This is a genomic window from Streptomyces sp. TAA040 (assembly GCF_000424845.1).
On record NZ_AUKR01000014.1, the window covers coordinates 1 to 57,671 of the forward strand.

At 73.4% G+C, this 57,671-nt stretch carries 44 protein-coding genes, 1 tRNA gene and 4 pseudogenes (1 of these 49 running past the window's edge); 26 read left to right on the plus strand and 23 right to left on the minus strand.

The window, feature by feature from the left end; genetic code table 11:
* The 4 genes from H300_RS0113950 to H300_RS0113965 all read left to right on the plus strand — a co-directional run.
* The coding region (locus tag H300_RS0113950; protein WP_028427928.1) for an ISAs1 family transposase at nt 1-555 on the plus strand (555 nt) is incomplete at its 5' end.
* Between the two features lie 438 nt (nt 556-993).
* Nucleotides 994-1,066 (plus strand) — tRNA-Arg (locus H300_RS0113955).
* Between the two features lie 589 nt (nt 1,067-1,655).
* Nucleotides 1,656-2,015 carry a hypothetical protein gene (locus H300_RS0113960; protein WP_028427929.1) on the plus strand — a complete coding sequence of 120 codons (360 nt, stop codon included), beginning with the start codon at nt 1,656-1,658 and terminating at the stop codon, nt 2,013-2,015.
* Nucleotides 2,016-2,020: 5 nt separating this feature from the next.
* Nucleotides 2,021-4,687 carry a winged helix-turn-helix domain-containing protein gene (locus tag H300_RS0113965; protein ID WP_028427930.1) on the plus strand — a complete coding sequence of 889 codons (2,667 nt, stop codon included), beginning with the start codon at nt 2,021-2,023 and terminating at the stop codon, nt 4,685-4,687.
* A 535-nt stretch (nt 4,688-5,222) separates the two neighbouring features.
* Here H300_RS0113965 and H300_RS0113970 read toward each other — a convergent pair.
* Complete coding sequence (locus H300_RS0113970; RefSeq protein ID WP_028427931.1) at nt 5,223-5,852, minus strand: potassium channel family protein; 630 nt, start codon at nt 5,850-5,852, stop codon at nt 5,223-5,225.
* Between the two features lie 178 nt (nt 5,853-6,030).
* Here H300_RS0113970 and H300_RS0113975 point away from each other — a divergent pair, with 178 nt between their 5' ends.
* From H300_RS0113975 to H300_RS0113990, 4 genes are all read left to right on the plus strand, one after another.
* Nucleotides 6,031-6,495, plus strand: a complete 465-nt coding sequence (locus H300_RS0113975) for an SHOCT domain-containing protein (RefSeq protein WP_028427932.1) — start codon at nt 6,031-6,033, stop codon at nt 6,493-6,495.
* 30 nt (nt 6,496-6,525) lie between these two features.
* A complete protein-coding gene (locus H300_RS0113980; protein WP_028427933.1) occupies nt 6,526-6,978 on the plus strand; it encodes a DUF7144 family membrane protein in 453 nt (150 codons plus the stop codon).
* 359 nt (nt 6,979-7,337) lie between these two features.
* The gene (locus H300_RS0113985) at nt 7,338-8,660 is read left to right on the plus strand and encodes an alpha/beta hydrolase (RefSeq protein WP_051270037.1); all 1,323 of its coding nucleotides are present in this window, start codon (nt 7,338-7,340) and stop codon (nt 8,658-8,660) included.
* 293 nt (nt 8,661-8,953) lie between these two features.
* Nucleotides 8,954-9,418, plus strand: a complete 465-nt coding sequence (locus H300_RS0113990; RefSeq protein ID WP_028427935.1) for a hypothetical protein — start codon at nt 8,954-8,956, stop codon at nt 9,416-9,418.
* A 95-nt stretch (nt 9,419-9,513) separates the two neighbouring features.
* Here the strand turns inward: H300_RS0113990 and H300_RS26820 are convergent, their stop codons facing one another.
* The 3 genes from H300_RS26820 to H300_RS0114005 all read right to left on the minus strand — a co-directional run bounded on the left by H300_RS26820 (nt 9,514) and on the right by H300_RS0114005 (nt 15,934).
* Nucleotides 9,514-11,082 carry an alpha/beta hydrolase gene (locus H300_RS26820; protein ID WP_486583826.1) on the minus strand — a complete coding sequence of 523 codons (1,569 nt, stop codon included), beginning with the start codon at nt 11,080-11,082 and terminating at the stop codon, nt 9,514-9,516.
* Nucleotides 11,083-11,202: 120 nt separating this feature from the next.
* Nucleotides 11,203-13,359 carry an SGNH hydrolase domain-containing protein gene (locus H300_RS0114000; RefSeq protein ID WP_051270038.1) on the minus strand — a complete coding sequence of 719 codons (2,157 nt, stop codon included), beginning with the start codon at nt 13,357-13,359 and terminating at the stop codon, nt 11,203-11,205.
* A 325-nt stretch (nt 13,360-13,684) separates the two neighbouring features.
* The gene (locus tag H300_RS0114005; RefSeq protein WP_028427937.1) at nt 13,685-15,934 is read right to left on the minus strand and encodes a TerD family protein; all 2,250 of its coding nucleotides are present in this window, start codon (nt 15,932-15,934) and stop codon (nt 13,685-13,687) included.
* A gap of 246 nt (nt 15,935-16,180) precedes the next feature.
* Between H300_RS0114005 and H300_RS31515 the strand changes: the two genes are divergently transcribed.
* Nucleotides 16,181-17,068 carry a hypothetical protein gene (locus H300_RS31515; protein WP_051270039.1) on the plus strand — a complete coding sequence of 296 codons (888 nt, stop codon included), beginning with the start codon at nt 16,181-16,183 and terminating at the stop codon, nt 17,066-17,068.
* 153 nt (nt 17,069-17,221) lie between these two features.
* Here H300_RS31515 and H300_RS26825 read toward each other — a convergent pair whose 3' ends face one another.
* Complete coding sequence (locus H300_RS26825; protein WP_051270040.1) at nt 17,222-19,561, minus strand: glycosyltransferase; 2,340 nt, start codon at nt 19,559-19,561, stop codon at nt 17,222-17,224.
* A 349-nt stretch (nt 19,562-19,910) separates the two neighbouring features.
* Here H300_RS26825 and recQ point away from each other — a divergent pair, with 349 nt between their 5' ends.
* On the plus strand, nt 19,911-22,037 hold the full coding sequence (recQ, locus tag H300_RS26830; protein WP_078516005.1) for a DNA helicase RecQ: 2,127 nt from the start codon (nt 19,911-19,913) through the stop codon (nt 22,035-22,037).
* A 108-nt stretch (nt 22,038-22,145) separates the two neighbouring features.
* Here the strand turns inward: recQ and H300_RS32395 are convergent, their stop codons facing one another.
* The 7 genes from H300_RS32395 to H300_RS0114055 form a co-directional block, all read right to left on the minus strand.
* On the minus strand, nt 22,146-22,877 hold the full coding sequence (locus H300_RS32395) for a hypothetical protein (RefSeq protein WP_486583827.1): 732 nt from the start codon (nt 22,875-22,877) through the stop codon (nt 22,146-22,148).
* A complete protein-coding gene (locus tag H300_RS26835; RefSeq protein WP_051270041.1) occupies nt 22,874-24,112 on the minus strand; it encodes an MAB_1171c family putative transporter in 1,239 nt (412 codons plus the stop codon). The genes H300_RS32395 and H300_RS26835 overlap by 4 nt, the downstream gene beginning before the upstream one ends.
* Nucleotides 24,113-24,120: 8 nt before the next feature.
* Nucleotides 24,121-24,774, minus strand: coding sequence for a hypothetical protein (locus H300_RS0114035; protein WP_028427940.1), 654 nt, complete (start codon nt 24,772-24,774; stop codon nt 24,121-24,123).
* A gap of 196 nt (nt 24,775-24,970) precedes the next feature.
* Nucleotides 24,971-25,486 carry an XRE family transcriptional regulator gene (locus H300_RS0114040; RefSeq protein ID WP_486583828.1) on the minus strand — a complete coding sequence of 172 codons (516 nt, stop codon included), beginning with the start codon at nt 25,484-25,486 and terminating at the stop codon, nt 24,971-24,973.
* Between the two features lie 879 nt (nt 25,487-26,365).
* Nucleotides 26,366-26,575 (minus strand): DUF397 domain-containing protein, encoded by a 210-nt coding sequence (locus H300_RS0114045; protein ID WP_028427942.1) that lies wholly within the window; start codon nt 26,573-26,575, stop codon nt 26,366-26,368.
* A 347-nt stretch (nt 26,576-26,922) separates the two neighbouring features.
* Nucleotides 26,923-27,780 (minus strand): Scr1 family TA system antitoxin-like transcriptional regulator, encoded by an 858-nt coding sequence (locus H300_RS0114050; protein ID WP_028427943.1) that lies wholly within the window; start codon nt 27,778-27,780, stop codon nt 26,923-26,925.
* Nucleotides 27,781-28,044: 264 nt separating this feature from the next.
* Nucleotides 28,045-28,821, minus strand: a complete 777-nt coding sequence (locus H300_RS0114055) for a GOLPH3/VPS74 family protein (protein ID WP_028427944.1) — start codon at nt 28,819-28,821, stop codon at nt 28,045-28,047.
* A 367-nt stretch (nt 28,822-29,188) separates the two neighbouring features.
* Between H300_RS0114055 and H300_RS26840 the strand changes: the two genes are divergently transcribed.
* From H300_RS26840 to H300_RS30180, 4 genes and pseudogenes are all read left to right on the plus strand, one after another.
* Entirely contained in the window at nt 29,189-31,552 is a 2,364-nt protein-coding gene (locus tag H300_RS26840) for a hypothetical protein (protein ID WP_051270042.1), read from the plus strand.
* 129 nt (nt 31,553-31,681) lie between these two features.
* On the plus strand, nt 31,682-34,276 hold the full coding sequence (locus tag H300_RS0114065; RefSeq protein WP_078515989.1) for a bifunctional FO biosynthesis protein CofGH: 2,595 nt from the start codon (nt 31,682-31,684) through the stop codon (nt 34,274-34,276).
* A gap of 245 nt (nt 34,277-34,521) precedes the next feature.
* A complete protein-coding gene (locus H300_RS0114070) occupies nt 34,522-35,655 on the plus strand; it encodes an ADP-ribosylglycohydrolase family protein (RefSeq protein ID WP_028427947.1) in 1,134 nt (377 codons plus the stop codon).
* A 189-nt stretch (nt 35,656-35,844) separates the two neighbouring features.
* Nucleotides 35,845-36,131, plus strand: a pseudogene (locus H300_RS30180) (AfsR/SARP family transcriptional regulator); the annotation flags it as partial.
* A gap of 74 nt (nt 36,132-36,205) precedes the next feature.
* On the opposite strand, the gene H300_RS0114080 reads toward H300_RS30180, so the two are convergent.
* The 4 genes from H300_RS0114080 to kbpA all read right to left on the minus strand — a co-directional run bounded on the left by H300_RS0114080 (nt 36,206) and on the right by kbpA (nt 40,824).
* Complete coding sequence (locus H300_RS0114080; RefSeq protein WP_028427948.1) at nt 36,206-36,559, minus strand: DUF962 domain-containing protein; 354 nt, start codon at nt 36,557-36,559, stop codon at nt 36,206-36,208.
* Between the two features lie 71 nt (nt 36,560-36,630).
* Nucleotides 36,631-37,095: a hypothetical protein gene (locus H300_RS0114085; protein ID WP_028427949.1), complete on the minus strand. Its 465-nt coding sequence runs from the start codon at nt 37,093-37,095 to the stop codon at nt 36,631-36,633.
* 116 nt (nt 37,096-37,211) lie between these two features.
* Entirely contained in the window at nt 37,212-39,623 is a 2,412-nt protein-coding gene (gene afsK / locus H300_RS0114090) for a protein serine/threonine kinase AfsK (RefSeq protein WP_037980388.1), read from the minus strand.
* Nucleotides 39,624-39,843: 220 nt separating this feature from the next.
* A complete protein-coding gene (kbpA, locus tag H300_RS26845) occupies nt 39,844-40,824 on the minus strand; it encodes an AfsK-binding protein KbpA (protein ID WP_078515990.1) in 981 nt (326 codons plus the stop codon).
* Nucleotides 40,825-41,037: 213 nt separating this feature from the next.
* Between kbpA and H300_RS0114100 the strand changes: the two genes are divergently transcribed.
* On the plus strand, nt 41,038-41,685 hold the full coding sequence (locus tag H300_RS0114100) for a TetR/AcrR family transcriptional regulator (RefSeq protein WP_037980347.1): 648 nt from the start codon (nt 41,038-41,040) through the stop codon (nt 41,683-41,685).
* Between the two features lie 300 nt (nt 41,686-41,985).
* Here H300_RS0114100 and H300_RS0114105 read toward each other — a convergent pair whose 3' ends face one another.
* The gene (locus H300_RS0114105; protein WP_028427952.1) at nt 41,986-43,212 is read right to left on the minus strand and encodes a S8 family peptidase; all 1,227 of its coding nucleotides are present in this window, start codon (nt 43,210-43,212) and stop codon (nt 41,986-41,988) included.
* Between the two features lie 285 nt (nt 43,213-43,497).
* Nucleotides 43,498-44,496 (minus strand): helix-turn-helix domain-containing protein, encoded by a 999-nt coding sequence (locus H300_RS0114110; protein ID WP_051270043.1) that lies wholly within the window; start codon nt 44,494-44,496, stop codon nt 43,498-43,500.
* 330 nt (nt 44,497-44,826) lie between these two features.
* On the opposite strand from H300_RS0114110, the gene H300_RS0114115 reads away from it, so the two are divergent.
* From H300_RS0114115 to H300_RS0114125, 3 genes are all read left to right on the plus strand, one after another.
* Nucleotides 44,827-45,978 (plus strand): flavin-containing monooxygenase, encoded by a 1,152-nt coding sequence (locus tag H300_RS0114115; protein WP_028427954.1) that lies wholly within the window; start codon nt 44,827-44,829, stop codon nt 45,976-45,978.
* Between the two features lie 298 nt (nt 45,979-46,276).
* Nucleotides 46,277-47,359, plus strand: a complete 1,083-nt coding sequence (locus H300_RS26850; protein WP_078515991.1) for a helix-turn-helix domain-containing protein — start codon at nt 46,277-46,279, stop codon at nt 47,357-47,359.
* 115 nt (nt 47,360-47,474) lie between these two features.
* Nucleotides 47,475-47,768, plus strand: a complete 294-nt coding sequence (locus H300_RS0114125) for a hypothetical protein (protein ID WP_028427955.1) — start codon at nt 47,475-47,477, stop codon at nt 47,766-47,768.
* Nucleotides 47,769-47,995: 227 nt separating this feature from the next.
* On the opposite strand, the pseudogene H300_RS30185 reads toward H300_RS0114125, so the two are convergent.
* Nucleotides 47,996-48,260: pseudogene (locus tag H300_RS30185) on the minus strand (MFS transporter); the annotation flags it as partial.
* Nucleotides 48,261-48,268: 8 nt separating this feature from the next.
* Here H300_RS30185 and H300_RS32400 point away from each other — a divergent pair.
* The 4 genes and pseudogenes from H300_RS32400 to H300_RS0114145 all read left to right on the plus strand — a co-directional run.
* Nucleotides 48,269-48,690 (plus strand): annotated as a pseudogene (locus tag H300_RS32400) (helix-turn-helix domain-containing protein); the annotation flags it as partial.
* 223 nt (nt 48,691-48,913) lie between these two features.
* Nucleotides 48,914-49,243 (plus strand): hypothetical protein, encoded by a 330-nt coding sequence (locus H300_RS0114135; protein WP_028427956.1) that lies wholly within the window; start codon nt 48,914-48,916, stop codon nt 49,241-49,243.
* On the plus strand, nt 49,236-50,288 hold the full coding sequence (locus tag H300_RS0114140; protein WP_028427957.1) for a polyprenyl synthetase family protein: 1,053 nt from the start codon (nt 49,236-49,238) through the stop codon (nt 50,286-50,288). Before H300_RS0114135 ends, H300_RS0114140 begins: the two co-directional genes overlap by 8 nt.
* A gap of 142 nt (nt 50,289-50,430) precedes the next feature.
* Entirely contained in the window at nt 50,431-51,630 is a 1,200-nt protein-coding gene (locus tag H300_RS0114145) for an oxygenase MpaB family protein (RefSeq protein ID WP_028427958.1), read from the plus strand.
* 61 nt (nt 51,631-51,691) lie between these two features.
* Here H300_RS0114145 and H300_RS0114150 read toward each other — a convergent pair whose 3' ends face one another.
* Nucleotides 51,692-52,072 (minus strand): NADPH-dependent FMN reductase family protein, encoded by a 381-nt coding sequence (locus H300_RS0114150; protein ID WP_106966838.1) that lies wholly within the window; start codon nt 52,070-52,072, stop codon nt 51,692-51,694.
* On the opposite strand from H300_RS0114150, the pseudogene H300_RS32405 reads away from it, so the two are divergent.
* Nucleotides 52,027-52,612, plus strand: a pseudogene (locus H300_RS32405) (helix-turn-helix domain-containing protein); the annotation flags it as partial. The gene H300_RS0114150 and the pseudogene H300_RS32405 sit on opposite strands and share 46 nt — an antisense overlap.
* A gap of 369 nt (nt 52,613-52,981) precedes the next feature.
* Here the strand turns inward: H300_RS32405 and H300_RS26855 are convergent.
* Nucleotides 52,982-53,455 (minus strand): ATP-binding protein, encoded by a 474-nt coding sequence (locus tag H300_RS26855; RefSeq protein ID WP_037980350.1) that lies wholly within the window; start codon nt 53,453-53,455, stop codon nt 52,982-52,984.
* A 517-nt stretch (nt 53,456-53,972) separates the two neighbouring features.
* On the opposite strand from H300_RS26855, the gene H300_RS0114160 reads away from it, so the two are divergent.
* The gene (locus H300_RS0114160; protein WP_028427960.1) at nt 53,973-54,239 is read left to right on the plus strand and encodes a DUF1905 domain-containing protein; all 267 of its coding nucleotides are present in this window, start codon (nt 53,973-53,975) and stop codon (nt 54,237-54,239) included.
* An 85-nt stretch (nt 54,240-54,324) separates the two neighbouring features.
* Here H300_RS0114160 and H300_RS0114165 read toward each other — a convergent pair whose 3' ends face one another.
* The gene (locus H300_RS0114165) at nt 54,325-54,699 is read right to left on the minus strand and encodes an STAS domain-containing protein (RefSeq protein WP_028427961.1); all 375 of its coding nucleotides are present in this window, start codon (nt 54,697-54,699) and stop codon (nt 54,325-54,327) included.
* Nucleotides 54,700-55,021: 322 nt separating this feature from the next.
* On the opposite strand from H300_RS0114165, the gene H300_RS0114170 reads away from it, so the two are divergent.
* Together H300_RS0114170 and H300_RS26860 are read left to right on the plus strand one after the other, a co-directional pair.
* The gene (locus tag H300_RS0114170) at nt 55,022-55,600 is read left to right on the plus strand and encodes a sigma-70 family RNA polymerase sigma factor (RefSeq protein WP_028427962.1); all 579 of its coding nucleotides are present in this window, start codon (nt 55,022-55,024) and stop codon (nt 55,598-55,600) included.
* Nucleotides 55,597-56,949 carry a zf-HC2 domain-containing protein gene (locus H300_RS26860; protein WP_028427963.1) on the plus strand — a complete coding sequence of 451 codons (1,353 nt, stop codon included), beginning with the start codon at nt 55,597-55,599 and terminating at the stop codon, nt 56,947-56,949. Before H300_RS0114170 ends, H300_RS26860 begins: the two co-directional genes overlap by 4 nt.
* 74 nt (nt 56,950-57,023) lie before the next feature.
* Here H300_RS26860 and purU read toward each other — a convergent pair whose 3' ends face one another.
* On the minus strand, nt 57,024-57,671 hold the 3' portion of the coding sequence (purU, locus tag H300_RS0114180) for a formyltetrahydrofolate deformylase (RefSeq protein WP_028427964.1). 225 nt of this gene lie beyond the right edge of the window; only the last 648 of its 873 coding nucleotides appear in the window; its start codon lies beyond the right edge, outside the window — the gene reads right to left on this strand; its stop codon occupies nt 57,024-57,026.

Genomic DNA, 57,671 nt, shown 5'->3' on the forward strand with positions numbered 1-57,671 from the left:
TACATCGCGGTGATCAAGGGAAACCAGCCGACCGCGTCAGCCCAAGTCAAGGCCCTGCCATGGGAGCAGGTACCCGTGGCGCACACCGTCTCCGGGACCGGGCACGGGCGGCGGGAGTCCCGCTCGGTCAAGACCATGGCCATCGCGGCGAACCTGGGCGGCATCGCCTTCCCGGAAGCGCGGCTGGCCTTGCGCATCCACCGGCGCCGCCAGGAGAGCGGCAAGCGGCAGACCCGGGAGACCGTCTACGCCGTCACCAGCCTCGATACCCACCAGGCCAGCCCTGCTGACCTGGGCGGATACGTGCGCGGGCACTGGGGAATCGAAAATTCCAGCCACCACGTGAGAGATGTGGTGTTCGCCGAGGACGCCTCCACCGTCCACACCGGCAGCGCGCCGCGGGCGATGGCCGCTTTACGAAACCTGGCCATCGGCAGGCTCCGACTGCTGGGAGCGGACAACATCGCCAAGACAACCCGAGCGATCCGGAACGCACCCGAACACGCCGTCTGGATCTGGGGCATCACCGACAGCCCGCTCCTACCGGGAACTTGAAGCCGCCCTGATGCAACGCCGGCACCTTCAAGGGGGTATGCCCTCACTTGCTGAGTGTTCAGGCCAGCGGTCTGGACGGCCGACAGGGGATGGGGGCGGCGTCAGGTCCAGTCGTCGGGCGGCGCACATACAACGCTCGATGCCAGGAGAAAGCGCCACTGACCTTGCCTAGCTAGCCCGCGAGCCTCCAGCACCCAACTCTCATCGGGGTCGGCCTCCGCCTCTGACTCTGGTCGACGAGACAAACCGATAGCGTGGCTGCGACCGGTGGGGGTGCAGCGAGGCATACGCGTGCGTGGTCGGGTGGCGCACCCGCCATCGTGGCTGGCTGTCGTCGGGTTCGGCCCGTGCCACAACCGTGCCAGGTGCAGGGGGCAGTCACGGTCAACACCAGTGCCGGGCGGTCGAGTAGTTCCTCGCAACCTCGGCCACCGAAGCCGCAGCTCAGCCAGCAGATCCCCCAGCCTCTCTCCTACAGCGGGTGTCGCAGGTTCGAATCCTGCCGGGGCACGACGCCGTTCCAAGACGGGACGGGGGCATCTCCTCCACGGAGGACTCGCGCATCGGGAGTCGCGCGGACGACGCCTTTTTCCGTCGCCCGGCACGCCCGGGCATGCAGGACGGGATCGAGTGCGCCGCCGGTCGGCGGACGGCCGTATGGCCGTGGCCTCCGCGGCCGTCGGATTGCGCACCTTGATCGACAACGACACCACCCTCGGTGATCTCCTCGACGGGACGGCGACCTGCGCGCTCCGCTCCTCCACCTGCCGAGCTGCGCGATCACCGCGTTCGGCGAGCACCCGGATCGGCACGGCGCCGTACGGGGACTTACGGCCGCCCTCGCGGACGTCGACAGGCGTCCGTCCGGCCGTCCGGCCGTCCGGCCACGGCAACACCAGCGAGCGCGGCGCCGGTGGCACTCCGGCGCCGTGGCTGCGCCCCGGCCCCAGGGGAAGGGCCCCGGCGGCGTCCCCGCATGCCCGGACGGTCGTCCGAGGCGATACTGGTCCCAGACGCGGGACCACCTGCCACGCGCCAGGGCTACGGGAGCCGTGCTGCGGTCCGCGTGATGGCAGACCGCTGCCGGAAGGGACGTCACGATGTACCGCTGGTACCCCTGCTCCAGCGCACCCGTCTTCCTCAGCCGGGTGCTGGTCGAGCGGGAGCTCTCCGTGATCGACCGGAGTTCGCATCCGCGCCTCGGTGCGAAGATGACGGAAGGCGGCAGCGACGGCTGGTTTCCGGAGGGAACGGCCGTGCCTCTGCTCCCTCCCCACGCCGCATTACTGCGTGAGCGGTCCTCCGAGCCCCGTCTCGTCGTCCCGGAGCCCCTGACGGACCTTCCCGTCGTGTGGCACGAACTCTCCGAGATCAGCTGCGGCGCAGTCCAGTGCGGCGGGAGCGCAGTCCACCACCACTCCGCGCCCGAGTACGCCGACGCGGCGGCAGCGCCGGGATAGGGCCCATGGCCACGACCGCCGACAGCCCCAGAAACCCGCCCCGTACGGGCACCGACCCGTGGGGGTATCCCTACCTGCGCACACGGTTCGCCCTCCCCTCTCGGCCCGCCACGTTCCTGCGGCGGCAGCGGCTCGTCGTGCATCTGGATCAGGCTCTGCGCACTCCGCTGACGGTGGTCGACGGGGCGGCCGGGGCAGGCAAGACACTCGTGACGGCCGACTGGGCGGCAGGGGTGCGGCTGCCGGTGGCCTGGCTGACTGTCGAGGCCGGAGATCACCGGCCCGGCGTCTTCTGGGCCTATGTCTGCGAGTCCCTGAGCGCATACGCGGTGCGGACGGCAGGAACCGTCGGGACGCTGGCGAACTCGGACGGCGTGGGACGCGGGCTGCTGTCCTCACTGGCCGCCGAGCTGAACGCCCGCGATCGTCCCGTGGTTCTCGTGCTCGACGAGTTCGACCGGGTTGACTCCACCGAGGTAACGGAGCAGCTGGAGTTTGTTCTGCACCATGCCGGAGAAGGGCTGCGCCTCGTCCTCGTGAGCCGGACCGAGCCGCTGCTCTCGCTGCACCGCTATCGCGCCGCGGACGAGCTGACCGAGATCCGCGGCACCGAACTGGCCTTCGTCCCCGAGGAAGCCGGTGCGCTGCTGCGCCTGCACGGACTGCACCTTTCAGAGTCGGCCGCGGCCGCTCTGGTGGGGCGCACCCGGGGCTGGGCCGCCGGGCTGCGGCTGTCCGCCCTGGCGGCCCGGGAGAGCACCGACCCCGAGAAGTACCTGAAGGAGTTCGAGGCCGAGCACAGTACGGTCGCGGACTTCCTGCTGGCCGAAGTCCTGAAAGGGAGGACGGGAGAAACGCAGGATCTGCTCCTGCGGGTCAGCGTCCTGGACCGGTTCTGCCCGGACCTCGCCAACGCTCTGACACTGCGGACCGACGCCGAGCTCCTCCTCGCCGGGCTGCATCGCGAGAACGCGTTCATCGAACGGCTCGGGCACTCCTGGTACCGACTGCACCCGCTCTTCCGCGAGATTCTCCAGGCCCACCTGCGCGAACGCCTACCCGGTACGGGACCGGAACTGCACCTGCGGGCCGCGCACTGGCTACGCCGTTCCGGCTTCCTTCCGGAGACGCTCGTCCATGGCGCCGCGGGCGGCGACTTCGATCTGGCCGCGAACGCACTCGTCGACAACCTCGCGATCGGCCAGCTCTTCACGGGCCTGCGCGCGGACGCTCTGACTCAGCTCTTCACCCGCATGGGACCCGAAGCCGCAAGTCCGGCGAGCGACCTCGTGCGGGCGGCCGTCGCGCTGGCCCGACGCGACCTTGATCACGGTCTGCACCGGCTACGGCAGGCCGAGAGGAAGCTGTCCGACACCGAGGGCTCCCCCGGCATGGTGGCCGCCCGGCTGGGCTGCACACTGCTGGAGGCGCTCGCCGGCCGACTCACCGGATGTCCTCCCAGGGCCGAGCAGGCGAGCGCGGCGGCGCGGGAACTGCGCCGGGACCTGCCGGACGGGCTGCTGGACGCGCATCCGGAACTGACCGCCCTGCTGATGACGCACGTGGGTTCGGCCCGTCTGTGGGAAGGGCGCTTCGCCGACGCGCGTACCGTGCTGGCAAGTGTGGCAGGTGCCCGGGGCGGATCCGCCACCGTGCTGCCCCGCGCGGACTCGATGGGGCATCTGGCACTGATCGACTACCTGAACGGCTGGCCCGGACGAGCGGAACGCAGAGCGCTGGCCGCCGTGTCCGAGGCAGAGCGGGCAGGTATGCCCCGGCCTCCGGGCGGGGACCTCGGCCGGCTGGTCCTGGCCGCGGTGGCCGTGGACCGCCAGGAGCTGAAACGGGCCAGAAGCCTGCTCGACGAGACGGCTCCGCTCTCGGAGCGGGAGCGCGATCCGGTGCCGACGGCGGCCCGCGCCCTTGTCACCTCGCGTCTCCTCCTCGACGAGGGGGCGACGCAAGCCGCCGCCGAGGCGGCGGCGCCGGCCGTGTCCGCGGCCGTGGCGTCCCGGTGGGCCGAGAGCCACACAGCAGTCGTCCGCTCCGCCGTCTGCCTCGCCGAGGGACGGCCGGACGAAGCCGTGCGGTTTCTCGACGGCGTCTCCGGCGACCAACCCGTGTGCGCCGTGGAAGCAGCGGCGATCCAGGCCGCCGCCGGACGTCACGGTGCAGCGGCCGCACTGCTCGACGCCATCCGTGCCGAAGGACGCACCGGCCCCGCGGTGAGCGTGGGTGCCGCGCTGGTGCGGGCCCGGGCAGCTCAGGACGCGGGACACAGCGCCACCGCCCGCAGACTGGTCGCCCACGCGCTTCTCGACGCCCGGCGCGAGCGTCTGCGACGCCCTTTCCTTCAAGCGGGGGGCTGGATCACACCGCTGCTGGCCACGGCCTCGGTGCACGAAATCGCCGAGGGCTGGCTCCTGTCCGACCGGCCGCGAGGGCAGGGCGAGCCGCAGCGGCCCGGGCCGCTGACGCCGGTGGAACTGAGCGCACGCGAGCGCGACGTCCTGCGGCGGCTGGCGAGCCTGATGACGACGGAGGAGATCGCTGCCGATCTGTACGTGTCGGTGAACACGGTCAAAACCCATCTGAAGAGCGCGTACCGGAAGCTGGCGGTGAGACGCCGCAGCGACGCGGTGCATCGTGCGCGCGAGCTCGGCCAGCTGTGACAGGGCGCCGGGGGGACACGCGGTTCGGCCGCGCACGCGTGACCGTCTCCTGTCCGTACCGGACCCCGCGAGAGGGTGAGGTACGCGGCGCCGCAGTCGGCTCCGAGAGAAGGAACCGGGCGCCGGAGGGCCGGGAGCCACGGTCCGGGGGCGGTGCGTCTCCGCCCCCGGCCTCACCCGGCACCCGCCGGGCGGGTAGGGCCGGCCGTGGCGGGTAGGGCCGCTCGGTGATCGACGAGGCGCACCTGTACGGCCTGCTCACCCGCCGCCGGTCACCGGGCCTGCGCGTCGTGGAGATGCGGCAGCTTCCCGTCTGGATGCGGCAGCTTCCCGTCTGGCAGCGCGGACGGTGCGGTCCGTTCTGTGCGTGGCCCCTTGGGCCGGCCTCACGAGAGAGCGGCAGGGGTCCGACGCCGCCAGGGCCCCGCCGACGGAGCCCTGGCGGCGTGCGTTCCGGTCGGCGCAGGACGGCGCGAACCCGGCGAGAGCCCCCGCCCGCTCGCCGACGGCAGGGAGGCGACGGCACGGGGTACGGTCATCGTCCGCTCTTCCGCTCTGGCGTGGGGCCGGTACCGGACCGTGGTGGGGCCGGGGTTTCCCCGCGCTGTCGTTCGAGCCCCGCCTGTACCGCGCTCGCCAGCACCCGGGCGGCGACACCGACAAGAAGCAGCCCTCCCGCCATCTGCGCCATCGTGAGAATCCGCCCTGGCTGCGAGCGTGCCGTGATGTCCCCGAAGCCGACGGTGGTGAATGTGGTCAGCGTGAAATACAGCGCGTCCGTCCTGCTGAGCGGCTCGCTGAAGGAGCTGGGTGCGGAGCGGCCCAGCACGTAGTAGGAACCGGCGAAGACGACCAGGAACAGCACCAGTGTGGCGGCCAGGCCCTCGATCGCTCTCAACCGCGGATGAGGGGAACGCGTGATGGCCCGCACTTGCCAGCAGAACACCAGGAGGACCGCGACCAGGCCGCACAGCAGGAGCAGCGACGTACCGGCAGTGAGCCGCTCGTCCAAGGGGAGCAGGTAGTAGGCGGTCACGAGGCCGACCGCGACGAACAGGGCACGCGCAACGGCGACGAGGCCGGCGCGGTGCCGAGAACCGGACGGGCCACGTGCGGCCCGTCCGGATGCGGCTCCGTCCCTGCTGCCTGTTTGCGTCTCGCTCATCGCACTTCTCTTCGCCTCGTCCGGCCCCCGGTGATCCGATCGTTCCCGGATACCACCTCGCCGCCGCTGCGGCGGGACCGGATCACCCCTGACGGGTGATGCCGGACGGCCGGCCCGGTGACCACTCTGACGTGAGGACGGAACGACGACCGGGGCACGCCCGGAACGGAGGACGGACATGCACGCACAGACCTATCTGGCGTACGACTATCCGCTGCTGGGGGCTTTCTGGACCATGCTGATGCTCTTCCTGTGGGTCATGTGGTTCATCCTGCTCTTCCGCGTCATCGCCGACGTCTTCCGGGACGACGGGCTGAGCGGCTGGGCGAAGGCCGGCTGGCTGGTGTTCTGCATCCTCCTGCCCTTCCTGGGGGTGCTCGTCTACGTGATCACCCGCGGCACGCACATGGGCCGCCGGGAGACGGAGCGCGCCCGCGCGCAGCAGCAGGAGTTCACCTCCTTCGTCAGGAAGACCGCGGCCGGCGGCACCAGCAGCGTCGACGAGCTGGCCCGGCTCTCCGAGATCCGGGACCGGGGCGCCATCACGGACGACGAGTTCCGCAGGGCCAAGGAACTGGTTCTTTCCGGTCACGGCCCGGCGGGACGCGCGGACACGGCGGGCACCGGCGCCGCCGCACGCTGAAACACCCACCTCCATGAATCGAGGTCCGAGATGGCTGCGACACACACCCGACCGGCACGCGCCGGAAGGCAGGAATGGGCGAGCGGTCTGACCGTCTTCGCCGCCGTGATGCTCTTCCTCTCCGGTCTGCTCAGCCTCTTCCGGGGCATCATGGCCCTCGCCGAGGACGACGTCTTCGTCACCACGCCGAACTACGTCTTCGAGTTCGACCTCACGAGTTGGGGCTGGATCCACCTCGCTCTGGGCGCGCTCGTCATGGTCGTCAGTGCGGGGCTGGTCAGGACGGCGGTTTGGGCACGTGCCATCGGCGTCGCCCTCGCCGGTCTCGTGATCATCGCCAACTTCCTCTCCATGCCGTACTCCCCCGTGTGGTCCGTCATCATGATCACGATGTCGGGCTTCATCATCTGGGCACTGTGCGTGGTGGAGCGCGGCGGCACCGTGTCCGACCTGTCCGGGGAACGTGAATCGCGGCAGGGATGAGGACGAGGGGGCCGACGGGTGGGATCACGGGAGGCCGGGCCGGACGGGGCACGAGCACCGGGCGTGGGGGCCCGCTCAGTGCCGCGCACGCCCGCGCCGCCGGGCCGCGCCGCCGGGGCGGTGTCCTGACGCCGCTCGGCGCCGCCGGTCCGCGGGACGTGCTGCGGACCGGGCGAGCCCGGACGGGGCGCGCAGCTCGTTCCTTTCCCCGGAGACGCGCTCCACGGGCACGGGCACGCGGCGAAGTGCGCCGTCGGATCGAGCCGGCCCTCCACCGGGAAGCGGAGGCCGAGGCCGGATTCCGACGGTCCGGATTTCACCAGGTATACGCGTCTGTAAGGGAGTTGTACGCTGCCCCCGTGCAGGGGGACCTATGGCGTTTCGGGGAGTACGAGCTGGACGTGGTGCGGCGTCAGCTCCTGCGGGCCGGTGAGCCCGTCCACGTCGAGCCCCGGGCACTGGACCTGCTGTGTCATCTGCTCGTGCACCGGGACCGGGCGGTGCCGAAACCGGAGTTGCTCGACGACGTGTGGGGCGACCGCTTCGTCAGCGAGGCCGCCATCACCACGGCCCTGCGGACGGCGCGGCGGGCTGTCGGGGACGACGGCAGCCGGCAGCACGTGATCCGGACGGTGCACCGGCGGGGCTACCGGTTCGTGGCACCCGTGGCCGAGGCCGGGGCCGACCCGCAGGCGGCCCCGCAAGGCGGACCGCGGGCCGCAGCACGAAGTGGACCGCCGATCGGCCCGACGGGCCGCGCCGGTGCCGGTTCGGACGCCGACGCCCGCGTCGGCGGGACGGCGCCCGGCGGTGCGGGCGGTGGGAACGCTGCGGGCGGGGCGGGCCCGCAGACGATCCGGTTCTGCCGGGCGCGGGACGGGGTCCGTATCGCCTACGCGACCGTCGGCTCGGGTCCGCCGCTGCTCAAGGCGGCGAACTGGATGACGCACCTGGACCTCGAGTGGTCGACCCCGGTGTGGTCGCACTGGCTGAGCGGCCTGGCCCGCAACCGGCGTCTGTTCCGCTACGACGAGCGGGGCTGCGGGCTCTCGGACTGGTCGGTGCCCGGCTTCACGTTCGACGACTGGGTGGACGACCTGGAGACGGTGGTCGATGCCTCGGGTCTCGACCGCTTTCCGCTGCTCGGGGTCTCGCAGGGCGGCGCCGTGGCTGTCGCCTACGCCGTGCGGCATCCCGAGCGGGTCAGCCGGCTGATCCTCGCGGGGGCCTACGCCCGCGGACGGCAGGTCCGGGCGAGGAACGAGGCGGAGGCGCAGGAGGCGTCCCTCGATCTGGATCTGGCCCGGGTGGGGTGGATGCACCAGGACCCGCGGTTCCTGCGGGTCTTCGCCTCGCAGTTCCTGCCCGACGCCACACCCCGCGAGTGGGACGAGTTCACCGCCTTCCAGCGGCGGACGACCTCTCCGGCGAACGGGGTCCGCTTTCTGGAGGAGTTCGCCCGGATCGACGTGTCGGGAATCGCCCACCGGGTGCGCTGCCCGACTCTGATCATCCACTCGCGGGACGACGAACGGGTACCGGTGGCGCAGGCCGGCGAGCTGGCCGCCCTCGTTCCCGACAGCCGGCTGGTGCTGCTCAGGAGCCGCCACCACCTGCTCACCTCCTTCGAACCGGCCTGGGACGAGTTCCTGGCGCACGTCGACGCCTTCCTGGCCGAGTAGTCCCGATCGGCGCACCCGGACGGCCCACGTCGGGTCGCCGCGTGTCCGTACGACCGGACGGACCGAGGAAGGGCTGGAACCGGCTCTCCCGGCCCGGACCGCGGCCCCGCGGGGCCGCGGTCCGGTCTTCCTCAGGGAAGCCTCAGAGTTCCCCCAAGTTCCGGGGCGTGGCAGGCCCGATGCTGGAACAACACCGGGCGGGGGACGGTCGGTTCGACGGCACCCCATCCGGCTCGCTCCCCGGGGTCCGCACTCCCGGGGAGAAGACACGGGGAAGAGAGAGAAGGAAGACCATGCGACACGACACCACCACGAAGTCCGGCCCGAGCCGGGGCCGGCGCAGCCTGGCTCTGCTGGTCGCGACGGGGGCCGGGGTGGGCTCCCTGCTGCTGGGAACGGTTCCCGCGCACGCGAACGCCACCACCAAGCATGTCGCGGACGACGGCCAGTCGGTCCAGTTCACGACCAGTGACAGCAGCAAGCGGGTGCGCGGCTCGGTCACGTTCACCGTGAACGCGGACGGCAACTGGGAGATCGACGCCAGCGCCACCAACCCCCGCCTGGCCGGCCGCAACGTCCGCTGGATCTGCGACCTGTCGTGGGACGCCTCGGACGTCCGGCACGTGACCGGGAAGAAGTGGGTGCCCCGCAAGTCGACCCGCTCCCTCAACTCGGAGGCGTACGACCCGTTCATCCAGGCGGACTTCGCCACCATCGTCGCGCGCGGCACGGCCGACTGCGACATCGTGATCGGCTGACCTCCGGCACGGAGGGTGCCGGGTGTGGCCGGCGGGCCCGGACAGGGCCGCCGGCCACACACCTCGGTGACGGGGCCGACGGCTTCCCGGCACGCTCACGGGGGAAGCGTGCTCGGGGTGCTCGGGGGCACGGAGGGGGTGCGCGGCGGGGGCGTCGGAAACGCTCGGCGTCGGGCCGTCCGTCCGGGGTGCTCAGCTGCCCCGGACGCCCCGGGCGGCACGTCCGGACCGCCCGGCGCGATCGCGCCGGGCGGTCCGGACGTGCCGCCCGGTTCCTCGCCGAGGAAGCGGTCGAGGAGGGAGAGGAAGGCTGTCCAGGCCGGCTCGGCGGCCGTGAACAGGTGGTTGCGGCTCTCGAGCAGGACCAGTCGGCTGTCCGGAATGAGACCCGCCAGTTCCAGCGCCTGCGAGACGGGGGTGTGCGGGTCGTCGCGGGAGTGGACGATCAGCGTGGGGCAGCCCACCAGGTGGGCGATGCCGGAGACGTCGATGCGGGCGAACTCCTCCAGGAAACGGAGGCCGTTGGCGGACGAGGTGGTCTGCCGCCGATAGTCGGTGAACGCGTCCCACTCCGCCGGTGTGGCGTCGGCGAGCACCTGCGAGGCGACGTAGCGCAGGAAACTGCTGTCCCGCGAGCGCCATCCGGCGCGGGCGATGTTCAGGTCGACCTCCGCGGCGTCGCGCTCGTCCCTATCGGCGGCTCGCGTCAACGGCCCGCGGGCGCAGGCGGCGGTGAGGACCAGTCTGCTCACCCGCTCGGGATGGCGTGCCGCGTACGCGACGGCTGCCGCGCCGCCCTGCGACACCCCGAGCAGCGGAAAGCGGTTCAGCCCAGCGGCATCGGCCACCGCGTCGAGGTCGTCGACCAGGTCGTCGAGGGAGAAGCTGCGCAGGTCCCATTCGGACATGCCGCAGCCGCGCTCGTCGTAGCGGACGAGTCGCCGGTTCCGGGTGAGGCCGTCGAACCAGTGGGCCCACATCGGGGTGGTCCGGTCGAGGTCGAGATGGGTCAGCCAGTTGGCGGACTTCACCAGGGGCGGGCCGCCACCGGTGACGGCATAGGCGATACGGGTGCCGTCGGCGGAGCGGCACAGCCGGATGACCTCGTGGTCCGCGGTCCCGGTCGGCGCAGGGTCCGGCGCCGCTTGCGGCGCCACCACCGCCTCGGCTCCGGCTCCGGGCGCGGAGGGCTGCGCGTGGGGTGCCGGCGGCTCGGCGGGGGCGGGGGCCGCCGTCGTCCGTGCGACGAACTGGTAGCCGCGCCCGCGGACGGTGCGGATGGACCGCTGCTCGGCGGCGCTGTCCCCGATCGAGCGGCGCGCGGCCTGCAGCCAGCCGGCGAGCGCGGCTTCACCGACCGTCCGTCCACGCCCGGCCTCGGGCCCACGCCCACCCTCCGGCCCAGACCCCGCCGCGGGCGCCCACGACTCCACGGGCACGGGGCCGGGGCCGGGGGCGTGTCCGGGGGCGTGTCCGGGGGCGTGTCCGGGCCCGACGGCGGCGAGGAGTTCCGCCTTGGGCACGACACGGTCGCGATGCTCGACCAGGTGGCAGAGGAGGGCAGCGGCTGCGGCTCCGAGGCGGACCCTCTCCCCGCCGTGCCGGAGACTGCGGCGCCCCGTGTCCAACTCGTACCGGCCGAAGTGGTACACGGTGCCGTTCACGAGTTGACTTTACAACGGCGCTCCATTTCCCGGGAGTTGTCACCCGGCCAGCCGAGCTGCGCGATCCGGTCGACCCGGCCGCCGGGTGCCCGGCCCCGTACGGCACGGGGCCGGGGCCGGTCAGACGCTGTCGTGGATCTGCTTCTCCAGCCAGCCGCTCAGCGTGCGCATGTAGGAGCTGGTGATGTGGGCGCCGGTGCGGTAAACGATGACGTTGCCGACCACGGCCGGGCAGGTGCCGTCCCGGCAGAGCACCGGGGTGGGGTCGATGAGTCCGACGTCGCTGAGGGAGGCGGCGGCCTGGGCGTTGACCCGCTCGTGGCTCAGCCCCTCCTTCTGCGCGAAGGCGCAGTCGGACAGCGAGTCGAGTGCCTCGGAGACGCAGGACGGGGTGTCCTGCGTCGGGTACGGGTTGTCCGCGAGGACGGTCACGTCGGCACCGGTCTCCAGCAGGGCTTCCAGCGTCCGGGTGTAGCCGTTGCGCATGGCGGCCGCCGCGGAGTCGGCGTCAAGGCGCTCGCCCTCGTCGAGGACGGTCTTCTTCACGCCGTTGCCGGTGAGGACGAGCGAGGGCTGCTCCCGCTCGATGCGTTCCATCGCCTTCTCCCGCCAGGTGTCGCACTCGGTGTACTCGCGCTTGAACTGGCTGTTCCAGGTCCGTACGTCGGCCGGGGTGCAGCCGGACTTGGTGAGGGCGACGACCCGCCAGCCCTCCTCTTCCGCGATGGGCAGCAGTGCCGAGCCGTACTGCATCGCGTGAGAGTCGCCGAAGAGCACGACGGTGGTGTCCGCGTCGGGGTCCCCGTAGACGCAGTCCTTCGACTCGGTCGCGCCGTACGAGGCCAGGCAGCCGTCCCGCCAGATCTGGCCACGGTCGTCGACTGCGTCCTCCGGCAGCGGGCGCAGGACGCTCGCGGACTCCTGCGGCGGACGCCCGGCCATCAGGTCCGCGGCGCCCTTCGCCTGCTCGCGGGAGGCGAGGTCGACGCTCGGTATGAGCGCGGTGGCGACGAGTGCGGCGAGCGCGGCCGCGGCGGTGCAGCCGGCGCCCAGTCCGAGTGCGGGTCGGGTCGGGGCGAAGGCGCGCAGTCGGCGCACCGGTTCCTCGACCGCCCAGTGGGTGAGTGCGGCCGGGATGCCGGACAGCAGCACGACCAGGAGGAGCAGGCTGGTGGGGAGGCCGTCGAGCCAGATGGTGGCGAAGACGATCGCCGGCCAGTGCCACAGGTACCAGGAGTAGGAGATCCGGCCCATGAACCGGAGCGGCGGGAGGGACAGGAACCGGGCCGCGGCGGTCTCCGAGGAGGCGGCACCGGCGGCGATGATCGCGGTCGCGCCGGCGACGGGGAGGAGTGCCGTCCAGCCGGGGAAGGCGGTGGCGTCGTCGTAGGTGGTAGCGGCGAGGGCGATGAGCAGCAGTCCGCCGACGGCGACGGTGCCCGGTACCCGGCGCGGCCAGCGCAGCCGGGAGGCCGGCACGAGGGCCAGCAGCCCGCCGGCGGCGAGTTCCCAGCCGCGCACCGGGGTGGAGAAGTAGGCGGCGCCGGCCGCCTGCTGGGTCAGGTGGACGGAGTAGGCGAAGGAGGCGACCGCGAGGCAACCGAGCACGACGGCCAGCGTCGGACGGAGAGCGGTGCCACGTCGTCGGCACCACCAGGCGACCGCGAGGATCACCAGGGGCCAGACGAGGTAGAACTGCTCCTCGACCGCGAGCGACCAGAAGTGCTGCACCGGACTGGCGGCGGCGCCCAGCGCCGAGTAGTCGACGGCCTGGTCGGCCATCCGCCAGTTGACGACGTAGAGCGCCGCGGCGACGACGTCCCCGAAGACGGCCTTGCGTTCGACCGGTGACATCAGCAGACCGGCGAGCAGCACGACGGTGAGCAGCACGACGACGGTGAGGGGGAGCAGCCGCCGGGCGCGCCGGGCGTAGAAGCCGGCGAGCGAGACGGTGCCGCGCCGGTCGAGTTCGCGCAGGAGGACGCCGGTGATCAGGAAGCCGGAGATGACGAAGAAGACGTCGACGCCGATGTAGCCGCCGGCCAGCGGGGCCGCGCCCGCGTGGTAGAGGAGGACCACTCCGAGCGCCACCGCTCGCAGCCCTTCCACGTCGCCCCGGAACGCTCCGCCCGCCGCGGCTCTGCCGCTGCTGATGCCCTCGGCGCTCCGCGCCTCCGGCGCGGCTTCCCGAGGCCGCTTCACCAGCAGGCCGGGCGCCGTTCCCGCGCCCGCACCCGTCTCCCGATCCTTGCCGTCACCGCTCGGCTCCACTGACATCCGTCCCTCCCTATCACGCGTTCCTGTGGAGGAAGTAAGAACGCTCGCCCCTGCGTGTGCCCACGATCAGGGCGGTTGAGCCGAGCGGGCCGAAGCTCGGACGAAGCCTTGCGGTTCGCACCGCCTGCCACGAAGACCTCGTTGCAGGGTCTTCGTCGTGCTGGGGAGGGCGCACCGGAGCCGGCCGGGTGTGCGGGGAGGAACCGGCGCGAAGCCGCAGGGCGCGCGGGGTGATGCGGGGCGGTGGTTCCGCACGGGCGCTGCGGGGCGCGCCCGTGCCGGACTCCTCTCCTGGCGTGCCCCGCCGCTCGGGCCGGGGCGGCGGTCAGCCGGCGGGGGTGGCTGCCGCAGGCTGGGCCGGCCTGCGGCTCGCCCGGGCCGGGCGCCGTTCCAGGTGGGTGACCACCCCGGCGTAGAAGCGGTCCACCGCCTGGTCGACGCTTCGGATGAAACCGCTCTCGGCGTTTCCTCGGCTGCTGCCCATGCCCTTGAAGAGGGAGAGGCGGAAGCCGACCACGGCAGCGCTGTTCTTCGGGATGATGCCGGCGGGTTCCGGTCGCAGTCGTTCCAGTGTTCCGCGCGGGCCGCCGCCCTCGCCCTCGGTGAGCGTCTCGACGTGCAGGTCGGCGGGTGCCTCGTCCAGCCTCCGGATCAGCCGCTTCGCCCAGACCAGCGGGGAGCCCTGCTCGGACGCCCCGATCTCGATCGAGGTGCGGAGCTTGCCGGTCCGCAGGTCGGCGGTGATCGCCAGGACACCGGGCGCATCCTCGATGCGCAGTTCCGCCTGAAGCCTTCCGTCCCGGCAGAGTTGGTCGGCGAGCGCCGCCCGCCGGGCGGCGGGATCGGCACCCCGCTTGGCCCGCTGGACCGGAAGGACCTTCTGCCCCAGTTCGCCACCCAGCCGGAGGCAGACCTGCCGGATCAACCGCTCCCAGCTCTCGACCACCTCCACGGCCCGCCGGTCGCCCTGGCAGAGGGTCTCCTCGTCGATGCCGTTGCGCACCGGGACCCAGGCCGGTCCCATGTTCTGGAATCCGTGGCAACCGGAGTTGTCGTGCTGGAGGTAGTGGAGCAGTTCGTGGAGCAACCAGGCGTGAGCGGCGTTGCCGACCCCCTCGTGGCGCAGCAGCATCTGCGCCTGGTGGGTGACCTCGGCCCAGGAGAGGTGCCGGACGGCGACCTTGTGCTTACGCCGTCCGTCGGTCTTGACGTCCACCAGCGGGCTGCCGTCCAGCGCGACATCGTTGGAGAGGGTGATCACTGCCTCGTACCCGCGCCTGGCGGCGATGTCCGCGTACTCCTGGACCTGTTGCGACCGGAGCGCGTTGCCGTTGGTCTTCGTCTCGACAAGTGCCGTCCACAGCTTCCCGGCCCGCTCGACCCGGATCACGCCGTCCGGACGCCTCGGGGTGTCGCCGTGCGGTAGCGACACCTCGGTGAAGGTCTCCATCCGGCCGGCCGGTGCGCCGAACGCCACGACGATCCGCCGTCCGAACTCCGGGACCTGCGCCATGACCGACAGGAGCACCGAGGTCGCCCGCATCTCGCGCTCGCGGTCGTTCTTGAGCGTGGACACCGGGAACAGCCTGGCCTGCTGCCAGGAGTCGTTGTCGGCCAGGGTCTTCTTGACGACTCCGGGAAGGGTCACCTTCTTCTTGGCCGTACGCGGACGGCGTCGCGGCGTCGCCGCTTCCGTCACCTGGCCGGAGGCTCCCGTGGCCGGTTCGCCCGGCTGCCGCCCGTCTGCGGCGGGTGCGGCAGGGGGGAGCGCGTCCGCGGCGGGAGGCACGGTGTCCGCCGTGCCGCGGGGCTGCGGCGGGACACCGGTGCCCGCCGACGTCGGACCGGTGAGGTCCGTCGCCCCCGCCGCCTCCGCCGCCCCTGCGACGGCCGGGTCCGGGGCAGCCCGGTCGGCGGCCGGACCGGCAAAGGACGCCTGCGCTGACGCCGTCCCGTCCGCCGGAGGCAGGACGTCCGCGGCGGGGCGCTCCCTCGTGGCGGAGTCGTTCACCGCCGCGGGGTCGTCCTCCGTGTCGTCCACGTCGATGCCGAAGTCGGTGGCCAGCCCGACGAGGCCGCTCGCGTACCCCTGGCCGACGGCGCGAAACTTCCAGTCGCCGGCTCGCCGGTAGAACTCGCCGAAGATGCAGGCGCTTTCGGTGTCCGCGTCCTCGACGGAGAACCCCGCGAGGACGACACCGGCCGCGTCTGCCACGGTGAGCCGCAGGTCGTACAGGTCACCGAAGCGCGCTCCCGCGTACCGGCTGGCGGCCACCACGATCCGCTCGACGTCCGGCGGAGCCGCGCCCAGGTCCAGGCTGATGCGGTCCTCGTCGCCGTTGTCGGTGGGCGTCTTGCCCAGCAGCTCGACGCTGCCGTCCGGTGCGGCGGGATGGTTGTAGAAGTAGAAGTCGGCGTCGCTGCGGACCTTGCCGTCGGCTCCGAGCAGGATCACCGAGACGTCGGCGTCGGCGTCACCGTCGTCGCTGCTCCAACTCAGGCTCAACAGGACGGACTCGGCGTCCTCGCTCAGCGCTGCCAGCGCTACGTTGGCCCCCTTGGCCATTTCTTGCATGTGCCCCCCAGAACTGCTCGGCAACAGCACCGCCGGGCGGACCCCGCTGCCGCGTGATGACGTGTGACTCAGCGCACATACCGCGTGCGTGAGGAACCCTAGCCCCCGGAACCGGCGCCGCGAGGGGCGATGCGCGGATCGGGGGCGCATCCGGACCGTCCCCCTGTTCTTCGTACCGCACGGGTGGGCGCGGTCTCCGGGATCCCGTCGCAGCGGATGGGTTCGGTGCCTGACGGGGGTTGTGCCTTGGGGAGCGGAACACGCGTCGCGAACGAGGACGGCCCGGCCGGGCCGCGCGGTGCCGTGGTGGCGGCTCTGGTCGCGGTGGCGCTGGCGGTGGGCTGCGGAGGGCCGCCGACCGGGAGCACCGACGACGCGACCGGACGGACCGACCCGGACACCGGGACCTCCGGCTCGACTGCCCATCCCTCCGGGGCGGGCCCGCGGGCCCGGGGGACCTCCGCGAGTCCGCCCTCGCCGTCGGCGGGGTACGCCTTCCAGCCATCGGCGGACCGGGTGCCCGAAAGCCCGGGCCGCGCACGCGAGTTCACGCGGGAGGTGCAACTGGCGCCGGAGGACTGGACGGCAGGCATGGTCGCCCACGACCCGTACGAGCGGAGCGGGAGTTGGCCGGTGCTCGGCAAGGGCTGCGCCTGGACGCGTGCCGGACTGCCGGGACACGTGCTGGCCGCCCTCACTCGCCTACCGACGTCCCGGCGGGTGAGGACGGGGGGCCCGATGCAGGGTGCGGTGACGGTCACCGTGCATCGCACGGCCGAGGACGCGGAGCGGGAGATCGGCTCGACGGTGCGGCAGAGCGCGCGGTGCCCCGACCAGAACCTCGGGGACGGTCAGCGGTTGAGCGGGCTGACGTCCCTCAGGTTCGAGGAGCGGGACGTACGCAACGCGGACGCCTCGCTGTTCGCGACGGGCACGTACCGCACCCGGGGCGAGGGGCGCGGCGACGGTCCGGGCGGCTCGCACGCGTACGTCTGGACGAAGTCCCGGATCGGTCCGGTGACGGCGGCGGTGTCTGTCAAGGGCGCGGAGGGGTACGAGAACAGCGACCTGATCCGGGTCGCCACGGAGGGCATGGACCGGGCGCTGCACCGGATCGAGCGCGCGCTGGAGTGAGCGCCGGGTGCGCCCGGCGCGCCCGGGGCCGGCTCCCGCCCGATCCACCCCGCCCGCGGGCGGAGCCGGGAGGGTCCGCGGCAGCCTCGGCGGCCCCTCCCGGAGAGCCCGGGCTGCTCATCCGTGTCCGGGACGACGCCCGCGCCTGCCTGCTCACCCGCGTGCGACGCCTGCTGTGGCGGTGTCCGTGCCCGCGCGGGAGGGGCCGCCCTCCAGGGGCCGACTGCGAACGGTGAGCACCAGATCGTGGTCCACCGTGAAGCGGGGGCGCAGCTCGGTGGCCCGCCCGGGCTCGGCTCCGGTCAGCTCGCACGCGGGGAAGACGTCGGTCCGCCGGCGGTCCGCGCTGTCGCCGAGGACGCGGCCGACGGCGACCGGGGCGGCCGACGGCGCGGAGCGGAACTCCAGCGCCCACGTCCCGTCGAGCAGCCCGTATCCGTCCGGGCCCCCGGGCCCGTCCTGTTCGTGGCCGGACTTCGGGTCGCCGCCGCACCGGTCCAGCAGCCGGCGATGGGGCAGCACGAAGGAGAATCGATTCTGCCCCAGGGTCACGGCGGTGCTCACGACCTCCCGCTCCCCCGGTCCGCGCCGGACGAGTGCGAACACCGCGCCGCGCTCCGGGCCCCCCTCCCCGTACAGGGCGACGGTGCCGGTCAGGTTTCCGGCCCCCACGGACAGGCGCTCCAGTTCCGCGTGGCCCGTCCGGCACCAGGTTCGGACGCTCAGATGGCCACCCGTGGTGGTGTACGGAATCCAGGCCGTGACCTCCGGACCCTCGGGAGGCGCGAGGGACAGCAGTCCGGCCTGCTCCACCTGGTCGGCCACCACCCGGCGCGCCCGCCCCTGCTCGCGCGGCGCGACGTACGCGTCCCACCGGCCCTCCTCCAGCACCAGCGCTCCACGGCCCGGCACCCGGACCTCGATCCGGCCGTCCGCCGCCTCACCGGAAGGCGGCACGGGCAGTCGCACCTCGACCGTCTCCGGGGCGTCACGCATGCTGAGCAGCAGGTCGAGCGGACCGGCGGGCAGCGAGGCCACGTCCAACCGCACCGCGAGCCCGCCGTCGGCCGTCACGGCGCAGCGGGCACTCGGGCGGCCCGCGGGTGCCGAGGAAACGGCGCGTGCACCGGCGCGCGACCGCCCCTTCAGCAGGCGGCGGCCAGCGCCGAGCAGCTCCCGCACGGACGGTCGGTCCCGGGCCGGCGGTCGGCCGCCGGGGGGCGCGGACGCCCGCCCGCGGCCGGGCGGGTGCCACCGGCTGCCTGCGGCCCGCGCCCCCGGGCCGCCGCGGCGGGACGCGGCCCCCTCACGGTCGGGGGTGCTCGCACCGGCCGCGGGGCGGTCCCGCAGCAGTTCCCGGAACAGCTCCTCGTACTCCGCGCCGACGAGTGCCGGCGCGTACCGGGCCGCCTTCACCCGGGCGGCGGCGCCCATCGCCCGGCGCCGTTCGTCGTCCTCGATGAGCGAGCGCAGCGCCTCGGCGAAGGCCTCCGGCCCGCCGTCCGGCGGCACCAGCAGTCCGTCCTCGCCGTGGCTGATGATCTCCCCCGGGCCGTGCGGGCAGTCGGTGGAGACCACTGGCACCCCGCAGTGCATGGCCTCGACGATCGTCATCCCGAACGCCTCGCCGTCCGAGGAGACGGCGGCGATCGCCCCCTTGGCCCATTCGGTCTCGATCGGGGACACCGCGCCCATCAGCCGCACCCGGTCGTACAGTCCCAGCGCGTCGATATGAGTGCGCAACTGCTGCTCCCGGCGGCCCCGGCCGTAGAGGCGGAGGTTCCAGTCCGGGTGGTCGGGTGCGACCCGGGCGAAGGCGTCGATGAGCCGGTCGTACCGCTTGACCGGGATCAGCCGGCCGGCGGCGACGATCGTCCGCGAATCCCCGGTGGAGGGCGCGACCTCGGGGGCCGGGACGGCGTTCGGGATGCAGCGGACCCGGGTGGGCGCGTCCGCCAGGGCCGCCTCGTAGGAGGCTGCGTCGGCGTGCGAGACCGTGACGAAGGCGTCCAGTCGGCGCAGCGCCGCGTTCTGCTCCTCCCGCAACCGGTCGCCGTGCATCTCGAAGGTGACGTGCTCCTGGCCGACGCGCACGTACCGGCTGCGGCCGTAGCGGGCCAGATAGCCGTTGACGACCGGACGGGTGCCGACCACCACGTCGGCGTCCGTCCGGTACAGGAAGGCGGCGACCCGCTCGTCGGTCAGCCGCGAGGGGGCCAGCGGCCCACGCTGTACGCCCTGGTCGCAGAACATCGTGCTGGGCTGCGCCGCCGAGGGGTGGTGGCGCCCCGAGAGGCTCCGGCCGCGCCAGTCGATCAGGGACCGGAGATGGACCCGCGGGTCCGGCGCGAGGCTGAGCCGCTCCGCGGTCCGGTAAAGCGAGACGATCTCCACCTCGTGCCCGGCCTCGGCGAGTGCGCTGCTCAGGTTCACGGTGGACCTGATCGTCCCGCCGATGCCGAACGCGTTGTACACCAGGAATGCGATCTTCACGCTCTCCCCCTCGGGTCGGGGCGCGGTCGCGCCCCCTGGGTTTTACGTCCCCCGGTCGAGGGGGCCCGTCCGTCGCGGTCTTCAGCGGACAACGATCAGCCGGAAGGCGGCCCGTCGGAAGCGGGCCACGGCCTTGGTGAGCATCTCTCCGTCCAGGTGTCTCGGTTCTCGGTCGCCCAATCCGGGCAAAGCACGCCGAAGCGTCCGCACCCGGGGTACCCGGACCCACCGGCCTCTAACACCCCTTCGCCCACGTGGAGGGGCCGGTCCGGTCGGTGTCCACCAAGGTCAGGGAGCCGGTGGCCGGAAGTGGTCGTCGGGGCGGCCGGAAGCCTCCTAGCATGTGTGGATGGCCGCCCCCAGCAATGAACCGGACGACCTCTTCGGCCCCGGAGAGCTCGTCGAACCCGACGCCTTCCCCGAGCCGGACGACGCCCCGCCGGAGTGGGGGCCGCCCGGGGACGGGTACCCGGACGGTCCGCCCGCCGGTCCGCCGGAGACGGAGGGCCGGCCGGCGCTGCCGCGCGACGCGCTGGGGGTGCTGCGGAAGGTCTTCGGCTACGACGCCTTCCGGGGCGAGCAGCAGGCCGTCATCGACGAGGTGACCGGGGGCGGCGACGCCCTGGTGCTGATGCCGACCGGTGGCGGCAAGTCGCTCTGCTACCAGATCCCGGCTCTGGTCAGGGACGGCGTCGGGGTGGTCGTGTCACCGCTGATCGCGTTGATGCAGGACCAGGTGGACGCGCTGCGCGCCCAGGGGGTGCGGGCCGGGTTCCTGAACTCGACGCAGGACCTGGACGAGCGGCGGCTGGTCGAGGCGGAGTTCCTCGCGGGTGAGCTGGACCTTCTGTACCTCGCCCCGGAGCGGTTGCGGGTCGAGGCGACGCTGCGGCTGCTGGACCGGGCCGCGGACGGGCACGGCATCTCGCTGTTCGCCATCGACGAGGCGCACTGCGTCGCCCAGTGGGGGCACGACTTCCGGCCGGACTACCTGGCGCTCTCACAGTTGGGCGCGCGCTGGCCGAAGGTGCCGCGGATCGCGCTGACGGCGACGGCGACGGACGCCACCCGCGAGGAGATCGCGAGCCGGCTGGGCCTGGAGGAGGCCCGGCACTTCGTCGCGAACTTCGACCGCCCGAACATCAGGTACCGGATCGTCCCGAAGGTGGACCCGAAGAAGCAGCTTCTGGCGCTCCTGCGCGCGGAGCACCCCGGCGACGCCGGGATCGTCTACTGCCTGTCCCGGGCCTCGGTGGACCGGACGGCGCAGTTCCTCAACACCAACGGCATCAACGCCCTGCCCTACCACGCAGGCCTGGACAGCGCGGTCCGCGCCGAGCACCAGTCGCGGTTCCTCCGGGAGGAGGGGCTGGTGATGGTGGCGACGATCGCGTTCGGCATGGGCATCGACAAGCCCGACGTGCGGTTCGTCGCGCACCTGGACCTGCCCAAGTCCGTCGAGGGCTACTACCAGGAGACCGGCCGCGCCGGGCGGGACGGGCTGCCGTCCACCGCCTGGCTGGCCTACGGGCTCCAGGACGTGGTGCAGCAGCGCAAGATGATCGACGGCTCGGAGGGTGACCAGGCGCACCGGCGCCGGCTGGCGGCCCATCTGGACGCGATGCTGGCCCTCTGCGAGACCGTGGAGTGCCGCCGCTCGCAACTGCTCGCCTACTTCGGCCAGCATCCCGGGCCGGACGGCGGCGGTTCCGGAGCGGACGGGACGACGCGGCCCGCGGGCTGCGGGAACTGCGACACCTGCCTGACGCCGCCGGAATCCTTCGACGGGACGGTGCCCGCGCAGAAGCTGCTCTCGACGGTGGTGCGGCTGAAGCGGGAGCGCAACCAGAAGTTCGGCGCCGGGCAGCTGATCGACATCCTGCTGGGCCGCAAGACGGCAAAGGTCATCCAGTTCGACCACGACGCGCTGAGCGTCTTCGGGATCGGCACCGAACTGGCCGAGGCGGAGTGGCGCAGCGTGGTGCGGCAGCTGCTGGCCCAAGAGCTCCTCGCCGTGGAGGGCGAGTACGGGACCGTCGTCCTCACCCCCGGGAGCGGTGAGGTGCTCGCAGGGGGGCGGCAGGTGCAGTTGCGCCGGGACCCGGCCGCCCGTACGGCCGAGCCGAAGGTGGCCGGCGGCAAGGCGGGCAGGACGGGGCGGAAGGCGCCGGTGGAGCTGCCCGAGGAGCTGGTGCCGGTCTTCGAGGCGCTGCGGAGCTGGCGGGCCGCCGCCGCGAAGGAGCAGGGCGTACCGGCGTACGTGATCTTCCACGACGCCACGCTGCGGGAGATCGCCACCGCGGCTCCTTCAACGCTCGGGGACCTCGGTGCGGTAGGCGGCGTCGGCGAGAACAAGCTGGCGAAGTACGGCGAGGACATCCTGGAGCTGCTGCGCGGTGGAGCGGCGCAGGAGTCCGGGGCGTCCCGCCCGGGCGCACAGGCTGTCCCGGCAGCGGAGGCGCAGCCGGCGGGCTGAGGGGACCGCGGAGACGCAGCCGGCGGGGAGCGGGGCGGCCGGGCGGCTCCCCCGCGCTCCCTCACCCTTCCGGGCGGCTCTCCTGCTCCTCCGGGCGGCCGCGTCGGGTCAGCGCAGGAGGGCGAAGGTCTCGGCGGCGACGACGGCCCCCAGGACGGTTCCGACGACGACCTGGGCGATGGTGTGGTCGCGCAGGGCGACCCGTGACCAGCCTACGAGGACGACGAGGGGCGCTCCGAGCAGCGTCCACGGCCCCCAGGCAAGGGCGAGGATCGCGATGCTGCCGGCGGAGACCGCGGCGTGCACCGACACCTTCCACAGCACCGTGATCGCCATCAGCACCGCGAGCGTGGCGACCATCGCGGCGACCAGGGCGACCATCGCGTCCGGGGCGCCCAGCCCCCGCATCAGGAGCGTCCCGGTCAGTACGGACACGATGATGAAGACCATCACGGCCAGCCGCTGCTGCCGGACACCGAGATGGCGGTCGGCCCAGGTGCCGCGGCGGATGCCGAAGGTGATGAAGAGGACCGGCAGCACGGCGGCGAAGAACGCGCCGAACAGCCCCCACCCCACACCGGCGAGACCGTCCACCCGCCAACCGACCAGCAGGGCCAGGACGACGATCCAGTTCTTCGGCTCGAAACCGTCGGTGACGAGCCGGGCGGCGGTACGCGGCTTCCGCCCGCCGGGACCGGGGGCCGCACCGGGACCGGTGGCCGCGGAGAGATCGGGCGCGAGGGGGCCGGAAGCGTCCGGGTCCGGCACCCCCGGGGCGGGGGTGCCGGAAGCCGGGGGGCGGGGGGCGGCGGGCGTGCGGGGGGCTGGGTCGCTGGTCACGGGTGGGGGGTCTCCTGACGGACGCCTTCGAGGTGGGCGGCGGTGAAGGTGCGGACCGTCCCGGTCCGCCGGGCGCGGTCGAGGCTGTGCAGCCAGTCGGCCTCGGCGTCGATGTCGTCGAGCGCGTCCAGCGCTCCGGTAGTGCTGTCCGCTTCGCGGCGCTGTCCGGCATCGACGGGGCGGCGGCCGGCGGCCTTGGCCTGGCGGGCCAGCTCCAGCCAGCAGGCGTCGGCCAGCGCGCCCGCCGACAGGTCCGCCCCGGCGGGGACCCCGGCCCCGGGGCCGGGGTCCCCGCCGGGGCCGGAACGGGCGCGGGCGCCCTCGGTGGCGGCGAGGTCGCGCTCGCGGGCGGTGACGTAGGGCTGGAGGGCGAGCAACGCGTCCCGGATCTCCACCACGCGGCGGTGCAGGCGGAGCCGGAGTTCGCTGCGGCGCAGTTCCTCGTGCAGCACCACCTCGGGGACGGCCTCGGTGAGGTCGCGCCACAGCGGGTGCAGCCGGCGCAGCTGGCGCCAGTGGTGGACGGACTGCCAGGCGACGCCGACGGCCGGCACCGCGGTGCCGATCAGGATGAGGGCGATGGCGGCGTGCTTGAGCACGTCCGTGGTGTCGCTGACCGTGGCGTCCCGGCTCTCGTCGGCGTCCGCGAAGAGGCGCAGCACCAGGTAGCCGGAGCGCAGGAAGGCGTACGCCACACCGGCCGCGCTGCCGGCGCCGAGCAGCCGCAGACCGGTGCGCAGCCAGCCGGCCTGCGCGTGGCGGCTGGATCCCCAGAACAGCCACGCGGCGACGGCCATGGCCGTGCCGAGGTAACCGAAGAAGACGAGCAGGTAGCCCGTGGCGGCGGGGGCTCCGGCGCTGGAGTCGAAGAAGTCGGCGGCCTGCTCCTCGCGCGGGGTGAGCACGAACAGCACGGTCAGCAGCAGCATCGCGACGGCGGCCACGGGGGTGCGGCGGCGGGCGCCGTCCCGGCTCTCCGGGCGGGTGATGCCGAAGACGAACTCCAGGAGCGCCGCGGCGGCGGTGATGCCGAGGAGGTGCTTGAGCAGCGTGGAGAGGTTGTTGATCCCGACGCCGCCGTCGATGAAGTCCATGACCTCGTGGACCCGGAGCGTCATGGCGACGGTCAGGGCGGCGAAGGTGACCCAGAGCATGCGCTGCTTGCCGTAGCGCAGGGCGGCGGGGGCCCGCCAGAGGACCATGGTCCACAGCAGGATCAGGATTGCGGTCTGCACGGGCGCCTCTATCTGCGTATCGGGTGGCCGAAGGCGTCGTTGAGCCGGTTGAGGACGTCGGCGGCCGGTCCCGACGCGGCGGGCGCCTCGTTGCTGAGCGCACGGTCGCTGAGGATGGTGGCCAGCAGTTCGGCGTCGCGCTCCTCGTTGTCGGTGTAGCTGGTGCGGCCGAGGACGTGCATCAGCTGCTCCAGGTCCAGCTCGTCGTCGTACTCGTCGGGGTCGGCGTCCCCCCCGGCGCCAGACGTTCCGGTGGGCCCGGTGGTCCCTCCGGCGCCGGGGTCCGGGAGGCGGCCGCCGTCCGCGCGCTCACGCCGGTGCGCGCCGGAGGAGGCCTCCAGGAGTCTGGCGGCGTACGCGGGCCGCTCGGCGTCCGTGGCTCCGTGGCCGAGCAGCAGGTGGGCGAGCTCGTGCAGGACGATCTGGAGCTTGTGCAGAGCGCTGGTGGCCGGTTCGTAGAAGATGATGTCGGCCGTCGTGGTCGCCACCCACACCCCGCACGGCATGCTGCTGTCCGGCGCTCCTTCGAGAGCCACCAGACGCAGCGGACGGCCGCGCTGGGCGACGATCCGCTCGCAGAGCACATCGAGGTCGAACGGGCGGGGGACGTCGAGGCGGTCGGCGACGGCCTCGCAGCGGGCACGGCGGCTCGTCTTGGGCATACGGGTCTCCTTCGGAGCCGTAGTTTAGGCCGCTGAGCGGTCCGGGACCCAAATACTCTCGGACAATTCCGCAAACCCCGCGAGGGTGTACGAGCGCACCGGGTCCCCGGGTCCCCGGGTCCGGTGAAATCACGAAAAAGGACGCTCCGCAATGCCCGCGGTCGATCCGCGGCGGCGGCGCAGGCGGTGGGCGGTCTCATTCCCCGCGGTCGGGCGAGTCCGGCAGTCCTTCGAGGCGACGGGCCTGGTCGATGACACCGCGGATGGCCCGCAGACTGCCCGCGGAGAGGCCGTTCATCCGCACGGCGACGTCGCGCACGTCCCCATCTCCTAGGATTTCGACCAACTCGCGCTGGGCCCTGGTGAGTTCGACTCGCTCTTTGACTTTGGCGAGTTTTGCGTCCACCCGCTTGGCAACGGTCTCGTCGAAGAAGTAGGTGACCGGGACACCGAAGAACCCGGCGATCACCGTGAGGGTGCTCACCTTGGGGTCGGTGATCTCGCCCTTGCGGATCTTCTGGATGGTGGCGTGCGACACCGTCGGACCGTCGGCGCCGGCCTTGCGCCTGATGCCGTCCGCGATCTCCATGTAGCTGAGCGGTCCACGGTCCGGCGGGTGGATGGTGCCGATCAGATGGTCGAGCCGTTGCGCGATGGTCCGCGCGTTCCCAGGGGTCCGCTCGTCCACCCCCTCACCCCCTGTGGTCGGCACTGCGGCTGGTCGACCGCAGCCGGTTGTCTACTGAAGTTTACGCGGGTACACCCAGAACCATCGTACGTGCATTCAGCTTGACAAGGGGGGCCACCCGCACCGTACTCTCTGACCAGAGCGTAAAATAGAATAGACGGTCAGGGCGTACGGCCACGGGGGTTCGTACGGCCTGTCTGAACGGGGGCCCGACGGCCCGGCGCGGTCCCAGCGACCGAGCCGGGCCGTCGGTGTGTTCCGGCCAGCGCAGGACGCGGGTCAGGTCCCCCGCGGGAGCGCGGCGAGCTCCACAGCGATCCGCACAGGACGCCGGGCGGCCGGCGGAGCCGCGGTGCAGCGCGGCACGGATCGCGGTGCAGACCGGCAGCGGGAGCGGCACGGGAAGCCGGGCGGGGCGGCCGCGCGGGCCGCGCCGAAGCGGAAACCGCCCCGCGGAGAGTGCCGGGCGGCACGGGCGGACTCGTGCCGGGCGGCACGGGCGGACCGCCTGGCTGCGCGAGCCGACAGCAGGAGAGGCGGGCTCGATGGGCGCCGGAGACATCCGGTCGCTCCGCGGGACCTGAGAGCCGGCCCGAACCGAAAGGAGTCGCGGTTGCCTGCGCGAAGATGTGCGAGCGGGGCACAGTTCACCACCACCCACCCCCCGGAAACACGAGTGGCACCATACGCGCGCAGGGAGGAACGTCGGTTTCTGTGAGGGCGACCGCTGCAGGAATGAGGGGCACAGCAATACCGAACCCCCTCGGCCGGGACGGCGGGTCGGCCGAGAGGGTCCGGTCGTCGGAAACAGCGGCGATCACCGTCCGTCGTCACCGACGGCTCCGATCTCGTCACCGGGCCTGCCGGGGAAACGGAACGCGCCCACCGGGTCCGATCCGCCGCTCAAAGGCGGTCGAGCGACCCGGTGTCGACCGCTCCGACGAACGCCTCCCAGGTTCCCGGGGCGAAGCCGAGGGACGGGCCGAGCGGATTCTTGGAGTCACGGACAGCGATAGTCTGCGTCACGGGCGACTTCACCTCCACGCAGGCTCCGTTTCCACCGGAGTACGAGGACTTCACCCAACGGTCGGTTTTGCCTTGCTGAATTGCCATATCTACTCCGGTCTTCCCAAGTTCCCTTGGGAGGGATATCAGGGATGCCACCAGTTTCTTCCACCGGCTGCTGAGCGACATTACTAGTCCATGGGGATGTTTGGCTGCGTCGTTCACTCGACCGGATGGCATATACCGATCAACCCTTCCCCTGTCAGAAGCCACGGTGTATCTTGCCTCGCGCACACTGGCAGAACCTTCGCACCGGTGGATTCGGAGGGTCGGCGGCGAGTGGGGGCCGCTCGCAGTCGGAGCAGCACGGCCGGGGCCCGGCGGGAGCGGGCCGAAAGCGGGCAGGGGCCGAGCCGCGCTCCTGCCGGGGGGAGTACGGGGCGCGGGGTACGGCCTCAGCGGGCGTAGTCCTTGGTGACGTCCTCTATGAACGCCCGGCTCTGCTCCGCGTTCAGCGCCTGGGCGCGGAGGTGCTCGTACAGGACGCTGTAGCTGTGCACGTCGTTGGCCTTCTCCAGGTAGAGGTCGCTGGTGACGCCTTCGAGGTAGACCACCGTGGAGTCGGCCGTGTCCGGGAACTCCAGGATCGCGTACTGGCCGTTCACCCCCGGATGCGCGCCCATCGCGAAGGGCATCACCTGCACCGTGACGTGGGGCAGCCGGGAGAGCTCGGCCAGATGCTCCAACTGCTCGATCATGGTCTGCCGGCCGCCCACCTCGCGACGCAGGGCCGACTCGTCCAGCACCACCCACAGCCGCAACGGGCTGCGGCCGGCGACGATGCGCTGCTGGCGCCGTATGCGCACCTGCACCCGCTTCTCCATGTCGGACGGCGAGGCCTCGGGCAGCGCCCCCGCGATCACCGCTTGCGCGTACCGCTGGGTCTGGAGCAGGCCGGGCATGATCTGGGGTTCGTAGACCCGCAGCGAGGCGGCGTCGGTCTCCAGACCGATGTAGACGCTGTACGGGATGTCCCCGAAGGCGTGCCACCAGCCCTGCTGGCGGGACTCCTTGGCCATCTGCATCAGCGAGTCCACCATCCGGCGATCCTCGACCTCGTAGACACCGCAGAGGTCGCGCACGTCGCGCTGGTTGATGCTGCGCCGGCCGTTCTCCAGCCTGCTGATCTTCGACTGGGACACCAGGAGGCGTTCGGCGACCTCCTCGGCGGTCATCCCCTTCTCCTCGCGGAGCTTCCGCAGCTCCTGGCCCAATCGGCGCCTGCGCACTGTCGGATTGACGTTGGACGCCACGGGACCAGCCACCTCCGCTGTCAAGAATGGGACCTGCGGGGCGGTTCCCGCGGTTCCCGGCGGGCGCTCGGACGCTTCTCCCTCGGGAGTCGCGGGACAGCCCACGGCCAGCAGGTTGCCATCAACGGTGCGCGACCGGCGGTGCTTTGACAACAATCGACCACGGAGTGTGCAAAATCGCACGCACGGGGTGGTGGTCCGACCGCCGTCCAACGGTCGGACCACCACCCCATGCTTCCGGCGGCTCCCGGCTCGGTGGTGTGCTCAGCGGGCACCGGCACGGGCCATGCCACCGGCCCGCCGTGCCTGCTCCGGAACTCCGCGCGACGCCATCGCGGTGGACGCCGCCGTGGCCGTCGCCCGTGGGGCACCGGGCCCTGCGGGCGGCGGACCGGCGGAAGAGCGGCGCTGCTGTGCACCGACGCCGTTCTGCACGTCCATCACCGCGTGGGCGACCAGGCCGCCCATCGGGTCGTGCCGGATCAGGTCCCGCAACCGGGAGCGGCAGGACCGCCCCTCGTTGCCGGGATAGAGGTGCTTGCCGAGACCGACCGCGTGGGCCAGCGCGGCGAGCGCCGCGGTCCGGGGATCCGGCGGTACGCCGGTGCGGATCGCCGAGTCCAGCCGGTTCTTGATCTCCCGGCTGATCGCTGTCTCCGTCGCCTGGTAGCGCGTCGTCGGCAGCACTCCGCACATCTGGCCCTCCACGGCATGCACCATGCCGCAGCGCTCCAGATGCGAGAGGTAGGTCTGGCGCAGCCCGAGTCGGGGCCCGCCTATCCAGTGGACGGCGCGCACCGGCCTGCCGCGTCGGCGCAGCAGTTCCAGTGCGGAGTCCAGGGTCGGATCTCCTGTCGGCCGTGGCAGCACCACAGCGATACGATCCCCATCAGGGGCTATCCGTCCCGCGAGAGCCAGCTCCACTAGCTGGGCCCCGGCGAGACCGAGGTCGAGCGATTGCGGCTGCGCTGTGGTGCCCGTCGTCGGGTCCAGAGCGAGCAACAGCAGCTCTTCCGGAATTGTTCTGCGGCTCCTGCCCATCCATGCCTCCCCGCGTGGATGGAACACAGGGTGACCCCTCTCACAATGTTCTGTCGAGGGTGCCTGGTGGTTTTGTGGGGGAACCGGTAGATATGTCGTTCCCGTCTGCCCAGTGGGGCGGCCGGTTGCAGCAGGTCGCCCGACGATCAGCCGGCACCGCACAGGACACTGGTGATCGGAACGGCGAGCGCGGAATCCAGGAGGCACGGTGGCGGGCGAGTCCCCCGGCAGGGCAGGACAACAGGAGTCGTCGGGGGAGACGACCGACAGGGGCGGAACAGTTCCCACGAGCCGCGAGCGGTCCGACCCCCGCACGGCGTTCGGGCACCCCGGCGACGGGTCGGCGAATCCGGAAGCGGAAGCTCCGGTGGAGCCGGAGCACCCCGCCGGTACGGAGGCCGCGGATGCGCCCGAGGAGCCTGCCGGTACCGACACGGAAACGACGGACGCCGAGAACGCAGGGAAGGCCGCGGACACGGAGAGCTCCGGTACGGGGCCGGGTGCCGGGGACGGGGTCCCCGGTGCGGGCGGCGCGGAGGGTGCCGGGAGCGGTACGCCTCCCCAGGGCACCCCGAACGCCCGTACGGCCGCGGAGACGGCCACCGAGGACGAGGAACCGGCTCGGGTACCGGCGGAGCCCTCCGGGCCCGCAGCGCCCCCGTCGGGCCCCGTCCCGAAGGGACTCGGAGAGACGGCGGGCACGCCGGTAGGGGATTCGGGCACGACGGAGGCGTCCGACGGGCGTTCGCGCGCGTCCGGCCCCGGACCGGAGACGCAGGAGGACCCGAAGCCGGGCAACGCCCCGGACGCGGCGGAGCCTGGGCCCGGGCCGAAGCCGAAGGCGGACGAGCGGAACGGTCCTCCGGGCCCCTCGCCGGAGGCGGCCGAAACGTGTCCGGACGCCCGTGACGGGAGCGACGCCCCGGACGAGGGCCGGAGGCAGGACGAGACCCCGCCCCCGGTTCACCGGGGCAAGGACGAGGGCAAGGACGGGGACGGAAGCCGGAAGCGGCCCGCGTGGGGCGCCCCGGAGACGGACGCGGACGGCGAGACGGACGCGGACGGCGAGGCGGACGCAGCCGGGAAGCCGGGCGCGGGCGGGACGACGCCGGTGACCGGGAAGGCGGGCGCCGCCGGCAAGGCGGCGGACGAGTCGCCGGCCGAGCGGACGAGCCAGTTCGTGCCGCTCCGCTCCAGCGACGACCCGCGCACCTCCCCCGCGGCGAAGCGCGGCTCCAGCACGCCCTCGGACACCGGGTTCGCACCGGCCGGCGGGAAGCCGGACGCCGGGCGGACGCCGTCGGCACCCGGCGCCTCGCGGGAGGCCGGGGCACGGGAGAGCGAGGACGGGACCGCGGGCCCGGGGCCGATGCCGGAGGCGGCCGAGACGACCGGGGTCGTCCCGGAGCCGGAGCGCACCCGGCAGCAGCCGCTGCCCGGCGAGCGCCCGCTGGACCTGCTGGCCCAGTTGACCAACAAGCCCGCGCCGCCCGAGACTCCGCTGCGCACCGCGGTGCGGCGGGTGAAGATCTGGTCGCCGCTGGTCCTGCTGCTGGCGGTCGTCTTCGTGACGGCCCAGTGGCTGCGCCCGCTGCCGGAGCCCTCCCCGGAACTCGACGGCATCGCGTCGAGCCACACCTTCGAGGGGGCCGAACCGTCGGTGGACTGGCCGGAGTCCGGGCAGGCGGCACTGGACGTCGAGGGGCTCGGCTCGCTCGGCACCTCCGGGAAGCAGCAACCGGTGCCGATCGCGAGCGTCGCGAAGACGATGACCGCGTACCTGCTCCTGCGCGACCACCCGATGGAGGCGGGCGAGGACGGGGAGGCGATCAAGGTCGACGCACAGGCGGAGAAGGACGCCGGGCTGTCCGAGCAGGGCGAGTCCACGGTCGAGGTGTCCTCGGGCGAGACCCTCACCCAGGCCGAGGCCCTGAACGCCCTGATGATCGCCTCGGCGAACAACGTCGCCCGGTTGGTGGCGCGTTGGGACGCGGGTTCGGAGAAGGAGTTCGTCGACAAGATGAACACCACCGCCGAGGAGCTCGGCATGGCGAACACCACGTACACCGACCCCAGCGGGCTCCGCGAGGAGACGGTCAGCACGGCCGAGGACCAGGTGAAGCTGGGACGGGCCGCGATGAAGTTCGAGGCGTTCCGGGAGAGCGTCCGGCAGCCGTCCTACGTGGACCGCAACGGCAAGCAGCAGAACAACTGGAACCAACTCGTCCCCTACGACGGCACGGTGGGCATCAAGACCGGCACCACCACCGCCGCGGGCGGCAACCTGCTGTTCGCGGCCGAGAAGGAGGTGGCCGGCACCACTCAGCTGATCATCGGCGCCGTGCTGACCCAGCCGCCGGCCGGTCCGGGCAACTCGATCCTGGAGGGTGCGCTGAGCGCCGGCCGCGACCTCATCGACTCCGCCGGTGCAGCGCTCGCCTCCGAGCGGATCGCGGAGAAGGGCGACGTGGTCGGAGTCGTCGACGACGGCCTCGGTGGCCGGACCCCGGTGGTCGCGACCGAGGACGTGACGGCCGTCGGCTGGCCGGGCCTGGAGGTCGGGCTCGACCTGGCCGGGCGCGGCGGCCCGATCCCGCAGGAGGTGAAGTCCGGTACCGGGGTCGGTGTGCTGACGGTCGGCTCCGGACCCGGCCGGGTCGAGGTCCCCGTCGCGCTGGCGGAGCCGAAGGCCGAACCAGGCCTCGGGGCGAGGCTGACGCGCATCCTCTGACGCCCGGGGTTGTCCGCCGTCCGGGGCCGCGGCCCGCCGCCGCCCCGGACGCGCTCGGCCGGACGGGAGGCCCGTACGCCCCGCCGGTCCTCCCGTCCCGTGGCAGGGGCAGCGTCGTACCCTCGACTGATGACCTCAGACGCGCAGGGACCGACCGCCAACGCCATGCGCCGCGCGCTGCGCCGGGCGGCCGACGGTGTCGCACTGGACACCGCCGAGGCCGCGGTGCTGCTCCAGGCCCGCGGCGCCGATCTGGCCGTGCTGAGCGCCTCGGCCGGACGAGTCCGGGACGCCGGGCTGGAGGCCGCGGGCCGACCGGGTGTCCTCACCTACTCGCGCAAGGTGTTCATCCCGCTGACCAGGCTCTGTCGCGACCGCTGCCACTACTGCACCTTCGTGACGGTCCCGGGCAAGCTGCGCCGGGAGGGACACGGGATGTACCTCTCCCCCGACGAAGTCCTCGACATCGCCCGCCGCGGCGCCGAACTGGGTTGCAAGGAGGCCCTCTTCACACTGGGGGACCGCCCTGAGGACCGCTGGCCGGAGGCCCGGGAGTGGCTGGACGCGCACGGCTACGACGACACCCTCGCCTACGTCCGGGCGATGTCCGTGCGGGTGCTGGAGGAGACGGGCCTGCTCCCGCACCTCAACCCCGGCATCCTGACGTGGACGGACTTCCAGCGGCTGAAGCCGGTGGCGCCGTCGATGGGGATGATGCTGGAGACGACGGCGACCCGGCTGTGGTCGGAGCCGGGTGGACCGCACCACGGCTCCCCGGACAAGGAGCCGGCGGTCCGGCTCCGGGTGCTGGAGGACGCGGGACGCTCCAACGTGCCGTTCACCACCGGTGTACTGATCGGCATCGGCGAGGACTACGAGGAGCGGGCCGAGGCGCTGTTCGCGATGCGCCGGGTACAGCGCTCGTACCACGGGGTGCAGGAGGTTATCGTGCAGAACTTCCGCGCCAAGCCGGACACCGCGATGCGCGGCATGCCGGACGCGGAGCTGACGGAACTGGCGGCGGCGGTCGCGGTGACCCGGCTGGTGCTGGGCCCCTCGGCCCGGGTGCAGGCCCCACCGAACCTGGTGGACGAGGAGTACGCGTTGCTCATCGGGGCCGGGATCGACGACTGGGGCGGCGTCTCGCCGCTCACCCCCGACCACGTGAACCCGGAGCGGCCCTGGCCGCAGATCGACGAACTGGCCTCCCGGACGGCCGACGCGGGCTTCGAGCTGCGCGAACGCCTGACGATCTACCCGGAGTTCATTCAGCGCGGCGAGCCATGGCTCGACCCCCGGCTGCTGCCGCACGTGCGCGCGCTGGCTGACCCGGAAACCGGCCTGGCCCGGCCGGACGTCACGCCATCGGGCCTGCCCTGGCAGGAGCCGGACGAGGGTTTCGCCTCCTTCGCCGCGGGCGGCAGCGGACGCACCGACCTGCACCGCACGATCGACACCACCGGGCGCACCGGCGACCGCCGGGACGACTTCGACGAGGTGTACGGGGACTGGGAGGCGCTGCGGGAGCAGGCCGCGCCGGGCATGGTGCCGGAGCGGGTGGACACCGACGTACGGGCCGCACTGAGCAGGGCCGCGGACGACCCGACGCGGCTGACCGACGCGCAGGCGCTGGCGCTGCTGCACGCGGGCGGCCCGGCACTGGACGCGCTGTGCCGGATCGCGGACCAACTGCGCCGGGACACGGTCGGGGACGAGGTGACCTACATCGTCACCCGCAACATCAACTTCACCAACGTCTGCTACACCGGCTGCCGGTTCTGCGCCTTCGCTCAGCGCCGCACGGACGCCGACGCGTACACGCTCTCCCTGGACCAGGTCGCCGACCGGGCCGAACAGGCCTGGGACGTGGGCGCGGTGGAGGTCTGCATGCAGGGCGGAATCCATCCGGACCTGCCGGGGACGGCGTACTTCGACATCGCACGCGCGGTCAAGGAGCGGGTCCCGGGCATGCACGTGCACGCCTTCTCCCCGATGGAGGTGGCGAACGGAGCGACGCGCACCGGCATGTCGATCCCGGACTGGCTGGCGGCGGCGAAGGAGGCCGGGCTGGACTCGATCCCGGGCACGGCCGCGGAGATCCTCGACGACGAGGTGCGCTGGGTGCTGACCAAGGGCAAGCTGCCGGCGGCCACCTGGATCGAGGTGGTGCGCCACGCCCACCGGCTGGGCCTGCGCTCCTCCTCGACCATGATGTACGGCCACGTGGACCAGCCGCGGCACTGGCTGGGCCACTTCCGCACACTGGCCCGTCTCCAGCAGGAGACCGGCGGGTTCACCGAGTTCGTGACCCTGCCGTTCATCCACACCAACGCGCCGGTGTACCTCGCGGGCATCGCGCGGCCGGGGCCGACGGACCGGGACAACCGGGCGGTGACGGCGATGGCCCGGCTGCTGCTGCACCCGCACATCACCAACATCCAGACCAGCTGGGTGAAACTGGGTGCCGGGGGTGCCGCGGAGATGCTCCGCTCGGGGGCGAACGACCTGGGCGGCACTCTGATGGAGGAGACCATCTCCCGGATGGCGGGCTCGTCCTACGGCTCGTACCGCTCGGTCAAGGGCCTGGTGGCGATCGCGGAGGCGGCGGGCCGCCCCTCGCGGCCCCGGACGACGGACTACGGCGAGGTTCCCGAGGAGCGCCGGCGGGCCGCGCTCGCCTCCGACGGCCACTTGCCCGAACTGCTCCCGGTGCTCGGCGACTGAACAGCGGGGCGGCCGCGAGCACCGGCGCCGGAGCCACCGCATCGCGGGACTCGTCACCGGCTCCTCGGGGGTGGGCCGGCGGCTCGGAGCGCCGGGTGGCACCGACAACGGCCGGTTCGGTGCTTGCCCTCGGCCGCGGGGCGGGGTCGGGTGGGGCTCTGCCGGCGGACCGGCCCCCTGATCCCGGCCCCGCCAGTCGTTTACAGTGCTGATCCGGACAGGGGCGATCGAGAGAGAGGGACGCTGTGACCGGTTCTGGCCGTTCCGGCAACGCGGCCGTCTGGGGACGGGCGGAGCAGCAGGACTTCCGAAGCCGGGTCCGCGGCTGCCTCCTGGGGGGCGCGGTCGGGGACGCGCTGGGCGCCGGTGTCGAGTTCGAGTCGCTGGCCGCCATCCGCGCGGCGCACGGCGCCGAGGGGGTGGGCGACTACGTCCCCGCCTACGGGCGGCGCGGGGCGATCACCGACGACACCCAGATGACGCTCTTCACCGTCGACGGCCTGATCCGGGCCCATGTCCGCCGCGACGCCGGCGCCTGGCACCCGCCCACCGACGTCCACGCGGCCTACCGCCGCTGGGCCGCCACCCAGCGGGACTGGGGGCCCGACGAGCGGAGGAAGGACGACGGCTGGCTGGCCAGGCAGGAGTGGCTCTACACACGGCGCGCCCCCGGCAACGCCTGCCTCACGGGTCTCGCGGACGCCCGGATGGGCACGCTGGAGCGGCCGAAGAACCCGGACTCCAAGGGCTGCGGAACCGTGATGCGCTCGGCACCGTTCGGGCTGCTGGTCGGCTGGGAGCCGCAACTGGTCTTCCAGCTCTCGGCGGAGTGTGCCGCGCAGACCCACGGGCATCCGACGGGCTACCTGGCCGCCGGGGCCTTCTCCGTCATCGTGCACGCGCTCACCCGCGGGGACTCGATGGACGCCGCGGTGCAGCAGGCGCTGGCGCTCCTGTCCGTCCGCCCCGGCCACGAGGAGACGACGGACGCGCTGAAGCGGGCGCTGGGCGCGGTCCGGCAGGGGATGCCGACCGCGGAGCGGGTCGAATCGCTCGGCGCGGGCTGGACGGCGGAGGAGGCGCTGGGGATGGGGGTGTACTGCGCACTCGTCGCAGAGGACGTCCGGCACGGCCTGCTGCTGGCGGTGAACCACAGCGGCGACTCCGACTCCACCGGCTCGGTCTGCGGCAACCTGCTCGGCGCGCTGCACGGCGAGACCGCGCTGCCGCCCGCCTGGGTGACGGAGCTGGAGGGCAGGGCGACCATCCTGGAGCTGGCCGACGACTTCGCGATGGAGATGACGCAGGGCCCGGCTCTGCACAGCCCGGCGACGTCCTCGCACTCCCCCGGCTGGCTGCAGCGCTACCCCCGCGTCTGAGAGGGTGCGTCCCGCGCCGCCCGCAGGGGAGCGCGCGCCGTCGCGAGGTGCGAGGCGGCGCCGCATGTGGTGGCCTCGTACCTCTTCGGGTCAACAGGCCTGTACACAACTGCCCGTGGGGGCCGCTACAGGGCACACTGTGGGGGGCGGCAACCAGCGGGCGGGGAGCGGAACGAGGAGGGGGCACACATGGTCGCCGATCCGGGGGCGGGGCTGCGACGCGCGGTGCTGGGACCGGTACGGGCCTGGCGCGACGGCGAGTCGCTCAACACCGGTTCGCCCAGCAGCGTGCGCTGCTGACGGCACTGCTGCTGCGCGGCGGACGCACCGCCACCGCGCAGGAGCTGGTCGACGCGGTGTGGGGCGGGGAACCGCCGCAGCAGGCGCTCGCCGCACTGCGCACCTACGCCTCGCGGCTGCGCAAGGTCCTCGGCGCCGCTGCGCTGACCAGCGAGTCCGGCGGTTACGCGGTCCGTATCGGCACGGCTCACCTGGCCCCGGGCCGGACCGGCCACGGGTCAGCGGGGTCGCGGGTCAGCGGGGCCACGGGTCAGCGGGGCGGGTGCTGGGCCAGCCAGGTCGAGGCCGTCTCGGCCAGTTCGCCGTCCCGGCCGGCGAGCATCATCGCAATCATCTGCGCGTCCCCGCGCAGCGACCACAGCGGGTGCCCGAAGGTCGCCGGGTTGTTCCCCTCCAGCAGGAAGTGCGCGGGCCAGGCCGTGCCGTACCCGATCAGGGGGAGGGCCGCGGCGTACCGCTTCCGGCCCCGGGCCAGTCCGTAGAGGCTGATGCCGAGGCCGGTGAGGGTGCCGGTGAGGTGCACCCAGCGAGTGGCGACCCGCGCGTGCATGGCCACGTAGTACGGCCAGAATTCCTCGTACGAGGTGAACGTCCGATCCGTCATACCGGCACGTTAGCCGTCCCGGCCCGTCCGGGCCCACCCCTGCGGGGTGGGCCCGGACGGGCCGCCGGCGGTCAGGAGATCCGCTCCAGGCGGCAGTCGTCCACCTCGTCGGCCCGCTCGGGGCGGTCCATCTCCACCTCGACCCGGCGCGTGTCACCGCCGGACTGCAACCGGACGCGCGTCGTGCCGCGGTCCACCGTCAGGCCGTCGTCCCCGAGGAAGCGCACCTCGACCTGGAAGCTCCGCGACCGGTTGCCGGGCCGCACCCGGACCGTCGCGGCGGGCTCGTCGGCCTCGGCCCGGACGCACTGCACGACCTCGCCACTCGGTTCGCGCTCGCTGGAGGGGTAGCCGCCGGTCGTACCCCCCTTGTAACTACTGCCCTTGCTCGTGGTCGACTTCTTGCTGCACCCGCCGCCGCTGCTCCCACCGCTGCTCTTGCTGCCGCCCTTGCCACTCGAGGTCTTGGTGTGGCTGAAGCCGGTGAGTGCGAGCAGGACCGCGACGACCACGGCGATCAGTTTGACATGACACATGGAAGAGCCCCCGAAAAAACGTTCGTTTGTCGCGTTCACTGCAACCACCCGCGTGGACGCGTCCAGGCCGGTGCGGGGTTCCCCGGGACAGAGGAAGCGGCCCGTCGCCGGTCCGCTCAACTGCGTTGCTGACCGGTCCCCTTGGAGGCGTCGAGCGCGTACACGCAGCGATCCTTGCTGCACGCGTACACCACACCGCCCGCCACCAGCGGCGCTCCGGTGATCTCCCCACCGGTGGCGAGTTTCCAGCGCAGCTGCCCACCGACCGAGTCCAGCGTGTAGAGGGAGTGGTCGGCGGAGCCGAAGTGCACCCGGCCGTCCGCGGCGACCGGGGCACCGACGATGTCGCCGCGCGCCTCGAACCGGTAGCGGCCGGTGCCAGGCACCGCGTCGATCGTGTAGAGGGCCCGTCCACTGGCCACATGGACCAGGCCGTCGGCCACCACCACCGGCTCGCCGGAGGGCCGTGACTCGGTGGCGATCCGCCACCGGTCGTGCCCGCCGACGGCGTCCAGCGCGTAGACGGTGCCGAGGTAGTCGGCCAGATAGACCCCGCCGCCGGCCACCGCGGGGCCCGGTACGAAGGCGGGCGGGCACAGGAACGCGGCCGGGGCGTCGAACCGCCAGCGCTCGTGGCCGGTCGCCGCGTCGAGCGCCAGCACCCGGGACCCGGCGGTGACGTAGATCGCGCCGTCCTCGGCGGGCAGCAGCCGCACCGGGACGCCGCCGGTCGCCGCCGAGTCGCCGACCGGGTGGGACCACTTCTCGTCCCCCGTCCGGGCCTCCACCGCGTACAGTCGGCCGTCGCCCCACAGGTAGACGGTGCCGTCGTGCAGCACCGGGCCGTGCTCGGCCGCCTCGAAGTCGGCCTGCGCACCGGTGACCTTCCACAACTGCTCGCCCGTACCCGCGTGCCAGGCCTGGACTCCGCCGCCGCGAGTACCGGTGACCACGACCCCGCCGTCGGCGCGCAGCGAGTACACCCACGCGTCCACCGACAGCTTCCACAGCTCGCGGCCGTCACCGGCCGCCAGCGCGTACAGAGTGGGGCCGTCGGAGCCGTGCACGCGTCCGGCGGAGACCGCCATCGACCAGGCGACCTCGCCGGTCTTGAACTGCCTGCGTCCGGTGGCCACGTCGAGCGCGTGCACCTCGAAGGAGGTGACGTACAGCTGGTTCTCCACGACCACCGGAGTGCCCCACACGTCGTTGGACATCCGGAACCGCCAGGGCCGCCACCGGGGCGGCGCCGCGGCCGACGGGGCGGCGGGAGGCGCCGGGGGTGCGGGGGCGACGGCGGGAGGCGCCGGGGGCGCGGGGGCGACGGCGGAGGCACCGCTCGGCGGACGCACCCACTGGGTACCGGCTCCCACGTCCGGACCGCGGTTCTCCGGGCGGCGCGGTCCCGGGCCGATGTGCACCTGCGAGCCTGGCAGCCGCACCGGGTCGGCGCCGGGCATCGGGGCGGCCGGGCCGGGGGCGGGCGGATGCGGCATGCCCTGCGGGCCGCCCGGCATCGGCGGCGCCGCGACCGCGCCGGCCGGAACGGGCGGGGCGTGCTCGGGCGGCGGCGGGAGGTGGTCGGGGCGCGGCGGCGGCGCGACGGGCGGGGCCGGGCGCTGCACCGGACGGGAGCGGCCGCCGCGCTTGCGCTCGATCAGCTCCACCGCGCCGCCCGGCAGCCAGGCGGAAGCGGTGCCGCTGTCGTCGCCGCCGGAGGAGAACAGGTGCGGGGCCAGTTGCGCCTGGAGGTCGGCGGGAGTGGGGCGGCGGTCCGCCTCGTGCCGCATGCACGACTCGATCAGCGGGATCAGCTCGTCCGGCAGGCCCTCCAGGTCCGGCCCCTCGCGCAGCAGCATGAAGACCGTCTCCACCGGGTTGGCGCCGTGGAAGGGCGCGTGTCCGGTGGCGGCGAAGACCAGAGTGGAGGCGAGCGAGAAGACGTCGCTCGCCCCCGTCACGCTCCGCGAGTCGCGCGCCTGCTCGGGCGACATGTACGCGGGGGTGCCCACGGCGACGTTGGTCATGGTGAGCCGGGTGTTGGACACCCCGGAGGCGATCCCGAAGTCGATGACGCGCGGCCCGTCCTCGACCACCAGCACGTTGGAGGGCTTGAGGTCCCGGTGCACGAGTCCGGCACCGTGGATGGACTGGAGGGCTTCGGCGATACCGGCGGCCAGCCAGCGCACGGCCTGCGCGGGCATCGGCCCGCACTCGCTGATGATCTCCTCCAACGAGGGGGCCGGCACGTAGGCCGTCGCGAGCCACGGCACGGCCGCCTGCGCGTCGGCGTCCACCACAGCGGCGGTGTAGAAGCCGCTGACCGCGCGGGCCGCCTCCACCTCACGGCTGAACCGGACCCGGAAAAGCTGGTCCTCCGCGAGCTCCGTCCGCACGGTCTTGATCGCGACCCGGCGCCCGGACGCCGAACGCGCCAGGTAGACCAGACCCATGCCCCCGGCACCCAGCCGGCCGAGCACCTCGAACGGGCCGATCCGCCGCGGATCGTGCTGCGTAAGCTGCTCCACCACTCTGCCTGCCACCTCCCCCGTAGGGGCTCGTCTGTGTCACCGCCCCCGGGCAGCTTCTCACCGCCGCCCGCCGACGCGTTTCGGAAGCTGATTCTTCCTGGCGGGACCGGCGGGGGCGAACCGGGGGGCAATTCGGTCGTGTCCGCCCACTCCCAGAGTTGCCGGCCGCGGCGGCAACGGCTGCCGCCATCGTACGCATTCGGCGGGAAGCCCCTGCTCAGGTGCCCTTCGCTCCCCCGGCCCCCGGGCCCTCCCCGGCGGCGGGCCGCTCCCGGTCCCGCGCGGACTCCGAGCCCGCCTCCGGTGCGGGACCCGCCGGATCGGCCGACTCCCCGGCGGCCACCGCGGAAGGCACCGCGGGCGTGGCCCGCTCCGCGGTGGTGGCGGTGTCCAGTACGGCGAAGACCGCGCCCTGGTTGTCGACCAGCACCGCGAACCGCCCGTACGGCGTGGTCTCCGGCGGGGTCATCGTCCGGCCCCCGAGGTTGCGCACCCTGCGCACCGTGGCGTCGCAGTCGGTAACCGCGAAGTAGGTGAGGAAGTGGGCGGGCATCTCGACGGGCAGGGTGTCGCCGATCATGGCTCGGCCGCCGATCGCGTACTCCTCGTCGAGCGGTTCCCCGGCCGGGTACCAGACGGCGAAGTCGAAGTCCTCGCCGCCGAGCTCCTGCACCTGGTGGCCGAACACGTCGGCGTAGAAGGTGTCCACGGCGTCCGTGTCCCGGGTGTGCACCTCGCTCCACGCGTAGGAGCCGGGGACGCCACTGCGGGCGAAGCCCTCCCGCTCCCCCGGCTGCCAGAGGCCGAAGACGGCCCCCGAGGGATCGGCCGCCAGCGCCGTCACCGCGGCCGGGCCCGGCACCGCCGGCACCGGGTCGGTGATCACCCAGCCGCCCGCGGCGCGGACGCGGGCCGCGGTGGCGACCGCGTCGGAGGTGGCGAAGTAGACCGTCCACACCGTGGGCATCCGGCCGTCGGACTTCTGGAGCAGCCCGGCCACCGGATCGTCGCCCAGCAGCGCGGGGGTGAAGCCGTTCGTCGCGCCACCGGCCGCGCGCTCGCGCACCCCGCGCGCGGGGACGTCCGGCGGCGAGGGGAAGGACCAGCCGAACAGCTCGCCGTAGAAGCGGCGGCCGGCGGCCAGGTCGGGCAGGGCGACGTCCACCCAGCAGGGCGTCCCCTCGGCGAATGCGGCCATGGCCTGATCCTTTCCTCCCGGACTGCGGAGCGGACAGCGGACGCGGACCCGACCGATCCGGTACATCCATCTCTGACCGCTTATGCACCGATACTCGCACTCCGTGGCGATTCGCACGCGGTCGGAGAGCGGTTCGGGGGCCCGGTTGAGGGGGGCAAACCCATTTGCATGCGGTCGAATAGCGCACGAAACGCCCGTCGGTAAGCTGACGGCATGACAGGACAAGTTCGAACTGTTGACGGACGGGTGGCCGGACGGCGTGGGCAGGCGACGCGTCTGAAACTGCTCGACTGCCTCGGTGACATGCTCAGCTCCTCGCCCTACCGCGACGTCAAGGTGATCGACGTCGCCAGACGGGCGGGCACCTCGCCGGCGACCTTCTACCAGTACTTCCCGGACGTGGAGGGAGCCGTGCTGGAGCTCGCCGACGCGACGGCGAAGGAGGGCGGCGCGCTCGCCGACCTGGTCGCCGGGCACTCGTGGAGCGGCAAGGCGGGACGGCGGAGCGCGGAGGAGCTGGTCGACGGCTTCCTGTCGTTCTGGCGACGGAACGAGGCGATCCTGCGGGTGGTGGATCTCGCTGCCGCAGAAGGGGATAAACGTTTCTACAAGATCAGGATGAAGACGCTCACCCCCGTCACCCAGACGCTCACCGGGACGATCCAGGAGCTCCAGGGCAAGGGCCGGGTCGCCCCGGAGATCAGCGCCGCCGGGCTGGCGGGCTCCCTGGTGACCATGCTGGCGTCCGCCGCCGGCCACCAGAAGGGCTTCCAGACCTGGGGCGTCAAACAGGCCGAACTGAAGCCGAGCCTCGTGCAGCTCGTACACCTCGGCGTCACCGGCCGCAAGCCCGCCCCGTAGCAGGGGGCGCGGCCCCCGGAGCCGCGCGTCCGCCGCTCCCGCCCACGGGCACACACCGCCGCGGTCCGCCCGGCCCGGGTGGCCCCGCCCGTCCCCACCGCACCGTCTCCGCACTGCACCGCACTGCACCGCACCGCGGCGTCCCGCACCCGCAGCGTTCCGTCCGCGCCGTTTCGGACACGACGCGGCGCGCGGTGCGTCGTGCACCGCGCGCCGTGCCGGACCGGTCCGTGCCCCACGGGTGGCCGGGGCGGCAGGGGGTCGGGCGCTGCCCGGAGGCCGCCGGTCAGCGGGGGCCGATCAGAACCTGCTGTACAGGAGCAGGTTGGGCGAGCCGCTGCCGGGCCCGTTGACCTTGCCCGTGCTGGCCGCGTCCAGCAGGCCCGCCGTCACCTCGGCAGGCGAGGCGCCGGGGTGGTCCGCCGCCCAGAGCGCGGCGGCGCCGGCGACGTGCGGGGCCGCCATCGAAGTGCCGCTCTTCGTCGCGGTACCGGTGTCCGAGCCGTGGCCGGCCGAGACCACCTGGTTGCCGGGGGCGAAGATGTCCACGCAGGAACCGTAGTTGGAGTAGCTCGACTTGTTGTCGTTCTGGTTCACGGAGCCGACCGTGATGACGGACGGCTCGCGGGCGGGCGACTGCGTGCAGGCGTCGACACCGTTGTTGCCCGCGGAGACCGCGACGGTGATGCCCGCGTCCACCATCTCGGCGACCGCCGCGTCCTTGGCGTCGCTGGCACTGCCGCCGATACTGACATTCGCTACCGCCGGCTTGACGGCGTTCTGGGCCACCCAGTCGTAACCGGCCAGCACGTTGGCGGTGGTACCCGAGTTGTCGCAGTTCAGCACCTTCACCGCGACGATCCGCACGTCCTTGGCCACGCCGTACGTCTCGCCGCCCACGGTGGCGGCGGTGTGCGTGCCGTGGCCGTGGCAGTCGCTCGCCTCGGTGGTGCCGTCCACGAAGTTGTAGCCGTACTCGGCCCGGCCGCCGAACTCCTCGTGGCTGCGGCGGACGCCGGAGTCGACCACGTAGGCCGTGACTCCCGAAGCGCCGGTGTCATACGTGTAGCTGCCGCTGAAGGGCAGACTCCGCTGGTCGATCCGGTCCAGACCCCACTCCGGGTCGGTCTGGGTGCCGTCGCCCGTCTCCACCCGGTTCGGCTCGACGTAGGCGACAGACGGGTCGGCGGCCATCCGCCGCGCCTGCCGCTCCGACGCCTCGACCGAGAAACCGCTGAGTGCGGTGGTGTACGTGCGCTGCACCGAACCGCCGTACCGGTCGGCCAGCGAGCCGACCCGGTCGCGTATCCGCTCGGCCGCCCCGGCGCCGCCCCGGGCGCCCGGCCCGCTCTCCGCGTCCTTCAGCACGACGATGTACTCGCCGGCGACGGTCCTGCCCACCCCGTCGCCGCGGATCTGCCCCTGCGGGCCGGGTTCCGCCGCCCCTGCGGTGGCCATCGTGCCGACCATCGCGAGTGCGGCGAATCCCGCACCCATGGCGATACGTATGCGTCCCGGTCTCTTCATGCGGCCGAGTCCCTCCCCTTCTCTCACACGTCCATTTCCCACACGCACGCTCCGCACGCTGCACGCGCAGCTCTCCCGCACGGGTCCACCACAGGTTCTAGCCGATCGGAGGCACCTCGGGGGGCACACCAGTGCCAGGGACACCAAGATGCCCGCCCGGCACGGCGGTGACGTGCCGGCCGGGCATCCACGGGAGGACGCCCGGCCCCACCCCGCGGGCCCAACCGGGCTTCCCGCGATCCGCCTCGGGCTCCCGGGGCGCGCGCCGCCGGCCTGCGTGACCGGTCACAGCCAGCCCCGCCGCTGGGCCTGGAGAGCCAGCTGGAACCTCGACCCGGCGCCCGCCTGGGCGGACAGCAGTTCCATCCGGCGGAAGAACGTCCGCCGGCTCACGCCGAGTTCGCGGATGATCTGGCTGTCCGGGACCCCCGCGACCAGCATCGCCAGGATGCGCCGCTCGGTGGGGCCCGGCCGCACCCCGGAGCCCGTTGCGGTGCTGCCGGAGGCCTGGATCGGCAGCGCCCGGTCCCAGCAGGCCTCGAAGAGGGCGCGGAGCGCGGTGAGCAGCCCGCTCGGCCGCACCACCAGCAGCCCGCGGTTGACCTCGACCTCGGCGAGGGAGAGGCCGACGAAACCGATGCGATCGTCGACGACGGTCAGCTTCACCGGCAGTTCGGGCAGTACCCGGGCCTGCTCGCCGGCCTCGATGCAGGGCTGGACGTTGCCGCTGAGGTGGCCCGGGTGCGCCAGCGAGGCCCGTGCGTAGACGGCCCGGTGGGCCACCCCGCGGCGGAGCATGGCGGTCTCGGTGGTCGCGCCGCGCTCGCTGTCCCAGAAGTAGGGAGGCGTGTCGAACCGCAGTACCTCGGTGCGCGCCTCCGCCAGCGCGCCGCCCAGCCGCCGTTCGATCTCCTCTCCGGTCACCTCCTCGGCGACCACCCCGCCGCCGGCCTCCGAGTGGTGGCGCCGGTAGTGCTCGTACGCGCCGGCGACGGCGGCCCGCGCCTCCTCCAGCCGGAGCGCGCCCCGGCGGGCGAGCAGTTCCAGCGCGCCGAGTGGGGGCACCGGAGTCGGGGCGCCGCCGTGTCCGTGCACGACCAGGCCGAGCCGCACCAGCTCGCGCATCGCCTCGGTGCCGGCTGCGTCGCGAGCGCGGGGGCCGCTGCACGAGAGCAGCGCCAGGTAGAGCTCGACCGCGTTCCCGGAGACGCCCAGTGCGGTCAGATGATCGGCCAGTTCCGCCGTGTGGATCTCGCCGTCAGCGCCGGGTGTGCCTTGCCCCATGGGACGGCACTTTAGTGCCGCTGTCACAGTGGTGTCACCAGGAGCGGCCCCGGCACGATAGAACGTGCGCTCGCTGCCGCCCACCCGCCGGGACCCCAACACCCCAACCCGGCCGGTGGGCGGCAGAGAGCGTTCCCGGCTGCGGCCCGCGCCGGCGACGCTCCTCACCGGCAGCGGAACGGACCGCGTCCGTTCCGCGCGGAGGCCCCGCGCCCGTCCGGCGGCCCCGCCCCGCGCACCCGGTGACGGAGCGGCTGACGTACCGTCAGCCGCTACCCCCGGGCGGCCTCTCGCCGACCACCGGACGGGGCTAAGCTCATCGACATGCCCATGTCCGACGAAAGCAGACCAGTCCACATCATCGGCGGCGGCCCCGGCGGCCTGGCGACGGCGGCGGCACTCCGGGAGCACGGGATCCGCTCGCTGGTGCTGGAGCGGTCCGACGCGGTGGGGGCCTCCTGGCGCACCCGGTACGACCGGCTCCGCCTGCACACGACCCGGCGCTGGTCCTCGCTGCCCGGCCTGGCGATCCCGCGGTCCTCCGGACGCTGGGTCCCCCGCGACGAGCTGGTCCGCTACCTGGAGAGCTACGCCGAGCACCACCGGCTGGACGTCACCACCGGGGTCGAGGTGCACCGGATCGAGCGCACGACCGACCCGGACGAGAACGGCGGCTGGCTGCTGCGGGCGACCGGCGGGCGCGAGATGCAGGCCTCCGCGGTGGTGGTGGCCACCGGCCACAACCACACCCCGTACCTCCCCGACTGGCCCGGGCGCGCGGAGTGGCCCGGTGAGCTGCTGCACGCGGCCGAGTACCGGAACCCGCGGCCGTTCCGCGGCAAGGACGTACTCGTCGTCGGCGTGGGCAACACCGGCGCGGAGGTGGCCGCCGACCTGGCCGCCGGGGGCGCGGGGCGGGTGCGCCTGGCCGTCCGGACACCGCCCCACATCGTCCGGCGCTCGACGCTCGGCTGGCCCGCGCAGGCCAACGCCGTCCTCGTACGCCGGCTCCCGGTCGCCCTGGTGGACCGGCTCGCCGGCGCACTGGCCCGGGTCAGCGTGCCGGACCTGTCCGGGAAGGGGCTGCCCCGGCCGGAGAGCGGGCTCTACTCGCGGGTGCGTGAGGGCGCCATCCCCGTGCAGGACGTCGGCCTCATCAAGGGCGTGAAGACGGGGCGGATCGAGCCGGTCGCCGCCGTGGAGGCCTTCGACAGCGAGAAGATCCGGCTGGCCGACGGCTCGCTGATCGGCCCGGAGGTCGTCGTCGCCGCCACCGGTTACCGGCGCGGTCTGGAGGACCTCGTCGGCCATCTCTCGCTCCTCGACCCGGCGGGACGCCCGGTCGTGACCGGCGCGCGCACCTCCCCCACCGCACCCGACCTGTACTTCACCGGCCTCACCAACCCGATCAGCGGACTGCTGCGGGAGATGGGCATCGAGGCGGAGCGCATAGCCAGGGCAGTCGCCCGCACCTCCCGCTGACCCCGCGCCCGCCGGCCCCGCGCGGTGGGACGGGCTCGCCGCGGACCCCGCCGCCGCATCGCGCCGTCCCGCCGCAGCCGTCCCGCCGTCCGTGCCCGCGCTGGTCAGGGCGGTGACCGTCCCGGGACATCCCAGGACGGTCGCACGCCGTGGACGGGTCCGCGCCCGTCGCGCACCGTGGACGTGCCGGCGGCGAACGCGACGGCCGGGGAGACCTGCCGGACCGCTCGCCCCGCACGGCGGCGAGGGCCCGTCGCGCCGCCGGACCACGGGAACGGCAACGGGAACGGGAGCAAGTGTGTTGACGGAGACGGTGTTCCGGTCCGAGGACGTACCGCGGGAGGACCGGTTCGATGCGTGGCGGCAGTGCATGTCCCGGACGATGGCGCCCATGGAGGTCACCAGCGGGCACGCGGCCAACTTCGCCGCCCACCAGCGCATGCTGCGACTCGGCTCGGCGTGCGTCTGGTCGGTGACGACGCAGGCCTCGCGCTACCGGCGGACCCCGCGGCTCATCCGCCGGTCCGACCCGGAGCTGTACCACCTGACGCTCGTGCTCCCCGGAAGCGGGACGCTGAGCGTGGTGCACGGCGACCGCGAGACCGAGCACCGCTCCGGCGCCCTCTACCTGCTCGACAGCTCCCGGCCCTTCGACGTCACCTCGGGGGACGGCCGGGAGCTGGTGGGGATCGGGGTCGGGATCCCCAGGGCCGTGGTGCCGCTGCCCGGAAGCAGCAGGACGGACGAGCTGCTCGGACGGCGGCTGGCGGGGCAGCAGGGGTTCGGCGCGCTCCTGGCGCAGTTCCTCACCGGACTGAGCGCGGACAGCGCCTCGTACCGGCCCACCGACATCCCCCGGCTGAACACGGTGCTGGTGGACCTGGTGGGCGGTCTGCTCGCCCACGCACTGGGCGCGGACGCCGTCACCGCGTTGCCCGCCGAGGCTCGGGACCGGCATCTGGTGCGGCGCGTCAGGGCCCACATCGAGCGGTGGCTGCACGATCCGGAGCTGACGCCGGGAACGGTGGCGGCGGCTCACCACGTGTCCCTCCGCCGGCTGCACCGGTTGTTCGAGGGCGAGGACGTGACGGTGGCGGGCCTCATCCGCGCCCGCCGGTTGGAACGCGCCCGCCGCGACCTCGCCGACCCCGCGCTGCACGGCACCCCCGTGCACGCGATCGCCGCCCGCTGCGGCTTCGCCGCGCTGCCGCACTTCAGCCGCGCCTTCCGCACGGCCTACGGCATCGCGCCCAGCGACTACCGGAGGCTGGCCCAGCGCGGTGAGCCGGGCACGGATGGTCAACACCTCGGCACCGTTCGTCAACGACGTGGCGCCGCGGCTGCGGCAGTCTCGAAGGCACCACAGGTACCGGCGGCCTGACCGGTGCCGTCCGGCCGACGGCCCGACCGGCTGCGGCGTCGACCGCGTCCGCGCCGGGGCGGCGTTCGGACGGGGCCGGCGGGCCCGTCGGAGTACACCGAGGAGAGGATTACTGATGCGAGAGCAGAACAGGTTGCGCGGACGGGTCGTCGGCGGTCTCGTCGCCGCGGTGGCCGTAGCCGGGCTGGCCGCACCGGGAACGGCCCAGGCGGCCGGGAACAGCGGCGCGCCCATCGCCCGGGCGGCGGCCGGCGAGGTGGGCGCGGCCGCCTCCTGGCGGACCATCGACACCTACCGCACGTCGGTGACCTGCCAGGCCGGCAAGCTGCAACTGGAGCTGAGCACCCCCTGGGTCCTGCGCTGCCAGGCCGCGGGCACGTTCACGTACTACCTCCAGCGCTACTACTGAGGGCTCGCGGCGGTCGTGCCGGGCCAGGGCGCCCCGGGGGAACCACGACCGCCGCATCCCGCGCACCGGCGCTTCGGCGATGTCTCCATCACGCCGCCGGAGCGCCGGTGCGCGACGGGGAGCGGCCCTTCAAGGGGTGCGGCCGGGGCCCGTCGGCGCCCCGGGGAGCGGCAGGGCGTGACAGGGGGCGGGGGCCGCTACGGACGCGGGGGCGTCGCGGACCCCGGCCCCGGCACGTCCCGCACTCCGGTGACCAGGCCGCGGCGGGCGACGAACCAGCGGTCCACGACGGTCGCCGCGAAGGCCGGCGCCATCGAGCCGCTGTCCAGTCCGACGAGCGCCCCAGTGGAGGACGAGCTGCCCACCTGGCCTCATGACGGTGGTCAGAGCGGCTCCCGCAGCGATGACGGCCAGCGCGCAGGCGACGACCTGCCGGATGCCGAAACGGTCCATCAGGGCCGCGGCGCAGGGCGCGGTCAGTCCGTACAGGGCCCTGGGTCACCGTGGTCTCGCCGCACCGGGACGGCGGCCAGGCCCCGTAGAGCGAACGGCCGGTGCCCGAAGCGGCGTCCACCTCCACCGGCGCCGCCCGCGCCTGGTCGCTGCGGCGGCTGGAACGGCCGCTGCCCTTGGCCGAACTCGCCGCCCGGGAGTCGATGAGCGTGCGCACTTTCACCCGCCGCTTCCGGGACGAGACCGGGCTCAGCCCGCAGGTGCGGCTCACCCGGCAGCGGGTGGAGCGCGCCCGGGCAACTGCTGGAGTCCTCCGACCTGCCGGTCGGCCGGGTGGCCGCGGACTCGGGTTTCGGCACCGCGACCTCGCTGCGCGCGCACTTCCGCACGGCGGTCGGCGTCTCCCCCGAGCGTCTTCCGGCACACCTTCCGTTCCGCGGCCGCCCAGCTGTCCGCCGTCGCCCCCTGAGACGGCCCGCGTCCTCACGTCCGCCGCTCATGTCCACCCGCCGGAGGCCCGGACCAGGCCCGGTGGGACGCCCTCGCCGTATAGCGCACGTCGGGGCCTCACGGAAGGGTCCACGCAATTGACCACTCGATGTGAGCTGTGGACCGCGCGCGTGCGGTGCTCCGGACACAATCGTCCCGAGCACCGCGGGTGCTCGTCCCGACCGGGAGGGAAGGCGAACACCGTGACACGGACAGGTGACGGTGCGGGAGCACACGCGGGGGACAGCGCGGAGGCGCCGGCGAGGGACAGCGCCGGAGGGAACCCCCCGAGCGACGCCCTGCTGGTGGCCGCCGGGGTCGCCGACCTGGTGGTCAGCGGCATCGGTACGGCGCTGAGGGAGGCGCGCCAGGTGCTGCGCCGGTCGGACCTGGCCGAACTGGCCCAGGACGGCCAGGAGGAGATCAGAGTCCGGGGGCGGCTGGCCCTGCAACGGACGGCCCTGACCGGACAACCGCACATGGAGGCGCTGGCCCGTCGCGCCGCCGCCCGTTCCGGTCGGCACGATGCCTGAGACCGGGCAGCACGACGCGCTTCGTGCGCGGGTGGACGCCGTGCTGCACGAGTTCACCCGGCACGAGTCGGAGCAGTTCGCCGCGGTCGACGCGGCCCTGCTGCCGGTGGCCGAACAGTTGCGCGCCGCCGTGTCCGAGGGGAAGAGGCTGCGGGCCGCGTTCTGCTACTGGGGCTGGCGTGCGGCCGGGCAGCCGGACAGCGAAGCGCTGGTACGGGCCGCCGCCGCGATGGAGCTGGTGCACGCCGCGGCCGTCGTCCACGACGACCTGATCGACGAGAGCACCGTGCGCCACGGCGCGCCCAGCGTGCACACCGCCCTGCGCGCGGCCTGCGCGGGACGGTCCCGGCCCGCCGCCCGCGGCCGGGCGCTGGCCATGCTCACCGGGGACCTGCTGATGTCGTGGGCCGGGCAGATGTTCGCCACGTGCGGGCTGCCCGCGGCCTACCTGGCCCGGGCCCGCGGGCTGTGGGCGGTCATGGCCAGGGAGCTCGTCGCCGGGGAGTGCCTGGAGGTGCTGAGCACCGGCGCGCCGCCCGACACCGGCACCTCGCTCCGGGTGGTCCGGTACAAGACCGCGAAGTACACCGTCGAGCACCCGCTGCACATCGGTGGTGCGCTTGCCGGGGCCCCCGGGCCGCTGCGCGGGGTCTTCAGCGCGTACGGCCTCCCGCTGGGCGAGGCGTTCCAGCTGCGGGACGACCTGCTCGGACTGTTCGGCGATCCGGCGCACACCGGCAAGTCGAACCTGGACGACATCAGCGGCAACCGGCCCACCGCCCTGCTGGCCGAGACCTGGTCGGCCGCGACCCCGGCCGAGCGGGCCGAGCTGCGCGGCCTGCTCGGCCGGCGCGGCCCACGGGACGGGACGCTCACCCGGATACGGGCGATCATGCGGCGCACCGGCGCTCCCGAGCGCATCGAGGACATGATCTCCGCGCGGGTGCGCACGGCGACCGACGTCCTGGACCGGGCCGATCTGCCGTCCTGCGCGGCCGAGGCGCTGTCCCGGTTGACGGCCTCGGCCACCGCCCGCCTCTCCTGATCCCCGCAGGGACCAGCGCCCGCCTTCCCGACCGCGCGCGGGCCGACTCCTCCTACGCGCGCCGGTGCCCGGCCTCCGCGTTCCCGCCCCGACGCTCCGCGTTCGTGCGCCGCGCTCCTCCGACACCACCGAAAGGGACACCGTGTCCTGTACCGAGGAATCCCTCCAGGTCCTGCGAGGGCTGGGGGACGAGCTCGCCGACGAGACCGTGAACACGCTCTTCGCACGCGGGGAGATCGGCACGTTCAACACCCTGATGCGCTACTTCTCCACCGTCGGCCAGGACCTCCCCGAGGGGCTGCCCGAGGTGGCGAGGGAGTACCTGCACACGACCGCCGCGCCCCCGGACTGGGTGGACTGGGGAGAAATGGAGAAGGCACGGCTCTTCTTCATCGACAACAACGTGCACATCGCCACCGCGCTGTCCTTCGCCGCGATGCCCGCCTGCTACTCCGTCCCCCACGTGGCGAAGCTGCTCAGTGCCACCCACTCGCTGGAGTACCCCTCGCGGCGCATGGCCGAGACCGGGCAGTTCACCGTCTACTTGATGCAGCCCGACGCCTTCGAGGCGGGCAGCCGTTTCATCCCCGCGGCGCAGAAGGTGCGGCTGCTGCACGCTTCCATCCGCCACCACCTGAGCCGCGAGGACCGCTGGGACGTGGCCCGGCTCGGGACGCCGATCTGCCAGGAGGACATGATCGGCGGGCAGATGATGTTCTCCCTCCAGGTCCTGGACGCGCTGCACCGGCTGGGCATCCACATGTCGGTGGACGGCGCGGAGTCCTACTACTACGCCTGGCGTGTCGTCGGGGCGATGCTCGGTGTCAGCACCGCGCACACACCGGTCGACCTCGCCGCCGCACGGCAGTTCTCCGACCTCTACATGACCCGCCACATGGGTCCTTCCGTGGAGGGCGCCCGGCTGACCCGCCAGCTCATCGACCTGTACGAGGAGGTCGTGCCGGGAACGCTGCTCGACCCCGTGGTGGCCGCTCTCGTCCGCCACCTGATCGGCGACACCTGCGCCGACTGGCTCCAGGTGCCGCGGAGCACCTGGGACACCGCGGTCAAGGCGGTCCCCGCCCTGCTCGGCGTCCTGGAGCGCATCGAGGACTCCTCGCCCCTGGGCGCCTGGGCACTGGACCGCCTCGGCCACGTCACCACCCTCCTCGAACTCAGTTCCCTCACCCGCGGCCGGGTGATGCAGTACGCGATCCCCGAGCAGCTCAAGAGCGAGTACGGGGTCCCTTCCACCGGCCCCCGGACCGGACGCTGGAGCCCGCCACCGCTGACCGTGCCGACCCGACCCCGCCGCCCCGGACCGCGCCGGCCCAGCTGTTGATCCGCTGGCGACCCGGACCGTGCCGCCCGGACGGCGCTCGGGGCCGGCGCGGTGGGCTCCGTCAGGTGCAGTCCCGGCCGGCCCCGGGCTCCTCGCGGTGGGCGAGGAGGCCCGTCCGGTCCGGTGCGACCTCCGGGCGCAGGACCAGTTCGGCGTCGTAGTCGCCACCCTGCTCCGCGCGGTACGGCAGCGGCTCGGTGCACGGCAGCTCCCGGACGCGCCGCCGCAGCCGCGCCGCCTCCCGCGTGAAGCCGTCCGGGCCGAGGCGGTCCGCGCCGTACACCGCGAAAGGCGGCAGAGGTGCCAGCCCGGCGTACCAGGAAGTGCCGTGCAGCATCGGGAACAGCAGCTCCTCCAGACTGCCGTGCACCCCGCGCGGACCGAAGCCGGACTCCCGGCCGCCGGGCCACCGCCCACTGGAAGCCCTGCGCGGAGCTGGCACGGCTCTTCCCGGACGTCACCGTGGACCCGGACGTGCTCTACACGGACGAGGGAGACGTGTCGACCTCGGCCGGTGAGGCCGCCGGGATCGTCCTCTGCCTGCATCTGGTCCGTCGCGACCACGGCGCCCGTACGGCAGCCGAGGCCGCACGACGGTGGTGCCGCCGCACCGCGAGGGAGGTCAGGCGCAGTACATCCGCTGCCCGGTCCCGTCCCCCCGGCGCGTCTGCCACCAGCCGCGCCCACGCGTGGGCGCTCGACCCCCCGGACCGGCAGCACACCGTGGCGGAGCCGGCCGCACGGGAGTCGGTGAGCGCAAGGACGTTCAGCCGGCGCTTCCGGAACGGTACCGGCCTGCCCCCGCCCCGGTGGCTCAACCGGCAGCGGCTGAACCGCGCGCGGGAGCTGTCCGGAGGAGACGGGCCTACCGGTGGACCGGATCGCCTCGGATGTCGGCTTCGGTACGGGCGCCTCACTGCGCGGGCATCTGCGCGACGCACTGGGCCTCTCGTCCCGCGCCTACCGAGCGACGTTCCGCGGCACCCGGTCCGAGGACGCGGGGGGGGCGTACGCCCGGCCCGGGGCGCGGGGGCCGAAGGCACCCGGCTGCGGGCGCCGGGGGGCTTCTGACCCCGGTCGGCCGGGGCGATGCCGGGCCGGACGGCGGCGCGCCGTCACCGGTGACGGGCACCGGCGAGGCGGACCACCATCCGACTCCGGTGGCACCGCGCCGCCTCCGGGAGGAGGCCACCGGCGGCCGGATCGCGACCCGCACTCGCCGGGGAACGCCGTGTCGCGACCATGCGCCGGCTCCTCGACGTCCCCTCACGACGAATCACTCACCACAGGGTGATCAGCCACGGCCCGCACGTCAAGAGGCGGTCCCGACTCCGTTGCGGCAGCGACGGGTTCAGGCACCGGCCGACCGGGCCGCCCAGGCGCGGGGGTACGACTCCCGCACGGGTGCCTCCGCGACCACCGGGCACACGGCCCCGTCCAGCTCGCACCAGATCTTCTTGCCGCGCCCCTCGGTGTGCCAGCCCCAGCGGTCGGCCAGACCGTCCACCAGCTCGAGACCCCGGCCGCCGGTGTCGTCGCCGCCGGCCTGGCGGCGGCAGGGGCCGGTACTGCTCGCGTCGGCCACCTCGACCCGCACGGTGCCCGACTGGTGCCGTTCCGGGAGCCGCATGCGCAGCACGGCCGGGCAGCCCGCGTGCACCACGGCGTTCGTCACCAGTTCGGAGACGAGCAGGATCAGCGTCTCTCCCAGCGCGCCGTCCGCGCTGATCCCGGAGCCGGCGAGCCGGGACCGGGCCCAGCGTCTGGCACGGCCCACCTCCATCGGGTCCGGCCCGATCTCGAGTTGCACCTGAAGCACCTGCACCGCTCACACCACCAAGAACGACGGAGTCACCGACGGTGACCCCGGAGCACCCCAGCCTGCTGGACGCACCGCTGCTCCGACAAGCGCTTCAGGCATATTCCGGCGCAAAGGAGTAGGTGTCCTGCATACTGTGCGACGCCCGCCCCCGGGACTCGAACGTCGTCCCCTTGACCGGCGGTGCCCATGAACCTCTTGCATCCGAGGGAGCGTACCGGAGCACGGGCGCCACGACCCTCCGTGATCGGTCACGAGCCTGCATCGAGTGACGCGTGTTCGTCACCCGATGCGAGAACCGGATGCACGATCGGTCAGCCCCGCCACCCCGGGCCACCCGGCCGAGTACGGAACGTGACGACCGTGGTGCCGGGCTCCGCCCCGGCGGTCCGCCGGCGACGGCTCCGCGATGAGTTCCGCACGCCGCTGTGGTCCGTGCAGGGGACAGGGAGAGTGGGAGCGCGAGCGGAGGGAGCAGGAGACGCGTGCGGACCGCACATCGGCGCACGGCGGGATCGGCTCACTGGACGAGGAGTTCACCGCGACTTTGGTCCGGATCCCGGGCGGGGGCGGCTGGACCTACGTGGTGATGCCGGGGTCCGCCGCGTACGTCGGGAGGCGCGGACTGGTGAAGGTGCGCGGGACGCTGAACGGCCACCCGTTTTGCGCCTCGTTCATGGCGCTGGGCGACGGCACGCACAAGCTGCCGGTGCGGGCCGAACTCCGCCGCGTGCTCGGCAAGGGGCCGGGTGACCGCGTGACCGTCCGCCAGCGGGAGCGGCTGGACTGACGTCCGCCCGGCGGGCGTCGCCGCCCGCTGCGCGATCCGCCGTGCGGGGCACGGCTTCGCGGCGGGCCGCGGGGCAGGGGCGGGGTCAGGCGGAGAGCGGGCGGGCGGCGCCGTCGGTGGCGGCGTCGAGGTCGGGGTAGCACTCGAAGAGGCGGCGCACCCCGAGGGCGGCCAGGACGCGGTTGACGTGCGAACCGTCCACCGCTCCCTGGGCGGGCAGGATGAGTCGGAGATTGCCGGCGCAGGAGTGCATCAGCCGCCGCGCGGCGATCAGTACGCCCACGCCGCTGGAATCGCAGAAGAGGACCTGGGAAAGGTCGAGCACCACGCTGTGCCGCCCTTCCGCGACCGCCTCGTGGACGTACTGCCGGACCGCGGGGGAGGTGACGAGGTCCATCTCGCCGGACACCCGCAGCACGGCCCACCCCCCGCGTGACTCTTCCCTCACCTTGAGTGACACGAAACTCGACGCCTTCCACTCGGCCAACCCGGAATCGTTCGTTCCCGCTCGGCTGCCCTGCCGACAACGGCCAAAACGACTTCCCCCCTCTCGACCCTATGCCCAAGCCGGCCGCACACTTCCCCTGGTTCCGATCACACCCGCATAACACACCGACAGGTTCAGGAAGGAAACCGACGTATCACGCAAGGCTCCGGGGCCCACTGTGACGGTGCGGCCACGACGCGCAATTGCACAGGACTGAACATTGCCGCAAAGGACGGTGCCCCGGAAGCCCTTCGCACTACATTCGACGGAGTGGACACAGGCTGGGGGCGGGACGATGCGGCACGAGACACCACCTCGCTGGGACCGCAGGATGCAGCAGCGGCTGGCACGCGGCGAGGCTGCGGCCCTCGGTGAGCTGTACGACCGGTTCGCCGCGCTCGTGCACCACCTGGCCCACCGCGTGCTCGGTGATGAGGAGGCGGCGGACCGCATCACCCGCGAGGTCTTCGCCCGCACCTGGGAGCAGCCGGAGGCATACGACCCGAAGGAGGGATCGCTGCGCTCCTGGCTCGCCGCACTGACCCACCGGCTGGCGGTGGAGCATCTGCGGCAGCAGCACCGGGACGCGGAGGCCCCCTCCGAAGGGGCCGGGGAACAGGTGAGCGAGGAACAGGTGCAGGCGGCTTCGGTGGCGGCCAGGGCCGACTACATCGTGACCGCGATGCCCGCTTCGCTGCGGGCCGCGCTGGACCTCGCCTACCTGGAGCGGCGCGACTACCGGCAGGCGGCCGAGCGGCTCTCGGTCACCGAGCAGGAGGCCCGGCGGCGGTTGCGGCTCGGACTGCAACTGCTCTCCACCGCTCACCGGACCCCGCCGCCCGCACGGCCCGACCCGCTCGGAGGGCGGCAGTGAACGACCCGCAGCTTCCCGAGGACGTGTCCGGCCCCGCCCGTCCGTACATACCGGCGCCCCGCGCGGCGGCGGACAACCATCCGCCCGCCGGCCGGCCACCGGTGCCGAGGCCGCGCGGGCTCGGCACCGTCCCGCCCGCCGACGACGCCCCCGGCGGCATCGAGCCCGGCAGTGCGGAGCCCGGCGGCGTCGAACCCGGGTCCCCGGCCGCTCCCCGTCCCACCGGGGCAGCCGAGGTCCACGAGCTCGACCTGCACGACCACCGGGTGCTGACCTCGCTGCTGGGCGCCTGGGCGCTCTCCGCCTGCTCCCCGGCCGAGGCCGCCGCGGTCGAGGCCCATCTGACCGGCTGCGCGCGCTGCGCGGAGGAGGCGCTGCGGCTGCGGGACGCCGTCGGACTGCTGCACCCGGCCGACAGCCTCGACCTGGACCCGCTGCTGCGGTCCCGGGTGCTGAAGGGCTGCCTGCGCCGCCGTCCGGCCCGCATCCCGGTGCCGGAGTGGGCCGCCCCGTACGACGCCGAGACGGCGCGGCTGGACGCGCTGCTGCGGGACATGGCCGAGGCCGAGTGGCGGGCACCGGTCCGGTTGCGCTGGTTCGACGGCGTGCGGACGCAGGCGCGGGACACCACCGTGGGCGGGGTGATCGGCCATCTGACGGCCGTCGACGGCCTGGTGGCGCGGTCTCTCGGGCTCGACGATCCGCTGACCGGCCGGGACGGGCCGGAGCCGCCGGAAGACCCGGGGCTGCGCACCGAGGAGTACTGGCGGCTCGCCCGCGACGGGCGGTCCCGGCACGGCCCCTGGCGGGCACAGAGCCACGCCCTCGTGCGGACGGCCTCCTTCACCGGGGCCGCCACGGCCGACACGGCGGTGGCGGGTACGGGACTGCCGTTGCGCGACAGCTTCCTGGACCGGGCCTTCGAGTGCTGGGTGCACGCCGGGGACATCGCAGAGGCGGTGGACTACCCGTACGCCGTGCCGGCGGGACGGCACATGCGGCAGCTGATCGACCTGGCGGCCCGGATGCTGCCGGTCAGCCTGGCCGCGCGCCGGCGTGCCGGTCTGGCGGCACCGGCCCGGAGCCTCACGGCGGCCGGGGCATCGGGGCGGGCGCTGCACCTGGAGGTCGAGGGCAGCGGCGGAGGGGACTGGTTCATCCCACTGGACTCGCCGGCCACCACGGCGTCCGAGAAGGACGCAGTCGCCCATGTCGCTCTCGACCGAATGGAGTTCTGCCAGCTCGCCGCCGGGCACGTCTCACCGCGGGACGCCGCCGCGGGGGCGGAGGGCGATCCTCAGGCGGTGCTCGACGTGCTGTTCGCGACGGCCTCGCTGTCCCGGTTCTGAACGCGGCGGGCCCGGCGGCCGGCGCCGGGCCGCCGTACGGGCCCCCAGCGCACCGTGTGCGGGCCGCCGTGGGCTCAGGTGAAGACGACGGTGCGGTGGCCGTTGAGCAGCACCCGGTGCTCGCTGTGCCACTTGACCGCGCGGGCCAGTGCCTGGCACTCCACATCGCGGCCGAGAGCCACCAGTTGCTCCGGGGTGACCTGGTGGCCGACCCGCTTGACCTCCTGCTCGATGATCGGGCCCTCGTCCAGTTCGGCCGTCACGTAGTGCGCCGTGGCCCCGATCAGTTTGACCCCGCGGGCGTGCGCCTGGTGGTAGGGCTTGGCGCCCTTGAAGCTCGGCAGGAAGGAGTGGTGGATGTTGATGACCCGACCGGAGAGCGCCTTGCAGAGGTCGTCGGAGAGCACCTGCATGTAGCGCGCCAGGACGACGAGTTCGACCTCCTCCTGCTGCACGAACCGCAGCAGCTCCTGCTCGGCCTCCGCCTTGTTCTCCCTGGTCACCGGGATGTGCCGGAACGGCACCTGGTAGGAGGCGGCGAGGTCCGCGCAGTCGGGGTGGTTGGAGACCACCGCGGCGACCTCCACCGGGAGCGCGCCGCTGCGGCTGCGGAAGAGCAGGTCGTTGAGGCAGTGGCCGAATCTGCTGACCATCAGCACCACCCGCATCCGCTCCTCGGACCGGTGGATCTGCCAGCCCATCCGGAAGGAGTCGCCCACGGC

What these genes read in the sequence shown, in the direction of transcription:
- H300_RS0113960 (WP_028427929.1), top strand. Translation starts at nt 1,656, where the DNA reads ATGTACCGCTGGTACCCCTGCTCCAGCGCACCCGTCTTCCTCAGCCGG.
- H300_RS0113965 (WP_028427930.1), top strand. Translation starts at nt 2,021, where the DNA reads ATGGCCACGACCGCCGACAGCCCCAGAAACCCGCCCCGTACGGGCACC.
- H300_RS0113970 (WP_028427931.1), bottom strand. Translation starts at nt 5,852, where the DNA reads ATGAGCGAGACGCAAACAGGCAGCAGGGACGGAGCCGCATCCGGACGG.
- H300_RS0113975 (WP_028427932.1), top strand. Translation starts at nt 6,031, where the DNA reads ATGCACGCACAGACCTATCTGGCGTACGACTATCCGCTGCTGGGGGCT.
- H300_RS0113980 (WP_028427933.1), top strand. Translation starts at nt 6,526, where the DNA reads ATGGCTGCGACACACACCCGACCGGCACGCGCCGGAAGGCAGGAATGG.
- H300_RS0113990 (WP_028427935.1), top strand. Translation starts at nt 8,954, where the DNA reads ATGCGACACGACACCACCACGAAGTCCGGCCCGAGCCGGGGCCGGCGC.
- H300_RS0114000 (WP_051270038.1), bottom strand. Translation starts at nt 13,359, where the DNA reads ATGTCAGTGGAGCCGAGCGGTGACGGCAAGGATCGGGAGACGGGTGCG.
- H300_RS0114005 (WP_028427937.1), bottom strand. Translation starts at nt 15,934, where the DNA reads ATGCAAGAAATGGCCAAGGGGGCCAACGTAGCGCTGGCAGCGCTGAGC.
- recQ (WP_078516005.1), top strand. Translation starts at nt 19,911, where the DNA reads ATGGCCGCCCCCAGCAATGAACCGGACGACCTCTTCGGCCCCGGAGAG.
- H300_RS0114035 (WP_028427940.1), bottom strand. Translation starts at nt 24,774, where the DNA reads ATGCCCAAGACGAGCCGCCGTGCCCGCTGCGAGGCCGTCGCCGACCGC.
- H300_RS0114045 (WP_028427942.1), bottom strand. Translation starts at nt 26,575, where the DNA reads ATGGCAATTCAGCAAGGCAAAACCGACCGTTGGGTGAAGTCCTCGTAC.
- H300_RS0114055 (WP_028427944.1), bottom strand. Translation starts at nt 28,821, where the DNA reads ATGGGCAGGAGCCGCAGAACAATTCCGGAAGAGCTGCTGTTGCTCGCT.
- H300_RS0114065 (WP_078515989.1), top strand. Translation starts at nt 31,682, where the DNA reads ATGACCTCAGACGCGCAGGGACCGACCGCCAACGCCATGCGCCGCGCG.
- H300_RS0114080 (WP_028427948.1), bottom strand. Translation starts at nt 36,559, where the DNA reads ATGACGGATCGGACGTTCACCTCGTACGAGGAATTCTGGCCGTACTAC.
- H300_RS0114085 (WP_028427949.1), bottom strand. Translation starts at nt 37,095, where the DNA reads ATGTGTCATGTCAAACTGATCGCCGTGGTCGTCGCGGTCCTGCTCGCA.
- kbpA (WP_078515990.1), bottom strand. Translation starts at nt 40,824, where the DNA reads ATGGCCGCATTCGCCGAGGGGACGCCCTGCTGGGTGGACGTCGCCCTG.
- H300_RS0114100 (WP_037980347.1), top strand. Translation starts at nt 41,038, where the DNA reads ATGACAGGACAAGTTCGAACTGTTGACGGACGGGTGGCCGGACGGCGT.
- H300_RS0114105 (WP_028427952.1), bottom strand. Translation starts at nt 43,212, where the DNA reads ATGAAGAGACCGGGACGCATACGTATCGCCATGGGTGCGGGATTCGCC.
- H300_RS0114110 (WP_051270043.1), bottom strand. Translation starts at nt 44,496, where the DNA reads ATGGGGCAAGGCACACCCGGCGCTGACGGCGAGATCCACACGGCGGAA.
- H300_RS0114115 (WP_028427954.1), top strand. Translation starts at nt 44,827, where the DNA reads ATGTCCGACGAAAGCAGACCAGTCCACATCATCGGCGGCGGCCCCGGC.
- H300_RS0114125 (WP_028427955.1), top strand. Translation starts at nt 47,475, where the DNA reads ATGCGAGAGCAGAACAGGTTGCGCGGACGGGTCGTCGGCGGTCTCGTC.
- H300_RS0114140 (WP_028427957.1), top strand. Translation starts at nt 49,236, where the DNA reads ATGCCTGAGACCGGGCAGCACGACGCGCTTCGTGCGCGGGTGGACGCC.
- H300_RS0114170 (WP_028427962.1), top strand. Translation starts at nt 55,022, where the DNA reads ATGCGGCACGAGACACCACCTCGCTGGGACCGCAGGATGCAGCAGCGG.